Annotated in this window: 53 protein-coding genes, 1 tRNA gene and 1 pseudogene (1 of these 55 only partly in view); 16 read left to right on the top strand and 39 right to left on the bottom strand. The window is 64.9% G+C overall.

The genetic code is table 11. From position 1 onward, the window contains the following. The 13 genes from flgL to QKY98_RS17135 all read right to left on the bottom strand — a co-directional run. A protein-coding gene (gene flgL, locus QKY98_RS17195) for a flagellar hook-associated protein FlgL (RefSeq protein ID WP_284671312.1) crosses the window boundary here: on the bottom strand, nt 1–70 show its 5' portion. Its footprint begins 1,232 nt before the window's first position; the window shows 70 of its 1,302 coding nt (coding positions 1–70); its start codon is at nt 68–70; its stop codon lies beyond the left edge, outside the window. A gap of 11 nt (nt 71–81) precedes the next feature. Continuing rightward, nucleotides 82–2,121, bottom strand: a complete 2,040-nt coding sequence (gene flgK / locus QKY98_RS17190; protein WP_042132917.1) for a flagellar hook-associated protein FlgK — start codon at nt 2,119–2,121, stop codon at nt 82–84. Between the two features lie 8 nt (nt 2,122–2,129). Then, nucleotides 2,130–3,347: a flagellar assembly peptidoglycan hydrolase FlgJ gene (flgJ, locus tag QKY98_RS17185; RefSeq protein ID WP_027601646.1), complete on the bottom strand. Its 1,218-nt coding sequence runs from the start codon at nt 3,345–3,347 to the stop codon at nt 2,130–2,132. Nucleotides 3,348–3,359: 12 nt separating this feature from the next. Beyond that, nucleotides 3,360–4,460 (bottom strand): flagellar basal body P-ring protein FlgI, encoded by a 1,101-nt coding sequence (locus QKY98_RS17180; protein ID WP_007160438.1) that lies wholly within the window; start codon nt 4,458–4,460, stop codon nt 3,360–3,362. A gap of 11 nt (nt 4,461–4,471) precedes the next feature. After that, entirely contained in the window at nt 4,472–5,167 is a 696-nt protein-coding gene (gene flgH / locus QKY98_RS17175; RefSeq protein WP_027601645.1) for a flagellar basal body L-ring protein FlgH, read from the bottom strand. A 20-nt stretch (nt 5,168–5,187) separates the two neighbouring features. Beyond that, on the bottom strand, nt 5,188–5,973 hold the full coding sequence (gene flgG, locus QKY98_RS17170; RefSeq protein ID WP_027598031.1) for a flagellar basal-body rod protein FlgG: 786 nt from the start codon (nt 5,971–5,973) through the stop codon (nt 5,188–5,190). A gap of 46 nt (nt 5,974–6,019) precedes the next feature. Continuing rightward, nucleotides 6,020–6,763: a flagellar basal body rod protein FlgF gene (locus QKY98_RS17165; RefSeq protein ID WP_027598032.1), complete on the bottom strand. Its 744-nt coding sequence runs from the start codon at nt 6,761–6,763 to the stop codon at nt 6,020–6,022. Between the two features lie 169 nt (nt 6,764–6,932). Next, the gene (locus QKY98_RS17160) at nt 6,933–8,456 is read right to left on the bottom strand and encodes a flagellar hook protein FlgE (RefSeq protein WP_181083282.1); all 1,524 of its coding nucleotides are present in this window, start codon (nt 8,454–8,456) and stop codon (nt 6,933–6,935) included. A 26-nt stretch (nt 8,457–8,482) separates the two neighbouring features. After that, on the bottom strand, nt 8,483–9,193 hold the full coding sequence (flgD, locus tag QKY98_RS17155; protein WP_145248377.1) for a flagellar hook assembly protein FlgD: 711 nt from the start codon (nt 9,191–9,193) through the stop codon (nt 8,483–8,485). A 12-nt stretch (nt 9,194–9,205) separates the two neighbouring features. Beyond that, nucleotides 9,206–9,643, bottom strand: coding sequence for a flagellar basal body rod protein FlgC (flgC, locus tag QKY98_RS17150; protein WP_284671311.1), 438 nt, complete (start codon nt 9,641–9,643; stop codon nt 9,206–9,208). Between the two features lie 2 nt (nt 9,644–9,645). Then, a complete protein-coding gene (gene flgB, locus QKY98_RS17145) occupies nt 9,646–10,068 on the bottom strand; it encodes a flagellar basal body rod protein FlgB (protein ID WP_284671310.1) in 423 nt (140 codons plus the stop codon). A 222-nt stretch (nt 10,069–10,290) separates the two neighbouring features. Next, nucleotides 10,291–11,118: a protein-glutamate O-methyltransferase CheR gene (gene cheR / locus QKY98_RS17140; RefSeq protein ID WP_027601640.1), complete on the bottom strand. Its 828-nt coding sequence runs from the start codon at nt 11,116–11,118 to the stop codon at nt 10,291–10,293. A gap of 42 nt (nt 11,119–11,160) precedes the next feature. Then, nucleotides 11,161–12,093 carry a chemotaxis protein CheV gene (locus QKY98_RS17135; RefSeq protein WP_007160449.1) on the bottom strand — a complete coding sequence of 311 codons (933 nt, stop codon included), beginning with the start codon at nt 12,091–12,093 and terminating at the stop codon, nt 11,161–11,163. Nucleotides 12,094–12,191: 98 nt separating this feature from the next. Between QKY98_RS17135 and flgA the strand changes: the two genes are divergently transcribed. From flgA to QKY98_RS17115, 4 genes are all read left to right on the top strand, one after another. Next, the gene (flgA, locus tag QKY98_RS17130) at nt 12,192–12,920 is read left to right on the top strand and encodes a flagellar basal body P-ring formation chaperone FlgA (RefSeq protein ID WP_502945090.1); all 729 of its coding nucleotides are present in this window, start codon (nt 12,192–12,194) and stop codon (nt 12,918–12,920) included. A 160-nt stretch (nt 12,921–13,080) separates the two neighbouring features. Next, on the top strand, nt 13,081–13,389 hold the full coding sequence (flgM, locus tag QKY98_RS17125) for a flagellar biosynthesis anti-sigma factor FlgM (protein ID WP_027598038.1): 309 nt from the start codon (nt 13,081–13,083) through the stop codon (nt 13,387–13,389). A 60-nt stretch (nt 13,390–13,449) separates the two neighbouring features. Further along, nucleotides 13,450–13,917 (top strand): flagella synthesis protein FlgN, encoded by a 468-nt coding sequence (locus QKY98_RS17120; RefSeq protein WP_284671308.1) that lies wholly within the window; start codon nt 13,450–13,452, stop codon nt 13,915–13,917. 88 nt (nt 13,918–14,005) lie between these two features. Beyond that, nucleotides 14,006–14,740, top strand: a complete 735-nt coding sequence (locus QKY98_RS17115; protein ID WP_284671307.1) for a flagellar brake protein — start codon at nt 14,006–14,008, stop codon at nt 14,738–14,740. A 42-nt stretch (nt 14,741–14,782) separates the two neighbouring features. Here the strand turns inward: QKY98_RS17115 and QKY98_RS17110 are convergent, their stop codons facing one another. From QKY98_RS17110 to QKY98_RS17070, 9 genes are all read right to left on the bottom strand, one after another. Next, nucleotides 14,783–16,138 (bottom strand): MFS transporter, encoded by a 1,356-nt coding sequence (locus QKY98_RS17110; protein WP_284671306.1) that lies wholly within the window; start codon nt 16,136–16,138, stop codon nt 14,783–14,785. A 44-nt stretch (nt 16,139–16,182) separates the two neighbouring features. Then, entirely contained in the window at nt 16,183–17,031 is an 849-nt protein-coding gene (locus tag QKY98_RS17105; RefSeq protein WP_027598042.1) for a glycosyltransferase family 2 protein, read from the bottom strand. A gap of 13 nt (nt 17,032–17,044) precedes the next feature. Continuing rightward, nucleotides 17,045–17,401 carry an SMR family transporter gene (locus tag QKY98_RS17100; RefSeq protein WP_007160456.1) on the bottom strand — a complete coding sequence of 119 codons (357 nt, stop codon included), beginning with the start codon at nt 17,399–17,401 and terminating at the stop codon, nt 17,045–17,047. Next, complete coding sequence (locus QKY98_RS17095) at nt 17,398–18,231, bottom strand: sugar phosphate isomerase/epimerase family protein (RefSeq protein WP_108581194.1); 834 nt, start codon at nt 18,229–18,231, stop codon at nt 17,398–17,400. The genes QKY98_RS17100 and QKY98_RS17095 overlap by 4 nt, the downstream gene beginning before the upstream one ends. Then, complete coding sequence (locus tag QKY98_RS17090) at nt 18,231–19,019, bottom strand: NAD-dependent epimerase/dehydratase family protein (RefSeq protein ID WP_037007070.1); 789 nt, start codon at nt 19,017–19,019, stop codon at nt 18,231–18,233. The genes QKY98_RS17095 and QKY98_RS17090 overlap by 1 nt, the downstream gene beginning before the upstream one ends. Nucleotides 19,020–19,024: 5 nt before the next feature. Further along, complete coding sequence (locus QKY98_RS17085) at nt 19,025–20,656, bottom strand: hypothetical protein (protein WP_186354088.1); 1,632 nt, start codon at nt 20,654–20,656, stop codon at nt 19,025–19,027. Further along, entirely contained in the window at nt 20,637–21,701 is a 1,065-nt protein-coding gene (locus QKY98_RS17080) for an FAD-dependent oxidoreductase (protein WP_502945089.1), read from the bottom strand. Before QKY98_RS17080 ends, QKY98_RS17085 begins: the two co-directional genes overlap by 20 nt. Nucleotides 21,702–21,748: 47 nt before the next feature. Beyond that, entirely contained in the window at nt 21,749–22,771 is a 1,023-nt protein-coding gene (locus QKY98_RS17075) for a glycosyltransferase (RefSeq protein WP_027598048.1), read from the bottom strand. A gap of 245 nt (nt 22,772–23,016) precedes the next feature. Further along, nucleotides 23,017–23,093: transfer RNA gene (locus QKY98_RS17070), tRNA-Arg, on the bottom strand. A gap of 259 nt (nt 23,094–23,352) precedes the next feature. Between QKY98_RS17070 and QKY98_RS17065 the strand changes: the two genes are divergently transcribed. Beyond that, the gene (locus QKY98_RS17065) at nt 23,353–23,667 is read left to right on the top strand and encodes an Arc family DNA-binding protein (RefSeq protein ID WP_007160462.1); all 315 of its coding nucleotides are present in this window, start codon (nt 23,353–23,355) and stop codon (nt 23,665–23,667) included. A 51-nt stretch (nt 23,668–23,718) separates the two neighbouring features. On the opposite strand, the gene mgtE is transcribed toward QKY98_RS17065, so the two are convergent. After that, nucleotides 23,719–25,164: a magnesium transporter gene (gene mgtE / locus QKY98_RS17060; protein ID WP_186354089.1), complete on the bottom strand. Its 1,446-nt coding sequence runs from the start codon at nt 25,162–25,164 to the stop codon at nt 23,719–23,721. Between the two features lie 288 nt (nt 25,165–25,452). Between mgtE and QKY98_RS17055 the strand changes: the two genes are divergently transcribed. Continuing rightward, nucleotides 25,453–25,929, top strand: a complete 477-nt coding sequence (locus QKY98_RS17055; protein WP_027601632.1) for a DUF4124 domain-containing protein — start codon at nt 25,453–25,455, stop codon at nt 25,927–25,929. 24 nt (nt 25,930–25,953) lie between these two features. Here QKY98_RS17055 and pheA read toward each other — a convergent pair whose 3' ends face one another. From pheA to mtnA, 4 genes are all read right to left on the bottom strand, one after another. Then, nucleotides 25,954–27,048: a prephenate dehydratase gene (pheA, locus tag QKY98_RS17050; RefSeq protein WP_027598051.1), complete on the bottom strand. Its 1,095-nt coding sequence runs from the start codon at nt 27,046–27,048 to the stop codon at nt 25,954–25,956. Nucleotides 27,049–27,050: 2 nt separating this feature from the next. Then, nucleotides 27,051–28,136 carry a 3-phosphoserine/phosphohydroxythreonine transaminase gene (gene serC, locus QKY98_RS17045; protein WP_044340945.1) on the bottom strand — a complete coding sequence of 362 codons (1,086 nt, stop codon included), beginning with the start codon at nt 28,134–28,136 and terminating at the stop codon, nt 27,051–27,053. Then, nucleotides 28,136–30,967: a DNA gyrase subunit A gene (gene gyrA, locus QKY98_RS17040; protein ID WP_284671304.1), complete on the bottom strand. Its 2,832-nt coding sequence runs from the start codon at nt 30,965–30,967 to the stop codon at nt 28,136–28,138. The genes serC and gyrA overlap by 1 nt, the downstream gene beginning before the upstream one ends. 232 nt (nt 30,968–31,199) lie before the next feature. Then, nucleotides 31,200–32,273, bottom strand: coding sequence for an S-methyl-5-thioribose-1-phosphate isomerase (gene mtnA / locus QKY98_RS17035; RefSeq protein WP_007160468.1), 1,074 nt, complete (start codon nt 32,271–32,273; stop codon nt 31,200–31,202). Between the two features lie 118 nt (nt 32,274–32,391). On the opposite strand from mtnA, the gene QKY98_RS17030 reads away from it, so the two are divergent. The 4 genes from QKY98_RS17030 to QKY98_RS17015 are packed head-to-tail and all read left to right on the top strand — an operon-like array spanning nt 32,392 to nt 35,866. After that, nucleotides 32,392–33,717 (top strand): TRZ/ATZ family hydrolase, encoded by a 1,326-nt coding sequence (locus tag QKY98_RS17030; RefSeq protein WP_284671303.1) that lies wholly within the window; start codon nt 32,392–32,394, stop codon nt 33,715–33,717. 32 nt (nt 33,718–33,749) lie between these two features. Continuing rightward, a complete protein-coding gene (ubiG, locus tag QKY98_RS17025) occupies nt 33,750–34,448 on the top strand; it encodes a bifunctional 2-polyprenyl-6-hydroxyphenol methylase/3-demethylubiquinol 3-O-methyltransferase UbiG (RefSeq protein WP_007160470.1) in 699 nt (232 codons plus the stop codon). Nucleotides 34,449–34,451: 3 nt separating this feature from the next. Further along, a complete protein-coding gene (gene mupP, locus QKY98_RS17020) occupies nt 34,452–35,123 on the top strand; it encodes an N-acetylmuramic acid 6-phosphate phosphatase MupP (protein ID WP_027598053.1) in 672 nt (223 codons plus the stop codon). Nucleotides 35,124–35,131: 8 nt separating this feature from the next. After that, nucleotides 35,132–35,866 carry a YciK family oxidoreductase gene (locus QKY98_RS17015; protein ID WP_284671302.1) on the top strand — a complete coding sequence of 245 codons (735 nt, stop codon included), beginning with the start codon at nt 35,132–35,134 and terminating at the stop codon, nt 35,864–35,866. A 9-nt stretch (nt 35,867–35,875) separates the two neighbouring features. Here the strand turns inward: QKY98_RS17015 and QKY98_RS24040 are convergent, their stop codons facing one another. From QKY98_RS24040 to selD, 5 genes and pseudogenes are all read right to left on the bottom strand, one after another. Continuing rightward, complete coding sequence (locus QKY98_RS24040; protein ID WP_371099733.1) at nt 35,876–36,718, bottom strand: methyl-accepting chemotaxis protein; 843 nt, start codon at nt 36,716–36,718, stop codon at nt 35,876–35,878. 42 nt (nt 36,719–36,760) lie between these two features. Then, nucleotides 36,761–36,949: pseudogene (locus QKY98_RS24035) on the bottom strand (HAMP domain-containing protein); the annotation flags it as partial. A 1,027-nt stretch (nt 36,950–37,976) separates the two neighbouring features. Continuing rightward, nucleotides 37,977–38,267 (bottom strand): hypothetical protein, encoded by a 291-nt coding sequence (locus QKY98_RS17005; protein WP_007160474.1) that lies wholly within the window; start codon nt 38,265–38,267, stop codon nt 37,977–37,979. Between the two features lie 77 nt (nt 38,268–38,344). Then, nucleotides 38,345–39,445 carry a tRNA 2-selenouridine(34) synthase MnmH gene (gene mnmH, locus QKY98_RS17000; RefSeq protein ID WP_284671300.1) on the bottom strand — a complete coding sequence of 367 codons (1,101 nt, stop codon included), beginning with the start codon at nt 39,443–39,445 and terminating at the stop codon, nt 38,345–38,347. Further along, complete coding sequence (selD, locus tag QKY98_RS16995) at nt 39,445–40,479, bottom strand: selenide, water dikinase SelD (RefSeq protein WP_027601626.1); 1,035 nt, start codon at nt 40,477–40,479, stop codon at nt 39,445–39,447. The genes mnmH and selD overlap by 1 nt, the downstream gene beginning before the upstream one ends. A 343-nt stretch (nt 40,480–40,822) precedes the next feature. Between selD and QKY98_RS16990 the strand changes: the two genes are divergently transcribed. Then, entirely contained in the window at nt 40,823–42,013 is a 1,191-nt protein-coding gene (locus QKY98_RS16990; RefSeq protein WP_284671299.1) for a CynX/NimT family MFS transporter, read from the top strand. Here QKY98_RS16990 and QKY98_RS16985 read toward each other — a convergent pair. From QKY98_RS16985 to QKY98_RS16960, 6 genes are read right to left on the bottom strand one after another with little or no spacing between them, the layout of a single operon-like run. Beyond that, a complete protein-coding gene (locus QKY98_RS16985) occupies nt 42,010–42,819 on the bottom strand; it encodes a DUF4892 domain-containing protein (protein WP_284671298.1) in 810 nt (269 codons plus the stop codon). The two genes, QKY98_RS16990 and QKY98_RS16985, sit on opposite strands and share 4 nt — an antisense overlap. A gap of 6 nt (nt 42,820–42,825) precedes the next feature. Next, on the bottom strand, nt 42,826–43,707 hold the full coding sequence (locus QKY98_RS16980) for an alpha/beta fold hydrolase (RefSeq protein ID WP_284671297.1): 882 nt from the start codon (nt 43,705–43,707) through the stop codon (nt 42,826–42,828). Nucleotides 43,708–43,738: 31 nt separating this feature from the next. After that, entirely contained in the window at nt 43,739–44,182 is a 444-nt protein-coding gene (locus tag QKY98_RS16975; RefSeq protein ID WP_017641977.1) for a hotdog fold thioesterase, read from the bottom strand. Nucleotides 44,183–44,202: 20 nt separating this feature from the next. Continuing rightward, nucleotides 44,203–44,658: a phosphohistidine phosphatase SixA gene (sixA, locus tag QKY98_RS16970; RefSeq protein WP_284671296.1), complete on the bottom strand. Its 456-nt coding sequence runs from the start codon at nt 44,656–44,658 to the stop codon at nt 44,203–44,205. After that, nucleotides 44,655–44,954, bottom strand: coding sequence for a DUF4389 domain-containing protein (locus QKY98_RS16965; RefSeq protein WP_007160482.1), 300 nt, complete (start codon nt 44,952–44,954; stop codon nt 44,655–44,657). Before QKY98_RS16965 ends, sixA begins: the two co-directional genes overlap by 4 nt. A gap of 31 nt (nt 44,955–44,985) precedes the next feature. Then, entirely contained in the window at nt 44,986–46,008 is a 1,023-nt protein-coding gene (locus QKY98_RS16960; RefSeq protein WP_284671295.1) for an NAD(P)H-dependent glycerol-3-phosphate dehydrogenase, read from the bottom strand. Nucleotides 46,009–46,385: 377 nt separating this feature from the next. Here QKY98_RS16960 and fabA point away from each other — a divergent pair, with 377 nt between their 5' ends. From fabA to QKY98_RS16945, 3 genes are all read left to right on the top strand, one after another. Next, a complete protein-coding gene (gene fabA, locus QKY98_RS16955) occupies nt 46,386–46,901 on the top strand; it encodes a 3-hydroxyacyl-[acyl-carrier-protein] dehydratase FabA (protein WP_007160484.1) in 516 nt (171 codons plus the stop codon). A gap of 11 nt (nt 46,902–46,912) precedes the next feature. Continuing rightward, nucleotides 46,913–48,130, top strand: coding sequence for a beta-ketoacyl-ACP synthase I (gene fabB / locus QKY98_RS16950; protein ID WP_027598063.1), 1,218 nt, complete (start codon nt 46,913–46,915; stop codon nt 48,128–48,130). 253 nt (nt 48,131–48,383) lie between these two features. Then, complete coding sequence (locus QKY98_RS16945; RefSeq protein WP_027601621.1) at nt 48,384–49,598, top strand: sugar MFS transporter; 1,215 nt, start codon at nt 48,384–48,386, stop codon at nt 49,596–49,598. A gap of 414 nt (nt 49,599–50,012) precedes the next feature. Here the strand turns inward: QKY98_RS16945 and QKY98_RS16940 are convergent, their stop codons facing one another. Further along, entirely contained in the window at nt 50,013–51,362 is a 1,350-nt protein-coding gene (locus QKY98_RS16940; RefSeq protein ID WP_027598064.1) for a dicarboxylate/amino acid:cation symporter, read from the bottom strand. A gap of 377 nt (nt 51,363–51,739) precedes the next feature. On the opposite strand from QKY98_RS16940, the gene QKY98_RS16935 reads away from it, so the two are divergent. Both QKY98_RS16935 and QKY98_RS16930 read left to right on the top strand, forming a co-directional pair. Continuing rightward, a complete protein-coding gene (locus tag QKY98_RS16935) occupies nt 51,740–52,480 on the top strand; it encodes a 4'-phosphopantetheinyl transferase family protein (RefSeq protein ID WP_284671294.1) in 741 nt (246 codons plus the stop codon). A gap of 608 nt (nt 52,481–53,088) precedes the next feature. Next, on the top strand, nt 53,089–56,004 hold the full coding sequence (locus QKY98_RS16930; protein WP_284671293.1) for a ribonucleoside-diphosphate reductase subunit alpha: 2,916 nt from the start codon (nt 53,089–53,091) through the stop codon (nt 56,002–56,004). Nucleotides 56,005–56,160 lie beyond the last annotated feature (156 nt).

The following is a 56,160-nucleotide window of genomic DNA, read 5'->3' as shown; positions in this document are numbered from 1 at the left end:
TGACGCTGCCGTAGTTGTTCTGCAGGCCGCTGATGCCGTTGTTGAATGCCTGGACGGTAGAGATGCGCATGGGCGGGTTCCTTATCTGAAGGCACCGAGCAGGGTATCGAACAGCGACTGGGCGATCTTGATGACCTGCGCCGAGGCACCGTAGTACTGCTGGAACTGGACGAGTTTGGCGGCTTCCTCGTCGAGGTTGACGGCCGACAGGGAGTCACGATTGTCCTGGGACTGCTTGAGCACGGTTTCGCTGGCGGCCGAATCCACTCGTACCTGGGCGGTCAGGGTACCGACACGCTCCACCAGGCCGCCGTAGGCGTTGTTGTAGGTGGTGCCGGTGTTGCCATAGCCACCCATGGTGGGCTTGGTCTGCAAGGCCACCAGGTTCAGCGCATTGCGGTTGTCCGAAACCGCGCCCTTGTTGGTTCCCAGGGTGAAGCTGTCACCGGATTGGGGCACGCCGCTGATATTGAAATCGTAGGTGTAGCTGTTGTTGGTGGTCGGATCGGTGTAGGTGAGGCGAACGGCGTTGGTCTGACCATTGGTGAGACCCGTCGTCGAAGGCGACACGTAGCTGAGCGTCGCGCCGGTCGGCAGGGTGCCATCCAGCTGGTTGGTAGTACTGTTGAAGCTCAGCTTCAGGCCATCGGCTCCGAACAGCCGCCCGAAGTCGGCGGTATTGACCGGCGACACCGTGCTGGTCAGCGCCGGCTGGGTGATGGCTCCCGTACCGCGGTTGTTGGTCGTGGCCGCGGCCTTGGCGGTGCCAGCGAAACCCAGCTGATCGGCTTGCGCCAGATCCACCTTGAGTTGGGACGCGCCGCGACGTGTCGGCTGCAGGCTGAAGACGTCGCCGGCCTGGGCCTTGGCGAGCTCGGCGGCACTGAATTGCACCTTGAAGCCCTGGTCGTTGCCATTGGCATCCGTCAGCGTCAGGGTGACCGGATCGGTACCGCTCTTGTTGACCGTGAGCGCCGCGTTGTCACTCGCGCGACGCGCCGTGAAGCCGGTGCCGTTGTAATCGAGGCGGTAGTCGCTGGGTGAGAGCTTGCTGGTATCGGTGATGCTCAGGGTCGCGCTGGCCGAGCCGGTGTTGGAGGCCCGCCCCATCACCCGTAGACCGATGCTCTGGGTGTCGTTGATATCACCGAACAGTGCCGAGCCGGCATTGCCGGACAGGTCCAGGCCCTGCCCCAGCTGCTTGTTGACGGTATCCGCCAGGGTCAGGGACAACTGGCCCAGGCTGTTGTAGGCATGGTCCAGCGCCGTGTCGCGATAGGACAGCAGGCCGCCCATCTCGCCGCCGCTTAACTGACTGGTGACGTTCTGTTCGGTGGAGCCGGAGGTCAGGACGATCTGGAAACGCGAGGGATCGTCGGTGCCGGGCTTGGCCGTCATGCTGGACACGGTATTGCCCACCACCAGCGGCTGGCCGGTGCCGACGAACAGGTTCAGCGCGCCGTCGTCCTGCTCCACCACCTGCAGCCCGACCATGCCGGACAGCTGCTTGATCGCCTGCTCACGGGAGTCGATGAGATCGTTGGGCGCACCACCGGCGGCCTTGGAACGGGCGATGGCGTCGTTGAGACTGCCAACGCTCTTGGCCAGGGCATTGACCTGATTGGTCAGCGCCGACAGCTGATCGTTGATCTGGCCGTTCTGCTTGTCGATCTGGTCGTACAGGGTGTTGAACGACTTGGCCATGCCCTGGGCCTGGGCCAGCACGGCCTCCCGCGCCGGGATCGATGAAGGATCCTGGGCAGCGGTCTGCAGGGTGGCAAAGAACTTCTGCATGGCCGGGGTGATACCCGTCGTGCTGTCGGACAGCAGGCCGTCGAGCTGAGAGATCTGGCTCTTGAAGGTCTGCAGCTCGCTGTTCTGGCTGTTGGCCGAGCGCACCTGGCTGGTGAGGAAATCACTGGCGAGGCGACGCACATCCACCGTCTGGGAGCCGGAACCGACATAGCCCGAGCCATTGTACTGGGCGATGTTGGTCTGCTGGATGGTCTCCTGCCGCGAATAGCCGGGCGTGTTGACGTTGGCGATGTTGTGGCCGGTGGTGGTCAGGGCGTTTTGCGTGGACCTCAGGCCCGACAGACCAATGGAAAGTAGATCAGCCATGGCTCACCTCAACCGCGGGACGGACTGGTGCCCAGGGAGGCGACCGTCTGATAGGTGTTCATGTTGCGAGCGATCTGGATCACCTTGCGTGCGTAGTGCGGATCGGTGGCGTAGCCGGCCTGCTGCAGGCCCTGCATGAAGCGCTCGGAGTTGCCGTTGGTGGACAGCGCCTTGTCATAGCGGTCGTTGCTCTGCAGGAAGTTCACGTAGTCGTGGAAGCTGTCCGCGAAGGAATCGTAGGTGCGGAACTTGGCGGTCTCGGTCACGGCCTTGCCATTGACGAATTCCTGGGTCACCGCGGGGGCGCTGCCGCCGTCCCAGCCGTGGGATTTGATGCCGAACAGGTTGTTGCTGTTGCTGCCATCGGCCTGCTTGACCATGTGCTTGCCCCAGCCGGTTTCCAGCGCCGCCTGGGCGACCAGGTACTTGGGATCCACGCCCAGACGCTTCGCCGCGGCTTCGGCCATGGGCATCATGGTGTCGACGAATTCCTGACGGGTGCGGAAACGGGTCTTGCCGGTGGCAGCGGCGCCGTCCACGCTGGCGACGGCCTCGGTCGCGGCGGCCGGCTTGCTGCCGGGTTGCGTGGCCTGCTGGCGCCAGGCGCTCTGGGCGGCCGCGACGTCCTGGAAGCTCTGCTTGAGGGTGGCGCCCTGCTCGGCCGCCCCGGAAATATTGGCGGCGGTACGCTCGGCCAGACGCCCGGGCAGCGCCAGCCGTCGGGAATTCAGCGCGCTGGAATCGTCACGCCCGGACGCTACGGTAGTGGCCGGCTTGAGGCCGTGGCTCGCCACGTCGTTGAGCTTGGCGTTGCGACCGGCGGCCAGCTGGCCTTCGGTGGGCGCAGCCTGGCCAACCTGGGCGAAGGGATTGGGGCGGCTCGACGGCTGGGCGGTCTTGCTCAGCTGACGTTCCAGCACGTTGGCCAGGCCGATACCGCCGCCATCCCGGGACAGGGAGACGGCCAGCTGCTGGTCGTACATGTCCTGGTACTGCTTGGTGGTCTCGCTGGAAAAGGGGCTGTCCTTGTCCGCCAGCGCCTGGTTGGCGCTGCGCATGGACTTGAGCATCTGGCTCAGGAACAGCGACTCGAATTCGCCGGCGACCTTCTTGACGTTTTCCGAGCTGTCGCGATCCTTACCCTTCATCTGGGCCAACCGATTCAGGTCGGTGAAGGCCCCCGAATCCTTGACGTTGCCGTAGTTGCCACCCAGACGAGATTCCATCGCCCGTTCTCCTTAGATAACGATCAGATCGGCCTGCAAGGCGCCGGCCTGTTTCAACGCTTCGAGAATGGCGACCAGGTCGCTGGGCGCAGCGCCCACCTGATTCACCGCTCTCACGATCTCGTCCAGCGTGGTACCCGGACCGAACTTGAACATCGGCTTGGCCTCCTGCTTGGCCTTGACGGTCGACTGGGGGGTCACCACCGTCTGCCCACCCGACAAGGGATTGGGCTGGCTCACCTGGGGGTCCTCGCTGATGGTCACGGTCAGGCTGCCCTGGGTCACCGCCGCCGGCGAGACCTTGACGTTCTGGCCGATGACGATGGTCCCGGTACGGGAGTTGACGATGACCTTGGCCACCGCCTGCCCCGGATCCACTTCCATGTTCTCCAGGATCGAGATGTAGTCGACGCGCTGGCTGGGATCCACCGGCGCTGTGACACGAATCGACCCGGCATCAACGGCTGATGCAACACCCGCGCCAAGTGTTTCGTTGATCTTGTCGACGATGCGTTTGGCGGTGGTGAAGTCGCTGCGATTGAGGTCCAGCGTGATGCTGTTGCCTTGGTCGAAGCCGCTCGGCACCGGCCGCTCGACGGTGGCGCCATTGGGAATGCGCCCGGACGACGGAACGTTGACGGTGATCTTCGAGCCGTCGCGACCTTCGGCGTCAAAACCACCCACCACCAGATTGCCTTGGGCAATGGCGTAGATCTGGCCATCGATCCCCTTGAGCGGCGAGAGCAGCAGGCTGCCGCCTCTCAGGCTCTTGGAGTTGCCTATGGAGGACACGGTGATGTCGATGGTCTGGCCGGGCTTGGCGAAGGCCGGCAGATCGGCATGGATGGACACCGCGGCGACGTTCTTCAGCTGCGCGGTGGTACCCGGCGGTACCTTGATGCCGAACTGGGCCAGCATGTTGTTGAAGGTCTGCACGGTGAAGGGCGTCTGGGTGGTCTGGTCGCCGGTCCCGGGCAGACCCACCACCAGGCCGTAGCCGATCAGCTGGTTGGTCCGCACGCCCTGGATGCTGGCGATGTCCTTCAGCCGATCCGCCTGGGCCAGGGGCATGACCAGGGCCAGGGCGGCAGCGGCGATGAGGGTCTTGAACATGGCGCTCATCCTCAGAAGGGCATCAGCGGGCTGCCGAAGAACTGGCTCAGCCAGCCCGGCTGACTGGCATCGGCGAAGGCGCCGGTGCCCGAATAGGTGATCCGCGCATCGGCCACGCGGGTGGACGACACGGTGTTGTCGGTGGCGATGTCATCGGCGCGGACCATGCCCTGGATGCGCATGAGTTCGTTGCCGGTGTTGAGCGTCAGCCACTTCTCGCCGCGGACCACCAGGATGCCATTGGGCAGCACCTCGGCGATGGTCACGGTCAGCGAACCGGACAGGCTGTTGCCCTGGGCCGCGGTGGACTTGCCGGTGTTGGAGCGATTGCCGGAGAAGCCGGCATCCAGGCTCAGATCGCCGTCGGCCAGGGGATTGGGGATCTTCGGCTTGGCCCCGAACAGCGAAGTCAGCCCGAGGGTCGCCTTGCTGTTCTTGGCGACGTCGGAACTGGCGTTCTTGCTGGCCTGGGTCTTCTCCTGCAGGGTGACGGTGATGATGTCGCCCACGCGGAAGGCCTTGCGGTCGGTATAGAGATTCTGTTCAAACCCCGACTGGAAGATGGCGCCGTTGTTCTGCGCCGCCGGCACCGGCGTGCGCGGCAACACCGGAGCGTAATAGGGATCGTCCGGCTTGGCGGCCGGGGCTACGCATCCTGCGAGTACGAGCGCTCCCAGGAGCGGGGCGACGGCGAACAGAGGTTTCATGGAGCGCTTCCTCACAGGGATTAGAGCTGTTGACTGACGAAGCCGAGCATGTCGTCGGCCGCTTTGATGACCTTGGAATTCATCTCGTAGGCGCGCTGGGTGGTGATCATGTTCACCAGCTCCTCCACCGTGCTCACGTTGGAATTTTCCAGGGTGCTCTGCAGCACGGTGCCGAGGCCATTGAGGCCCGGGGTGCCGACCTGGGGCGCACCGCTGGAGGCGGTCTCGCTGAACAGGTTCTGGCCCACGGCCTGGAGACCGCCCGGGTTGACGAACTGGGCGATCTGCAGGTTGCCGATGACCTGGGGCGCGGCCTGGCCGGCGGTGGTGACCGACACAGTGCCGTCTTCGCCGACGGTAAAGGTCTTGGTATCGGCGGGCAGCACGATGGCGGGCTGCAGGGCGAAGCCGTTGGCGGTCACGAGCTGGCCATCGGCATTCAGGTGGAAGGTACCGTCACGGGTGTAGTTGATGGTCCCATCGGGCATGGTCACCTGGAAGAAGCCGTCGCCGTTGATGGCCATGTCCAGCGGCTGGTCGGTGGTCTGCAGCGAACCCTCGGTGAAGTTCTTCTGGGTGCCGACGATGCGCACACCGGTACCCAGCTGCAGGCCGGAGGGCAGCTGATTGTCCTGGGTGGACTGGGCACCCGGCTGGCGCCGGATCTGGTACAGCAGGTCCTGGAATTCGGCGCGGTCGCGCTTGAAGCCCGTGGTGGACACGTTGGCCAGGTTGTTGGAGATGGTGGTGAGGTTCATGTCCTGGGCGGACAGACCGGTCTTGGCGACCCACAGTGAAGACATCATGATGGTATTCCTCGAAGTGCCGGTTTTACGTCGGCGCTAGCCTTGATCAGGAGAATTGCAAAACCTTTGCCAGCGCCGCGTCGTTGTCTTCGGCGCTGCGCATCATCTTCACCTGCAGTTCGAACTGGCGGGACAGCGACAGGATCGAGGTCATCTCCTCCGCCGCATTGACGTTGCTCGACTCGACGAAGCCGGACACCAGGGACACGTTGGCGTCCATGGGCGGCGCTGCCTGACCCTGCTTCATGTGCAGCAGGCCGTCGAGCCCCTTTTCCATCTGCTTGGTGTCGGGATTGACCAGCTTGATGCGATCGACCTGGGCCAGGGCATTGGCTGCCTGGCCGGAGCCGCGAATGGTGATGCTGCCGTCCTGACCGATTTCCACCTTGGAAGCGGGCGGCACGGCGATGGGTCCGCCATTGCCGAGCACCGGCATACCACTGCCGGTCCGCAGCATGCCGAGGGGATCGATCTGCAGACTGGAGGTACGCACATAGGCCTCCTTGCCGGAGGGATCCTGGACCGCGACGAAGCCGGGGCCCTGGATGGCCACGTCCAGGTCACGCCCGGTTTCCTGCAACGCACCAGGGGTAAAGTCCGTCGCCGGCCGTTCGCTCATGGAATAGACGCGCGACGGCATGGTCTCGCCGAACACCTGCATCGAGCGCGCCTGCTCGAGATCCTTGCGGAATCCCGAGGTCGAGACGTTGGCCAGGTTGTTGGCATGGGCGCGCTGGGCCATCTCGTTCTGGCTGGCGCCGGTCATGGCGACGTACAGCAGCTTGTCCATCTGATCCTCCGACGGCGGCCGATTGCCGCCAAGCTTGCGTTCGGAGGTTCTTTAGCAAGGCCCGTTCCAGAAAACGAAAAACCTGCTGAATCAAGGGCTTGAAAATAGAAAAGCCTCCCGAAGGAGGCTTTTCCTGACGTCTGAGCGGCAAGCCGTCAGAGAAACGACATCAACGCAGGTTGATGATGGTCTGGGTGATGGCGTTCTCGGTCTCGATGGTCTTGGCGTTCGCCTGGTAGTTGCGCTGCGCCACGATCATGTCGACCAGCTCGGTGGAGATGTCGACGTTGGACGCCTCCAACGCACCGGATTGCAGGGCCCCCAGTGTACCGGCCCGCGGCGTGCCCACCACCGGCTGGCCGGACTCGGCGGATTCGGTCCAGGAGGTCTTGCCCATGGGCGTCAGGCCTTGGACGTTGGCGAAGTTGGCCAGGATCACCTGACCCTGCACCTTGGACTGACCGTTGGTGTAGCGCGCGAATATCTGACCGGTATCGTCGATTTCCAGACCGGACAGCTGACCGGTGGTGTAGCCGTCCTGGTTGACGCTGTTCACCGCGAAGGCAGTAGAGAATTGCGTCGAGCCGCGCGGATCGAAGGTGAAGCCGCCCGTGTTGCCCAGCGCGCCGTTCCAGCTGTAGTTCGCCGGGTTGCCACCATCGGATATCGCCGGGATCCAGCCACTGCCGCTCGAGCCGGTGGGGTCGGCGGCGAAGGTGATGATGTTGGTCTTGGGATCGATGCTGACGCCCGACGAAGAAGAGGTCACGGTGCTCAGCTTGCCGGCCGCATCGAAGGTCACGCCAAAGCTCTGCGGCTGGGTGCCATAGGCGGCCACGGCTGCGGCGACCGAGGCCGCAGTCGCACCGGTAGCGGCAGCTGCGTTGTTGGCGATGGTCTTCACCTGGGGCGTGGCCCCGGACATGTTGTTGACAGCCGTAGCGACATCATTCGCCGTGGCACCGGCAACCCCTGCCGCCGTATTGGCCGTTTTGGTGGCGATACCCGGATCCAGCGGATTGCGCCCGTCGATCAGCACCTGCATCGACCACTGATTGGTGGCCGGCGCCGGTGCCTTGACGAAGTACTGCGACATGACGTGGGAGTTACCCTGGCTGTCATAGATGTTCAGCGAGGTCGAGGAGTTGTAGGTTTTCGGATCCGAGGGATCGAAGGGCGTCAGCGTCGGCGGTGCGCTGGTCGAGTTCAGGTTGAACTGCTGAGCGATCTGGGTGGTGGACTTGGGCGCCTGACTGGCCGTCTCGATGCGCAGGTCGCTGCGTACGCCGGGCTGCAGCAGGCCCTGGGCGTTGGTGGTGTAGCCCTGCAGCTTGTAGCCGTTGTTGTCGACGATGAAGCCTTGCTTGTCGGTGCCGAAGTAACCCGCACGGGTGTACTGGACGGCACCGTTGTTGCTGGTCATGAAGAAGCCGTTGCCGTTGATGCCCATGTCCAGCGCATTCTGCGTGGAATCGATGGTGCCCTGGTTGAACAGCTGGCCGACATTGCCCAGCAGCACGCCGCTGCCCTGGGCATTCTTGCCAGTACCCAGTACCGAGGCGGCATAGAGATCCTGAAACTCTGCCCGGGACTGCTTGAAGCCGACGGTACTGGCGTTGGCGATGTTGTTGCCGGTGATGTTGAGGTCACTGGACGCGGCCTTGATGCCGCTCAAACCGATATTGAAAGACATGCTGGATTCCTCTCGTGTGCCGCGCCTTACTGGCCGACCGCCTGGACTTTGGAGATGCCGATGCTGCCGACGCCGGCAAGGTTGAGTGTCATTTCGCCGCCGTTCTGCCCCAGCGTCACGCTGTCGACGTTAGCCGGCAAACTGGTTTTCATGGCTTCGGTCTTGCCATCGATGCTGGCCTGGGCCTCGAAGCGATAGGTGCCTGCGTCCAGCTTCTTGCCACTAGCATCGGTGCCATCCCAGGTAAAGTTCACCAGACCGCTGGATTGCTGTCCCAGGTTCAGGCGGTTCACCTGACTGCCGCTGGTGTCATAGACGTTGACCCAGACATTGGAGCTGGAAGCGGTCAGGTTGAGCGCCCCCTTGAAGTCCGCGCTGGTATCCACCTTGACCTGGTCGCTGTCGACGATCACCTTGCGTCCCACCAGGGTGGACGCCTGCAACGCCTGGGAAGACTGGCTGCCGGAGAGGATCGAGCTGACGCTGGTGTTGAGGTTGGTGATGCCTTCGACGGTACTGAATTGCGCCAGCTGCGCGATGAATTCGCCATTGCCCTGGGGCTCCAGCGGATTCTGGTTGTTCATCTGGGCGACCATCAGCTTGAGGAACTCGTCCTTGCCGAGCTGGCTGGTCTTCTTGGTCTCGCTGCCGCTGCTGTCACCCGTGGCACTCGTCTTGTTGAGCGAGTACTTGTCGAGCACCGACTGAGCGGTGGAATTGGTCGTGCTTATGGCCATGGTGCCGGTTCCTTACTGACCGAGGGTCAGTACCTTCTGCATCATCTGTTTGGCGGTATTCATCATTTCCGCATTGGTCTGGAAGGCGCGACTGGCCGAAATCATGTCGGCCATCTCCTCCACCACGTTCACGTTGGGGTAGTAGACATAGCCGTCCTTGTCCGCCATCGGGTGGTTGGGCTCATAGCGCTTCTGTACCTCGCTCTGGTCCTCGACGATGCCCTTGACCTCCACCCCAACCCCGGCCTGGCCCCGGTCGTCGAACAGCGACGCGCCGCCCTGGGCCTCGTTGAGCTGGGCGGCGAACACCGGGTGCCGCGCCTTGTAGGTCTGGTCGACGCTGGAAGACACGGAATCGGCGTTGGCCATGTTGCTGGCCACGGTATTGAGGCGAACGTTCTGGGCGCTCATCCCGCTGCCGGCGATGTTGAACAGCGAACTCAGGGACATGGCTATTCTCCGCGCAGGGCCGACATCAGCCCCTTGAACTTGCTATTGAGCAGGGTGAAACTGGCCTGGAAATTCATCGCGTTCTCCGCGTAGTTGGCCTGCTCGACCTGCGCATCCACGGTGTTCTGGTCCACCGAGGGCTGAGTGGGGATGCGATATTTCAACGCCGAGTCGCCCATGCTCATGTCGAAGCCTTCGGCAGCGATATGGCGGCTGTTGGTGGTTTCCAGCTGATAGTGGCCGGAGGCCCCTGGTGCGCTCTTGGCCGCCTGCTCCGCCATCACGGCGCTGAAATCCAGATCCTTTGCCTTGTAGCCCGGGGTGTCGGCATTGGCGATGTTGTTGCCCAACACCTCGGCACGCTGCGAACGGAAGTTCAGCGCCTGCTCGTGCAACCCGAGTGCTTTGTCGAAACTGATGCTCATGTCGAGAGACCTTTGACGTGGCTTGCAAGCGATTTAGCAAGGCCCGTGCCAGTCTCCAGCATTCATCTAAATCAAGGGCTTAGCGCAAGGTGGCAGTCAGAACGACGGCAAGCGGCAAGGTTTTTCCGCCGTCCTTGCCGGGCCCCGAGGCCGGGGCGGCAAAACTTTGGCGCAAAAGAAAGGGCAGACCTGGGTCTGCCCTTGGGGTGTCCATCGACCGGCCTATTTGGCCTTGTAGATGATGCCCGGATTGCACTGCACCATCTGATAGAGATCCGGCAGGCCATTGAGGGCCTCGGAGGCGCCCAGGAACAGATAGCCGCCCGGCTTGAGGGTGCCGTGGATGCGCGTGAGGATGTCCTTCTTCACCTCGGCGGAGAAGTAGATCAGCACGTTGCGGCAGAACACCATGTCGAACTTGCCGAGGCTGGCATAGCTGTCCAGCAGATTCAGCGCACGGAACTCGATGCGGCTGCGAATCGCCGGCTTGACCGCCCAGCGCCCCGGCTGCTGCACGTCGAAGTAGCGCTGCAGGCGCTCCGGGGACAGCCCCCGACCGATCGCCAGCGAATCGTATTCGCCGGACTTGGCCGCGGTGAGAATGGCGCCGGACAGGTCGGTCGCCACGATCTGCATGCCGCCACGCCCCTGCCCTGCCGCACTGCGCTCGAATTCGTCCATGGTCATGGACAGCGAATAGGGTTCCTGACCCGAGGAGCAGGCCGCCGACCAGACCCGCAGGCGCTGGCCGAAGGTGTTCTTGGTCAACTCCGGCAAGAGGCGGTTCTTAAGCACCTCGAAGGGATAGGTGTCGCGAAACCACAGGGTTTCGTTGGTCGTCATCGCATCGATGACCTTTTCCCGCAACCCGCCACGGGGCTGCATCTGGATGCGCTGCACTAACTCCGACAACGTCTTGATCCCTTCGGTCTCCATCAGCTTGTTAAGCCGACTGGAGACGAGGTACTGCTTGTTGTCACCGAGCAGGATCCCGCTGGATTTCTCGAGGAAATCACGAAAAAGCACAAAATCCGCGTTGACTGCTGACACTGCCGCTCCGCCTTCTGGATACCGGGATAGAGACGCCTTCACCTAGTGACTGTCGACCGCATTGATGCGCTCGGCTACCCGGGAGGCAAGATCATCGGGGCGGAACTTGGCCAGGAAGTCGTCCGCACCGACCTTCTTGACCATCGCCTGGTTGAAGACGCCGGACAAGGAGGTATGCAGCAGTATATGCACTTTCTGCATCCGCGAATCATGACGGATTTCCGCCGTCAGGGTGTAGCCATCCATTTCCGGCATCTCGATGTCGGAAATAATCATCAGCAATTCCTCTTCCGGGCGCTTGCCTTCGGCCACCATGGCCTGGAGGTAATTCAGGGCCTGGCGGCCGTCGTTGAGGGAGATGACCTCTACCCCGACGGTTTCCAGGCAGCGACTCACCTGCTTGCGGGCCACCGAGGAGTCGTCGACGATCAGGACGCGCTTGGTGACGGCCTTGGCCTGTACCACTTCGCTAATGACGCCGGCCGACACGGTTTCGACGGACGGTGCGACTTCGGACAGGATCTTTTCCACGTCGATGATCTCGACGAGCTGGTTGTCGACCCGGGTGACGGCGGTCAGGTAGTGATCACGACCGGTGCCCTTGGGCGGCGGGTTGATGCCTTCCCAGTTCATGTTGACGATCCGCTCCACCGAGCGCACCAGGAAGCCCTGCACCTTGGTGTTGTACTCGGTGATGATCACGAAGCAGTTGTTGATGTCTTCCAGCCCACGACGACCGGTGGCCATGGCCAGGTCGATGATGGGAAAGGTGCCGCCGCGAATGCTGGCCACGCCCCGTACCACCGGACTCGATTTCGGCATCACGGTGAGTTTGGGGCACTGCAGCACCTCCTTCACCTTGAAGACGTTGATGCCATAGAGCTGCGAGCCGTCCAGGCGGAACAGCAGCAGTTCCAGACGGTTCTGGCCCACCAGTTGGGTACGTTGGTTGACTGCGTCCAATACACCAGCCATTTGGCGACTCCTCTCGTTGCCACGGACCGGTTGGAAAACTCGGCACAGGGCTTGCTTAGATGTGACTCATGAAGATCGAAGCGACGTGTTTCCGACCTATGAAGACTTCTTGCCGCTGGGCTGCGAATCTTGTGCTGATCCTGACATGCCTGGGCGGAAAGGCCTATGCAGAAGGCGACTACACCTCATCTGACGAACTTATCGGCGCCGTCGAAAGTTTTCTTGAGGAGCGCGTGCAGGAATATTTGCTGGAGACCCATTCCAACGCGCGCCATGAAACCCAGATCAACTCGCTGGATTCCCGCCTGCGCCTGGCCGCCTGCGACAAACCCCTGACGCTGTCGCAACAGGGCAATCCAATGCCGGTGGGTCGGATCAACGTCAAGGTACGCTGCGAGGGCGCTAGTCCCTGGACGGTATTCGTGCCCGCGCAGGTCAAGCTGTATCGCCCGGTGGTGGTCACGCTGCAGCCCCTGTTGCGTGGCGCGGTGCTGGACAGCCAGAACGTGGCGCTGGTGGAGCGTGATGTCGGCACCCTGACCCAGGGCTACCTGACCAGCCTGGAGCAGGTGATAGGCACCCAGCTGAAGCGTCAGGTGGTCAGCGAGCAGGTCCTGGCGCCGTCCTTTATCGAGCAGGCCGAACTCATTCGTAAGGGCGAGCAGGTGGTCATCAATGCCCGCAGCGCCTCCTTCAGCATCCGCATGCAGGGCGAGGCCCTCAGCGCCGGCGCCAAGGACGAGGAGATCCGCGTACGCAACCTCAGCTCCAACCGGGTAATCCACGGTCGGGTCGTCGATCAGGGCCAGGTGGAGGTAGCCCTTTAGCGCAGGAGCCAAAAGAGGTACCTTGAACGTCCGCTTCCTGAACCTCTGCGCGTCATCCTGTCGAAGGATGTGACGGGGCGCACAGGTCTACGGCTAAAGTTTCGGCATTGCTCGCCGATAAGCCGGACATGCGAACGAGACGACACGAGGATCTCCACTCATGGCTCTAGATATCAATCGCCTGAATTCGTCCTCTACTGCGGGCATAGGCAATACCAAGGCGGCGTCCACCAAGGACGTGTCCGCGGCTCAGACCAGCGACGTCAAGGCTACCCAGAGCACCGCCTCCGGCGAGTCGGTCAGCTTGAGCGCTGAAGCCAAGCAACTGAGCTCCCTGACGGCAGGGCTCAAGGATCTGCCGGTGGTCGACAGCGACAAGGTCAGCCGCCTGAAACAGGCCATCGCCGATGGCTCCTACAAGGTCGACAGCCAGAAAGTGGCCGACAAACTGATGGCGTTCGAGTCCTGACGCCCGGTTCGGCACGGCCTTTCTGACGATCGTCACTAACGTTCGAAGGGAAACCGTGCCATGCCCAATGCCACCTTGCTCGAAATCACCCGCCACGACATCGACCTGAGCGAGCAACTGCTGGCCCTGATCGAGCAGGAATTCCAGGCCTTGAGCGAGCGTCAGCTCGATCGGCTGGAAGCCCTGCTGGGCACCAAGCAGATCCTGCTCAAGCAGCTCGACCAGCATGCCCAGCAGCGCACTGCCCTGCTCCAGGCCCACGGTCTGCGCGCGGATCTGCAGGGCTTGCAAGCCCTGGCTGCGCGGCTACCCGATGGGGAAGAACTGCTGGCGCTTTCCAGTCGGCTCGCGCAGCTCATGGAGCAGTGCAAGGCGCACAACGTCCGCAATGGCCACATCATCCAGGCCAACCGCTTCGTGGTCGGCAAGCTGCTGAACGTGCTGCAGGGCACCTCGGCACCCACGCTGTACAACCGCCGCGGCAGCCAGACCGGTGGCGGTTATCAGCGTCCGCTGAGTTCGGCTTGAGCTCGAAGCTTTTCCCCCAACGCGTTTTTGCTGTACAGATGGCAGCTAGCCAGTATTCTTGCTGACCGCTGTTTACAGGAGTTTCCAGGTGCAAGGTTCTTCCGCTAGCGACAACGCCGCTCAGCCACCCCAGATCTATCGCTCCAAGGGCGAGATCCTGGCCTGCCTGCGGCCGGCGCAACAGCAGCACATTCCGCTGCGGATCACCTTCAATCGTCAGGGGCAGCAATTCCAGAGCTTCGTCGTCGAAATCGACGAAGCCAAGGGACTGATCGCGCTGGACGAGTTCATCCCACGCGAAGCCGAACGCCTGCTCGAACAGGGCCAGGCGTTTCGGGTGGACAGCTTCCACGAAGGCATCAAGGTCACCTGGCAGATCGATCGCCCGGTCGAGTTCAGCGAACTGGACGGCAATCGCTGCTATTGGATCGGCCTGCCCACTGAGCTCACCTATCACCAGCGGCGCAATGCCTATCGGGTCAAGCTGCTGCTGACCCAGCCGGCGACGGCCGAGTTGAGCCAGGGCAACAGCCAGATCCAGCTGCGTGGTCAACTGATCGACCTGTCGGCCACGGGCTGCAAGCTACGCTTTCCCGGCAACGTGACCCACTTGCTGCAACCCGGGCAGGGGGTCCAGAGCTTTACCGCCGAGTTGCCCATAGGCGCCATCAACACGCCTGTGACCATCCGCCACGTCGCCTGTCCGGACCGCCTGGAATACAGCGATGTGGGCGTCTGCTTCGACAACCTCAGTGGCGCAGCCCAGCGCCAGGTCGAGCGCTTCATCTACCAGCTGCAGCGAGAAAACCGCCGGTTCGAGTGACCGATCGGGCGCCCACGGCTGCTGGGCGCCCTCCTCCAACTCTCAGGTCGCCTTGGATTCAGGCGAATTCCGGGGAAACTCGATCTCTTCCTGCAGAGGCGCCCCCTCCTCGGCGGGTTCCTCCTCCACGACCGGATCAGTATGCATCTGGTCGTGTACCACCTGGCTATCGACCCGTGGATCCAGCGCGGCCGCCAGCGGCGAACTGGTCGACCCTTCGGGCATCTGCACATGGCTCAGCGGCGCCTCGTCGACCAAGTGCTTGCCTGTGACTGCATCCGGCCGGATGCGCCAGATCAGGATCGCCCCGCAGAGGACGACGAAGGCATAGAGCATATTGGGTCCGACCAGATTCATCAGAGCCCCCACCACCAGCGGACCGATACAGGCACCGATGCCAAAGGTCACCAGCAGCATGGCACTCAGGGAGACCCGGCGCTCCCCTTCGATATGGTCATTGGACAGCGCCACCGCCAGCGGATAGAGCACGAACTGCAGCAGGCTGGCGATGAGACCGAGGGGTAGCAGCACCACTGGCGGCACATGGGGCAGCACGGCCAACGGCAGGGCGGCGAGAGTCAGGGCGATGGCGACCACGCGGATCAGCCAGCTGCGATCGTGCCGATCCGAAAGCCAGCCGATCGGCCACTGGGCGATCAGACCGGCGAAGATGCAGCAGGCCATGAACAGGCCGATGCGCTCGGTGGGCAGGCCCTGGGCGCTGGCATAGAGCGGCGCCAGGCCATAGAAGGAGCCGATCACCAGTCCGGCGACCAGGGTCGTCGTCAACGACTGCGGAATCCGCTGGATGAAGAACGTGGGCTCCAGCGGCGCCGGCTTGAGCGGCGCCGGGTGGATCTTGCCGGTGACCGCTACTGGCACCAGACACAGGGCATAGCAGATGGCGACCAGCATCAGCTTGTCGACGCCGAGATCGGGCGAGAGCACCAGCACCACCTGCCCCAGCGCCAGGCCAAGGTAGGAGGCGGTCATGTAGCCGGAAAAGACCGTGCCCCGCTCGCCAGGGCCAGCCTGCTCGTTGAGCCAGCTTTCCAGCACCATGTACTGGCACATCATGCCCATGCCGATCAGTACCCTGAGCGCCAGCCACACCGGCAACCAGGGCAGCAGGCCGATGCCCAGCACCGCGGCGCCGACCACCCCAGCACAGGTCACATAGGCGCGGATATGGCCAACCTTGGCGATCAGCCGATGCCCCAGCTTGCCGCCTATCACCAGTCCTGCGTAATAGGCGGCGGTCAGAGCGCCGACCCAGAGTCCCTGCACCTGATCGGCGGCCAGTCGCAGGCCTAGATAGGTACTCAGCAGACCGGTCCCGATCAACATCAACAGCGTCGCGAAATAGAGCCCGCGAAACGCCGACAGCACACGCACCATTGCCTACTCCATCGTCTCTTGCGCATCAGGCGAGCGCGACGGGATCAGCTTCGTCGTTGCGCTGCCAACTGGGCATCCTCGCCCAGGCGTGGGTTGTAGTGGCCTGCACAGGCCTTCATCAGTACCTGCAACACCGACAGATTACCTCTGACGCTGCTGATCTTGGTGGGTACCTCGCCCTTCGGATAGCGCCGCACGGTGGGGAGTTCCACGCAGCGATAGCCCAATTTCGGTACCCGGTAGGACAGATAGGCCAGCAACTCGTAGGTGGTGAACTCGTCGCGGAACGGTGCCACGCGCGGATCCAGCAGCATGGCCCGGCTGTAGGCGCGGAAACCCTGGGTGGTGTCGGTCCAGTGGAAACCCGAGGCCAGGCTCAGCATGGGGGCATGGATGAAGCGAATGGCGAAGTCACGGGACTTGGGGGTGTTCTCCGCTACGCCGCCGGCCAAAAAGCGCGAGGCCTGGACAAAATCGTAACCCTGCTCGATGGCTTCGATGAAACGCGGGATGGCGTCCGGATCGTCCTTGTCGTTGCCGTCGATGGTCACGATGCCGGTGTAACCCTCGTCGAGGACGAAGGCATAGGCGCAGCGCAGCTGGGCGCTCAGCTTGCCCGGCGCGGTCTTGACCAGCAGCCCGCGGACGCCCAGTTCCTGCAGCCGTTGCGGCTCCAGCGAGCCATCGGTGCTGCCGCCGTCGACGATGATGACATCGGCGATGTCGGCGATCCTGACCGCCGCCATGCGCCGCAGGAGGTTGAGAATGCGCTCGCCTTCGTTGATGACCGGAATCACCACGCAGTGCGGGCGGCTACGGCCGTTCCAGAAGGTCGTCGAATAGCTGGGCACCTGCCAGAGGGCGCGCTCGGTGGCGGGAATTGCAGTAGTCATAGGTCCTCCAGGTTCAACCGACACGGGCCGTGATGAGGGCGACGCCGGCAATGATCAGGACGATGCCTGCCGCCGTGGTCCAGGGAAAGGCTTCGCGAAAGATCACCACCGACAGCAACGCGACGCTGGCGATGGCGCCGGCCGTCAGCACCGGATGCGCCACGTTCAGCGGCAGCTTGGCGAGGGCGGCGGCATACAGCAGAAAGGCCAGGCCATACATGAACAGCCCGAGCCAGAACGGCCAGTTGGCCAGGGCGCCCATGGGATCGCTCAGGCTGGGAAAACGCCGCGGCGGCAGCATGGCCAGTTTCACCAGCACGCTCGCCGAGGCGTTGGACGCGATGCCCAAGATCAGGATCAGCCACTTCATGCGGCAGCCTCCGGCAGGTCTCGATAGGCCTTGACCGCGACCTGGACGCCACGCTCCAGCGCGGCCAGGTTGGAGCCCTGCTTGGCTGGCAGCATCTCGATGCTGACGACCTGTTCCGGCAGGCGGCGGGTCAGGGCGAAGGCGATGCCCTCGTGGTTGGTACCGCCCTCCCCCAAGGTCACCAGGTCCGGCTCGCTGGCATGGACGTGACCGATCAGCTCCGCATGCTCTTCGAGCACGCGAGCGGCATCTTCCTCGTTGATGGTCAGGGCGCCGGTATCGAGTTGCATGCGGATCGCCGGATGCTCGACCGCCCGCACCACGGCGGCGGTGGAATCGCTGTCGATCATGAAGTTAGCGCCATAGCGGGGCGGATTCGGCTCCAGACAGATCTGTACGCCATGGGTCGCGGCCACATCGCCCAGACGGCGAAAGAAATCCCGTGCCTGTGCCAGGGCCTGGTCGTCACTCAATCCCGAGCGATCGCGATTGCGCGGCGAGCCGAACACCAGGCGCGTCGCACCCAGTCCCTCGGCGACCCGGCAGACGCCCTCCAGCTGCGCCAGCAGCGCACGCTGGATGTCATCGGCGCCAAAGACATTGAGTCCGGTGGTGCCGAACAGCAGGGCCTGCATGCCGGTGATCTCGATGCCACGGGCCTGCCACTGCTGACGCACTGCCTGGATGTCCTGGGCGGTGGCCGTCTTGGGATCGGCGAAGTACTTGCCAGGCGCGATGTCGATGGCATCGACCCGGTATTGCTGCAGGATCTCGGCGACCATGGCGTCATCGGTCGGATCCCAAGCGATATTGGAGATGGCGATGCGCATCACTGACCCTCCGCCTTGATGACCGGAGGTTCCGACTGGGCATAGGCGCGCACGGCCAGCAGGGTATCGCGTGCGCTGTACTGGTAGCCGTCACGCCCGCCGAAGACCTCGGCATGCACGCTGCGAAAATCGTAGCGCGCCGGCGTACCCTCCAGGGTGTTGCCGAAGTCGCGTCCGAAGCCCTGGCGGGCGATGTCCGCCACGCTGATGGGCTCGGCGGTCAGGTGCACCAGGTCCAGCCCGGCGGCCTGGGCGGTCTGGATGTCATAGCCGAGATTGACCATCGGATAGAACTGGAAGACGCCGCGACTTTCCACGGCGTGCAGGTTGTTGTCGTTGAGCAGATCATAGATCACGTTCTTGCGCAGGCCGGGACCGACCAGGCCAGGCAGGCGGACGATCAGGGCATTGGCGAAATGCTCCCGGACGAACTGCTCCAGTCGATAGCGATTGGCGCCGTACGCATGCAGGCCCTCCTCGTCGACCGCGGTGGTCTCATCCACCCCGAGCGGCTGCTTGAACACGTCCACGGTGCTGATCAGCACGAAGGAATCGCACTGGATCCGCGACAGATGACCGATCAGGCCATCGATCTTCTGGCGATCGGCCTCGGGATCGCGATTGGCGATCCACTTCTGGGCGGGGGCGCCGGCGCAGATGACCTGGCCATAGGGCTGGTCGCCGATCTGGTCGATATTGGTGGAGCGAAACAGCGCGCCGAAGGCCTTCTGCTTGAGCAGCGTCGACCCCACGAAGCCGCTGTACCCTATCAATGCGTCGGTCTTCATGTTGCTCACCCCTTGGTCTTGAATCTCAGGCAATAGTCCGGTTGGCACTCCTCGACGGGATAACGCTCGTCCAGGTAGGCCTTGAGTCGTGGAAACTTGTCGTGCATGGAAATGTTGTTCAGGTTGAATGACCAGAAGGTCGTCGAATACACCACCGCCGGCGGATCGGCATGCTGCAGATCGCTGAGCAGATCGGCCTCATAGGGCGGCGTGGCATAGACCGGATAGATGTACTTGGTACAGGCCGGCAGATCGGTCACCCCGTTGATGACCCCGTTGTTGGCCAGGTCGAACACACAGTGGGCGCCGCTCTCCAGCAGGCGCTGCGAGGCCCATTGCACTCCGGGCGTTGCCAGGGCGGCGTCATCCGGCAAGGCGGCCAGCTCTGGTACCCAGGCGAGTCCCTGGGCCCACACCCGCTCCACCGGCGACTTGTAGAGGTTGAAGGCGGCGAGCAGCACCAGCAGCGCCGCCAGGGCCGGCACCAGCAGCCGCCGACTGAAGGCCAGCAGTGCTCCCGCCAGCAGCACCGCGAAGAACGGCGAAGGATTAAGTCCGACCAGCCCCAGCAGCACGGCAGCGGCAATGGCCGCGGCGGCCGCGCGCGGGTGGGCCGAGATATCCCAGCCGCCGTTGCGCGCCAGGCGCTGCCGCCGGGCGGCATAGAGCAGACTCAGCAGGGGGACCCAGAAACCCATCTGGATGTGCTGAAAGTCCGCGCGATTGACTCCGATCTTGAAGAAGATCGCGAGCAGCACGGCCAGGGCACCGATCAGTGGCAGGTCCTCGCTCCAGCGCCATGGCCAGGGCAGACAACGGATCAGGGCGAAACCTGCCAGGGCCGTGGGCACCGCCAGCAGCAGGCTCAGCGCCAGCGGCCGGGCACTCAAGCCGTAGCCCCACTGGGACGAGGTCTCCAGGAGGAAGGTCAGGTTCTTGACGTAATCGGTCAGGGCGAAGAAATCGGTACCAAAGCCAAGCCAGCCGACGGTCGCCACGAAGCTCAGCAGCGACAGGACATGCCGCCGCTGCAGGAGCAGCGTGAGCAGTACCGCCGAGCCGATGGCCAGCACCCCGGCGATGCCGCGGTCATAGGACCAGAACAGGTTGAAGCCGGCCGCCAGGCCCAGCAACACCTCGCACAGCAGTCGCCGCGGCGTGGTCTCCACCTTGCGATGCAGGCAGAAGAGGAACAGCGACAGCAGCAGGAAAAGATCGCGATAGCCCACCACCTGGGTCGCCACGGCGCCCACGGCGACCAGCAGGATCAGGCGCGCGCGGCCCTTGGGCACCGGGCACAGCAACACGGCCGTTCCCCAGAGCAGCAGTGCCGCACCGGTGTTGCACAGTCCATAGAGGATCTGGGTCACCAGGAAGGTGTGCTGGGCGCCGAACCAGGTCTCCGCCAGCCATACCGGGATGAAATCCAGGCCACCATGGATGGTGAAGGCATGGGCGCCCGGCTGACTGTGCAGCAGCGTCGGCAATGTGGCGAAATACTCCCCCTGGTGGAAGGGATCGAGGATGACGCCCTTGCCGAACAGAAAGAAATTGATGATGGAAAAGACCAGAACGCTGATGAAGCCGGCGACGCCGGACACCCCCCTGGGTGTCGCTTCAGTGGAAGGGTTCGGCATCGAGGCGCTCCAGGGCATCGAAAATGTTGTCGATCTTGCCACCCAGCATCGAATAGCAGCCGGGCAGTTGGGGATGTTGTTCGAAGAGGATGGGACGGCCGTCGTCGCCTTCGTTCTTCATCAGAATGGTCTTCACTTCGAACAGCGAATCCCGGTACTCCATCCGCGCCGCTGCCGACATGTAGCGGGCCACGTCGCGCACCATCCAGTCCGCCCGCGAGGCGCGGTCATAGCCGTCCAGCAGCGCATAGGGATCGGTGCCATTGGCGTCTTCCCAGTTCAGGTGCGGGGTGTAGCGCACATGGGACAGGGTGTGCAGACCCCGGGCCGGGAACGGCATCATGGAAAAGAACGGCCCGTCCATGACCGTCACCCCGAGGTTGCGCAGTTCCGGAGGCATCTCCACCAGCGCCATCTCGGTGATTTCGTGGCGCAGCCGGGTGGCGGTCCCGGGGAAATCGCCACCGTACTGGTTGAGGCCGCTGTAGGTGCAGTTGAAGAGATAACGGCACTGCATCTCCTCCTGGCCGCCGGCTTCGTCCACCACGTCGACCCCCAGGCCGCCGCTTTCGCCGCGGATCGCCGTCACGCGACTCTTGAAGCGCAACTCGACGCCGACGGCATCCAGTTCGCGACTCACTTCAGCGGCGAGTACGGCGGAGTTGAAGGCATATTCCTCGGTGAGATAAACCGCCTCGATCAGTCGATCGTCGAACAATCGACTTAATTCCTCGGACGCCGGTTGCAGCGACGCCTCGATCCCCTGACAGAAGCGTTCGAACTGTTTGGCCGTGACCTTGGAGTTATTGCGGGCAATGGCATACAACTTGGTGAAGTCGCGCACCACCACATCCGGATAATCGCGCAAGAAGCGCGGCAAGTTGACTCGACTGCGAAAGGCCGTGACGAAACTGCGGGGATAGTGATAACCGTTATGGACGCGTGCCTGATTGTGATAAGAGGCGCGCTTCAACAGCCCGTCTTCCCGCTCGACCAGAGTGACTTTCGCAAAGCCTCTCACGCGCATGAGATACAGGGCCGTCATGGCCCCGTAAAATCCGCCACCTATGACGATCGCATCTCTCATGATCGTCAGGCCATGCCGGATTGAGTGGCCGGCCTTGCGGCATTGCCGCCCTGCACTACTTCGACATTGAGCTTGTCACGGCGCGTCATGACCGCACTCGTGAACTCCTGGGCGACATGATAGAGCGGCCCTTCGTTGACTCTGTGGGTCAACTGCAGGACATATTCGCCGAGCACCAGCAGGACCAGCGAAATGAGAAAGAACATGCCGGACTGCTGTAATGAAATCGTCACCCAACCTGGCGCGACGTCATCCTTGAACAGGCCGATGGCGATGACGTAGATCGAATAGAGCAGATTGGACAGGGCCCCGACGATGGACAGGAAACTGACCATGCGCATGGGCTTGCGGGTGGAGGACACCAGCAGCCGGGCACCGCGATCGAAGCTGCCTGACAACCGCTTGGGCTTGGTGCTGCGCGGCGGCATGCTGTATTCGAGATTGATCCGCGAGAAGCCCGCCGTCGCCGGCAGATGGCGATAGGTCAGCGCCGGCGCGGGGTGGCGCAGGATGTAATTGATGACCTTCTTGCTGAGCATCCGGTACTGAGGCGCATCCTTGGCCAGATCGACGCCGTTGAACTGCTTGTAGAGACTGTTGAAGCCCTTGGAGCAAAGACTGTAGGACAGGGTCTGCCGAACTTTCTGCTGATTGTTGGCGAACACCACGTCGATGCCACCGGCAGCCTGTTGCAACATGTCGGGCAAGAAGGCGATGTCATCGGTTTCCGGATCTATGACGACCGCGAAGTCTCCCAGCGCATTCTCCAGTCCCACCCAGGCGGCGGTATCGGAGTCCACTTCCTTGGTCAGGGCATATACCTGCAGATTGGGCAGGCCATTGATGCTGGTGAGTTGCTTCAATCGAGCTACGCTGTCATCAGAAGAGGCGTTGTCGACAATGATAAGTTCGTAGTCACTTACCAAGGGACCGATAACAGTTGCCGCGCGCTCCAGGACGCTCTGCAACTCGGTAGCCTGATTACGCACAACGAACACGACTGAAAGTAGGACGGGATAAAAGGCCATGACGCGAACCTCCAGAGGCGCTCCAGATACAAGCAATGCAGACGGTTAGCCAACGGAGAGTACAGATAAATTCGGCAGGTTTTTGTCTGCTGCTCTATGCTGTGATCACAGCCACAAATCGCCACTGGAAGAGCTTGGAAGTCGGACAAGGTCGCCGTTTTTGCCCTATCCTCCAAACTGCTGTAACGGTTCGGCAAGGGCAGTTGAAGGCGTCGGATCGCGAGGAGAGGTTCTGGAAAGGAATCTGGTGTCCCAGAGTGGGGTCGAACCACCAACCTTCCCCTTAGGAGGGGGATGCTCTATCCAATTGAGCTACTGGGACAGGAAAGGGCGCTCATGGTAACGAGCAGCGGAAGGTTTGTCATGTTCCGGTTCAGGCAGCGCGACACTGCGCGCGGGGCGGCACAGGCAGGAAGTTCTTCGGCAGCTTTGCAATTTGTTCTGTACGTCGGTAAATTGACGTCAATAAAAACAGATACCTAGGGACAGGTGGTTACAGAGTCCAAGGTGCCGTGAGTGCTAGCGGAACGAGACGAGGGCTTATGCCTTCACTGATTTTTGACTCCAGATGAAGTACCTCAATGACCCAGGCCATTAGATCCTACTCAAGCCGTACCGCTGACAAATTCGTCGTGCGTCTGCCCGAGGGCATGCGAGAGCGCATCGCGGATGTGGCCCGCAACCATCATCGCAGCATGAACTCCGAAATCATCGCGCGTCTCGAGCAGAGCTTGCAGCAAGAGGGCGCCCTTGGGGACGAACCCGGGCTTCGCCTGGACAGTCCGGAGATCACCGCCAGCGAGCGGGAGTTGCTGCAGCGCTTTCGGCAACTGTCGGGTCGCCAGCAGAACGCCCTGATCTCGCTGATCGCCCACGACATCGACGCCGCATCCTGACGGCGCCAGGGCTGCCCGGCGCCTGGGCAGCCCGTTGCACCCTGCCCTGCCCTACATCAGGAACAGGGTGGCGAGTCCCAAGAAGATGAAGAAGCCGCCGCTGTCGGTTACCGCGGTGATCAGGACGCTCGACCCCATGGCCGGGTCGCGACCGAAGCGCTGCAGGGTCATGGGAATCAGCACGCCCATGAACGCCGCCAGCAGCAGATTTAGGGTCATGGCCCCCATCATCACCAGGCCCAGGGACCAGCTGCTGTAGAGATAGAAGGCCACCAGCCCGATCACCCCACCCCAGATGACGCCATTGCACAGGGCGACGCCCATCTCCTTGCGCAGCAGGCGCGCGGTGCTGGTCACACTGATCTGCCCCAGCGCCATGGCGCGCACGATCATGGTGATGGCCTGGTTGCCCGAGTTGCCGCCAATGCCGGCGACGATGGGCATGAGCGCGGCCAGGGCCACCAGTTTCTCGATCGAGCCCTCGAACAGGCCGATGACCCGCGAGGCGATAAAAGCCGTGATGAGGTTGGTGGCCAGCCAGGTCCAGCGGTTGCCCACCGATTTCCACACCGAGGCGAAGACGTCTTCGTCTTCGCGCAGACCGGCCATGTTGAGGACTTCGCTTTCGCTTTCCTCGCGGATCAGGTCGACCATCTCGTCGATGGTGAGACGGCCGATCAGCTTGCCGTTCTTGTCCACCACCGGCGCCGAAACCAGGTCGTAGCGTTCGAACGCCTGGGCCGCGTCATAGGCGTCGCCGTCCGGATGGAAGGCCACCGCCTCCTTCGCCATGACTTCGACCACCAGCTTTTCCGGATCGTTGACCAGCAGTCGCTTGATCGGCAGCACCCCCTTGAGGATGCTGTCGTTGTCGACCACGAACAGCTTGTCGGTGTGGTCGGGCAGCTCTTTCAGCCGGCGAAGATAACGCAGCACCACTTCCAGGGCGACGTCATCGCGGATGGTCACCATCTCGAAGTCCATCAGCGCGCCCACCTGGTCCTCTTCGTAGGACAGGGCGGAGCGCACCCGCTCGCGCTGCTGGGCGTCGAGGGCCTCCATCAGTTCATGGACGACGTCGCGCGGCAGGTCCGGCGCCAGGTCGGCGAGTTCGTCGGCGTCGAGCTGACCGGCCACCGCAAGGATTTCCTGATCGTCCATGTCGGCGATCAGCGTCTCGCGGACGGCGTCCGAGACCTCCAGCAGGATCTCGCCGTCACGCTCGGTCTTGACCAGCCCCCAGACGGTCAGGCGGTCTTCCTGCGGCAGGGCTTCGAGGATGAAGGCGACGTCGGCCGGGTGCAGCTCGTCCAGCCGGGCACGCAGCTCTTCGAGGCCCTCTTCGGGGATATCGGCGGGGGATACGGGGGCGCGATCGTGGTCTTCACGCGCCTCGACGGCGAGGTCGTAGCGCTCCAGCAACTCGACGACCTGGGCGAGACGCTCCTGCAGCGTCTCGTGGGGCTTTCTGATTTCTGCTTCGTTCACTACGGTCATAGCGCACTCCGGCCCGCCGGCGGAGCGCACCGACGAACCCTATCTCAACAACGGGACGAAAAAGGCGATTGAGTGTTGACTGGGTAAGTCCATAAGGGGGGATGACCACTGCCCCGGCGGGGCTGACGGCGGGGATGATACACCGGACCGGTTACGGGTGCGAACGCAAAAGGTTTTCAAAACAGCTATTTGCAAGGGCTCTGGGCCGGTATCGAAGCCGCGCTTGCAACGCTCGTCCCGCGGTCGTTAACCCGCTAAGCTTGAGCGCTACGTCAAGGAGGACGTCCCATGAAGAAGCTCGTCGTGCTCGGCCTGTTGCTGGGCTGCGCCTCTGCCCAGGCGGCCACGGTCTATCGTTGCGAAGATGCCGCCGGCCACCTCACCTTTTCCACCAGCGGCTGTGCTTCGGACAGCGACAGCCGCCTGCAACGCGCGGACAATCCCCGCCCGGGCGGCGCCAGGCCCACGCTGATGGCGAAACCCAAGGCCCCTCCGCGCAAGGAGGCGCAACGCCCACCAACAGTGGTGGCAGCCAGAACGGATGGGTGCGGTGATCTGCTCAGCCCCAGCGAAAGGCGGCAGGCGATCATCCGGGGACAGGTCAGGGTCGGCATGAGCCGGGCGGACGTGGAGAACGCCCTGGGACCACCGCAGCGGATCTCCCAGCTGGACGCCCTGACTCGCTATCACTACGAGGCGCGCCAGCGCAAGGAACGCTCGCGCCTGGTGACCTTCGACGACCAGGGTTGCGTGCGTCGACGCTGACGCCCGCAACCGGCCGGCGCCGCGTCAGAGCACGGCGCGGGGGTAGGAGCCGAGGACCTTGAGCGCCACGGCGCTGGTGGACAGGCGCTCCAGCACATCGCGGATCAGCGGATCGGCCTGGTGGCCGAGGAAATCGATGAAGAAGACATAGGTCCACTTGCCGCTGCGCGAGGGCCGCGTCTCGATCCGGCTGAGATCGATGTTGTTGGTATGGAACGGCAGCAGCAGCTCGTGCAGGGCACCCGGCTTGTTCTGCATGGAGACGATGATGGAGGTCTTGTCGTCGCCACTGGGCGGCACCTCCTGGTTGCCGATGATGAGGAAGCGCGTGGAGTTGTCCGGGCGATCCTCGATCTTCTGCTGCACCGGGGTCAGGCCATAGAGCGAGGCCGCCATGTCACCGGCGATGGCCGCGCTGTTCCACTCCCCCTTCACCCGCCGCGCCGCTTCGGCATTGCTGGCCACCGCCACCCGCTCGACGCTGGGGTAGTAGGAGTCCAGCCACTTGCGGCACTGGGCCAGCGACTGGGCGTGGGAATAGATGCGGGTGATGCTGTCGGCCTTGGTGTTCTCGCCGATCAGCAGGTGGTGGTGGATGCGCAGCTCCACCTCGCCGCAGATCGAGAGGTTGTGCTCGAGGAAGCTGTCCAGGGTGTGGTTGACCGCCCCTTCGGTGGAGTTCTCCACCGGCACCACGCCGAAGTTGGAGGCGCCGGCGGCGACCTCGCGGAAGACCTCGTCGATGGCCGCCATGGGCCGGGTCACCACGGCCTTGCCGAAGTGCTTGAGCGCCGCGGCCTGGGAGAAGGTACCTTCCGGGCCGAGGTAGGCCACGTGCAACGGCTCTTCCAGGGCCAGGCAGCAGGACATGATCTCGCGGAACAGTCGCGCCATGTCTTCGTCACGGACCGGACCGCCGTTACGCTCCATCACCCGCTTGAGCACCTGGGCCTCGCGCTCGGGCCGGTAGAACACGGGCTTTTCGCCCTCCGCCAGCGTTCCCATCTTGACCCTGGCCACGTCCTGGGCGCAGCGGGCACGTTCGCTGATCAGCTCCTGGATGCGTTCGTCCAGACTGTCGATACGCAGGCGCAGGGCCTTGAGCTCGTGTTCGGACATGATCAGCCGTGCTCCTTCTCGAATTCGGCCAGATAGGTCACCAGCGCCTGGACGGCTTCCAGGGTCACGGCGTTATAGATGGAGGCGCGCATGCCCCCCACCGAACGATGGCCCTGCAGATACAGCAGGCCGCGCGCTTCGGCGCCCTCGAGGAAGGCCTTGTCGAGGCGCTCGTCCGCCAGGCGGAAGGGCACGTTCATCCAGGAGCGGTCGTTCTTGGCGATGGGGTTGCTGTAGAAGTCGCTGGCGTCGATGAAGCCGTACAGCAGCTCCTTCTTCTGGCGATTCAGGCGCTCCATGGCGGGCAGACCGCCCTGCTCCTTCAGCCACTTGAACACCAGGCCCGACAGGTACCAGGAGAAGGTGGCCGGAGTGTTGTACATGGAGCCGTTGTCGGCCTCGACCTTGTAGTCGAGCAGCGTCGGGCAGGCGGCGCGGGCGCGACCCAGCAGATCTTCGCGGACGATCACCACCACCAGGCCGCTGGGCCCGATGTTCTTCTGCGCGCCGGCGTAGATCAGCCCGAAACGTGAGACGTCCAGCGGGCGCGAGAGGATGTCGGAAGAGGCATCCGCCACCAGGGGTACGTCACCCACGTCCGGAATCCAGTCGAACTCCAGACCGCCGATGGTTTCGTTGGGGGTGTAGTGGACGTAGGCGGCGTCCTTGGACAGCTGCCATTCGTGCTGCCCCGGAATGGCGAAGTAATCGTAGCCCTTGGAACTGGCGGCGACGTTGACGGTGCCATAGTGCCGCGCCTGCTCGATGGCCTTGCGCGACCAGATGCCGGTGTCGATGTAGTCGGCCTTGCCGCCCTCGGGCATCAAATTCATCGCCAGCTGGGCGAATTGCAGACTAGCGCCGCCCTGGAGGAACAGCACCCTGTAGTTGCTGGGGATGGCCAGCAACTCGCGCAGGTCGGCCTCGGCCTGGTTCGAGATGGCGGTGAAGTCTTCACCGCGGTGGCTCATTTCCATCACCGACAGGCCACGGCCCTGCCAATCCAGCAGATCGGCCTGGGCCTGGCGCAGCACAGCTTCAGGCAGGGCCGCCGGGCCGGCGCAGAAGTTGTAGGCACGCTTGCTCATCACTCGTCATCCTCGTTGGGCAGATCATCGCTCGGCACGTCGCTGGCACCGGGCAGCACATCGTCCTGGTCGGGTTCGTGGCTGTCGACCGGCAATTCCTTGTCGAGCACCTCGTCGTCGAGCTCGGCTTCGTGATCCAGCAGCTCTTCGTCCACCGAAGGCTCCTGCACCCGCTCCAGGCCCACCAGCTTCTCGCCCTTGCCGAGCTTGATGAGGGTGACGCCCTGAGTGTTGCGGCCGGTACGGGAGATGCCCTCGACCGGCGTCCGCACCAGGGTGCCCTGGTCGGAGATCAGCATGATCTCCTCGCCGTCCAGCACCTGGATGGCGCCGATCAGGGGGCCGTTGCGCTCGTTGATGACCATGGCGATCACGCCCTGGCCGCCACGACCACGCTGCGGGTATTCGGCCATGGCGGTGCGCTTGCCGAAGCCGTTGAGGCTGGCGGTGAGGATCTCGGCGCCCGGCTCGGGGATCAGCATGGAGATCAGCCGCTGGTTCTCGGCCAGACGCATGCCCCGCACGCCGCGGGCGGTACGGCCCATGGTGCGCACATGGCGTTCCTTGAAGCGGATGACCTTGCCACCGTCGGAGAACAGCATGACCTCGCGGGCCCCATCGGTGATGGCGGCGGCGATCAGGCTGTCGCCCTCTTCCAGCTTTAGCGCGATCAGGCCGTTGCTGCGCGGACGGCTGAACTGCACCAGCGGGGTCTTCTTCACGGTGCCGTTGCGGGTGGCCATGAAGATGTAGGCGCCGGTGGGCTCGTCCTGGTCGGCATCGAGGACTTCGCCCTCTTCGCCTTCGCTTTCGACATCGTCTTCCACCAGCACGGCGTCTTCGATGTCCAGGTTGTCGTCCTGCTCGCCCAGGTCCTCGTCACCGGCCGGCGCCTGCTGACGTATGGCTTCCAGATCGACCGGCAGCATGGCGGTGATGCGCTCGCCTTCGGCCAGCGGCAGCAGGTTGACCAGCGGACGGCCACGGGCAGCGCGGGAGGCCTCGGGGATCTCGTAGGTGCGCTTCCAGTAGACCTTGCCCAGGCTGGAGAACAGCAGCAGGGTGGTATGGCTGTTGGCGACCAGCAGGTGTTCGATGTAGTCCTCTTCCTTGACCGCCGAGGCCGAGCGGCCGCGACCGCCCCGGCGCTGGGCCTGGTAGGCGTGCAGCGGCTGGGACTTGGCGTAGCCGCCATGGGAGATGGTGACGACGCGGTCTTCCTCGGTGATGAGGTCGGCGATGGTCAGGTCCACCTGGGAGGCGATGATCTCGGTGCGACGCTTGTCGCCGAACTCGGCCTTGACCTTTTCCAGCTCCTCGCGGATGACTTCCATCAGCCGCTCAGGGTTGGTCAGGATGCGGATCAGCTCGCCGATCTGCAGCAGGATCTCCTGGTACTCGGCGATGAGCTTTTCGTGCTCCAGGCCGGTCAGGCGGTGCAGACGCAGATCCAGGATGGCCTGGGCCTGCTCGGGCGAGAGGTAATACTTGCCCTCGTGCAGGCCGTACTGCTCGGGCAGGTCGTCCGGACGGCAGGAATCGGCGCCGGCGCGCTCGACCATCTCGCGTACCGCGCTGGATTCCCAGGGCGTGGCGATCAGGCGTTCCTTGGCTTCGGCCGGGGTCGGCGAGCTCTTGATCAGCTCGATGACCGGATCGATGTTGGACAGGGCGACCGCCTGGCCTTCGAGGATGTGGCCACGCTCACGCGCCTTGCGCAGTTCGTAGACGGTGCGCCGGGTCACCACTTCGCGACGGTGGCGAATGAAGGCTTCCAGCAGTTCCTTGAGGTTCAGGGTCCGCGGCTGGCCGTCGAGCAGGGCCACCACGTTGATGCCGAACACCGTCTGCAGCTGGGTCTGGGCGTAGAGGTTGTTGAGCACCACCTCGGGGGTTTCGCCGCGACGCAGCTCGATGACCACGCGCATGCCGTCCTTGTCGGACTCGTCGCGCAGCTCGGTGATGCCTTCGATCTTCTTCTCTTTCACCAGCTCGGCGATCTTCTCGATCAGCCGTGCCTTGTTGAGCTGGTAGGGCAGCTCGGTGATGACGATCTGCTGGCGATTGGCGCTCTTGTCGATGTCCTCGACTTCGGCGCGGGCCCGCACATAGATGCGGCCACGACCGGTGCGATAGGCCTCGATGATACCGGCGCGACCGTTGATGATGCCCGCGGTCGGGAAGTCCGGACCGGGGATGTACTGCATCAGGTCGTCGACGGTCAGCTCGCTGTTCTCGATCAGCGCCAGGCAGCCATCGATGACCTCGCCGAGGTTGTGCGGCGGGATGTTGGTGGCCATGCCGACCGCGATGCCGCTGGAGCCGTTGACCAGCAGGTTGGGGATGCGCGTGGGCATCACCGCCGGGATCTGCTCGGTGCCGTCGTAGTTGGGCACCCAGTCGACGGTTTCCTTGTCCAGGTCGGCCAGCAGTTCGTGGGCGAGCTTGGACATCCGCACTTCGGTGTATCGCATGGCCGCGGCGTTGTCGCCGTCGACCGACCCGAAGTTGCCCTGGCCATCCACCAGCATGTAGCGCAGCGAGAAGGGCTGGGCCATCCGCACGATGGTGTCGTAGACGGCGGTGTCGCCGTGGGGGTGGTACTTACCGATGACGTCACCCACCACACGGGCGGATTTCTTGTACGGCTTGTTCCAGTCGTTGCCCAGCTCGCTCATGGCGTAGAGCACGCGCCGGTGCACCGGCTTGAGGCCGTCGCGCACATCCGGCAGGGCCCGGCCGACGATGACGCTCATCGCGTAGTCGAGATACGACTGCCGCAATTCGTCTTCGATATTGACCGGGAGGATTTCTTTGGCCAGTTCACCCATGAGAAGCCTGGTTCCTTCTGATCTGAAAAGCGCTAGGGCTCGTCCGCATGTCGGCCGAGCCTGATATAGGAGAGGCGAAAGCCCGTCTGGCGGCGCCTGCCACCGGCGGCGCGAAGGCGCTCCAGCCGGTTTTCAGCACTGCATCGCCGCCTGCCGAGGGCTTTCGAACAAAGCCTGTGCAAAGAGCGAAATTCTAACACATTCAGGGATGTATCCGCCCCTGGCGATCACCTCAATGCAGGCGGCGCCGATTCATCAGCTCGGCCATCTTCTTGGCGTCCGGACGCTCCACCACCCCGCGCTCGGTGACGATGGCGTCGATGAGATCGGCCGGGGTCACGTCGAACACCGGATTGAAGGCCTCGACCTCGGCGGCGATGCGCTGGCCACCGGCTTCCAGCAACTCGTGACCGGCGCGCTCCTCGATGGGGATGTCGTCACCGGACGCCAGATTCATGTCGATGGTGGAGCTGGGCGCCACCACCATGAAGCGCACGCCGTGGTGCATGGCGATGACCGCCAGGTTGTAGGTGCCGATCTTGTTGGCCACGTCGCCGTTGGCGGTGATCCGATCGGCGCCGACGATCACCCAGGCGACGTTGCGCGTCTTCATCAGGTGCGCCGCGGCGGCATCGGCGTTGAGGCTGACCGGGATGCCCTCGCCGGCCAGCTCCCAGGCGGTTAGCCGCGAGCCCTGCAGCCAGGGGCGGGTCTCGTCGGCGTGGACGCATTCCACCAGGCCGTCCAGGTGCGCGGCGCGCAGGACGCCCAGGGCGGTGCCGAAACCACCGGTGGCCAGGGCGCCGGTGTTGCAGTGGGTAAGGAAGGTCTGCTTGCTGGCGTCGTGCTTGCGGATCAGCTCGACGCCCAGCTGGGCCATGGTCAGGTTGGCCTCGCGATCGCTCAGGTGGATGGCCACCGCCTCGGCTTCCAGCGCCGCCAGGGCGCCCTCCCCGGCCATGCGCGTCAGGCGCTCGCGCATCCGGTTGAGCGCCCAGAACAGATTGACGGCGGTGGGACGCGACGCGGCCAGCAGTTCGAAGTCGGCACTGACGGTGGCTTGCCAGTCCTCACCCGCCGCGGCACGTTGCCGGGCACCCAGCACCACGCCATAGGCGGCGCTGATGCCGATGGCCGGCGCGCCGCGTACCAGCATGTCGCGGATGGCCTGAGCCACCTCGGCGGCGCTGTGACAGGCGACCCAGTGTTCGCGCAGCGGCAACAGGCGCTGGTCGAGCAGGTGCAGGGCACCGTCCCGCCATTCGATCGCCTTGATCTTTTCCGCCGCCAGCAGACGCTCTCGCATGATCTCTCCTCGACCTGAATCTGTAGCCCGCCAGTATACCGGCATCGGCGTGCGGATTTAGCGGTAGCGCCGCAAGGACCGCTATACTGCCGGCTCGCCCCTCTTGGAACCGCCACCGATGCCCACCCCCGCGCCCCTGGACCTCTTGTTGCTCCCCAGCTGGATCGTGCCGGTGGAGCCTGCCGGAGTAGTCCTGCGCGATTACGCCCTGGGCGTGCGCGACGGCTGCATCGCCCTGCTCGCGCCGCGTAGCGAGGCCCTGCGTCAGCCGGCCAAGGAGACCCTGGAGCTGCCGGGCAAGGTGCTGATCCCCGGGCTGATCAACGCCCATGGTCACGCCGCCATGACCCTGTTTCGCGGCATGGCCGACGACCTGCCGCTGCAGACCTGGCTGCAGGATCATATCTGGCCCGCCGAAGGGCGCTGGGTCGACGAGGACTTCGTCCGCGACGGCACCACCCTGGCCATCGCCGAGCAGATCCGTGGCGGCATCACCTGCTTCTCGGACATGTACTTCTATCCCCAGGTGGCCTGCGAGGCGATCCATCGCACCGGGGTGCGCGCCCAGGTCTGCCTGCCGATCCTCGACTTCCCCATTCCCGGCGCCCGCACCGCGGACGACATGATCCGCCGTGGCCTGGAACTGTTCGACGACATGAAGCTGCACGAGCGAATCAGCGTGGCCTTCGGCCCCCATGCGCCCTATACCGTGGCCGACGCCAAGCTCGAACAGATCCTGGTCCTGGCCGAGCAACTGCAGGCACCGATCCAGATGCACGTGCACGAGACCGCCTTCGAGGTGGAGCAGGCGCTGCAGCAGACCGGTGAGCGGCCGCTCAGCCGGCTGCGGCGACTGGGCCTGCTCGGGCCGCGCTTCCAGGCGGTGCACATGACCCAGGTGGATGACGAGGATCTGGAAAACCTGGTCGAGACCAACAGCCATGTCATCCACAGTCCCGAATCCAATCTCAAGCTGGCCAACGGCTTCTGCCCGGTGGAACGGCTCTGGCAGGCCGGCGTGAACGTCGCCATCGGCACCGACGGCGCGGCCAGCAACAACGATCTCGATCTGCTCGGCGAGACCCGTACCGCCGCCCTGCTGGCCAAGGCCGTGGCCGGCTCGGCCACCGCCCTGGATGCCCATCGCGCGCTGCGCCTGGCCACCCTGAACGGTGCTCGCGCCTTGGGGCTGGAGCGCTGCCTGGGCTCGCTGGAAGTCGGCAAGGCCGCCGACCTGACCGCCGTCGACCTCAGCGGCCTCGCCCAGCAGCCGCTCTACGACCCCGTTTCGCAACTCATCTATGCCACCGGCCGCGACCGCGTCAGCGAGGTCTGGGTCGGCGGCGTGCCGCTGCTGCGCCAGAGCGAACTCGTGCGCCTGGACGAGGCCGAACTCATAGCCAATGCGCAGCAGTGGGCCACCCGTATCCAGCAGGGCGCCTGACGCGCCCCGCTCCCTTGCCTCTGGAGAACCCCATGTCCAACGTCGATAACGCCGAGATCGCCAAGTTCGAGGCCCTCGCCTACCGCTGGTGGGACCGCGAGAGCGAATTCAAGCCGCTGCACGACATCAATCCGCTGCGCGTCAACTGGATCGACCAGCACGCGGGCCTGGCCGGCAAGAAGGTGCTGGACGTCGGCTGCGGTGGCGGCATCCTCAGCGAGGCCATGGCCCAGCGCGGTGCCCAGGTGACCGGCATCGACATGGCCGAGGCGCCCCTGGCCGTCGCCCGCCTGCACCAGCTGGAATCCGGCGTGCCGGTGGAGTACATCCAGGAGACCACCGAGGACCACGCGCGCAAGCACGCCGGCACCTATGACGTGGTGACCTGCCTGGAGATGCTCGAGCACGTGCCGGATCCCTCCTCGGTGATCAAGGCCTGCCACGACCTGGTCAAGCCGGGCGGCCAGGTGTTCTTTTCCACCATCAACCGCAATCCCAAGGCCTATCTGTTCGCCATCGTCGGTGCCGAATACGTGCTGCGCTTGCTGCCGCGGGGCACCCACGATTTCCGCAAGTTCATCCGCCCCTCGGAACTGGGTGCCTGGGCCCGCGCCGCCGGCCTCAACCTGCGCGACGTCATCGGCCTCACCTACAACCCGCTGACCAAGAGATACAAGCTCGAAGGCGACGTGACGGTGAACTACATGGTGCGCACCCAGCGCGAGGACTAGGCCATGCGTCTGCAAGCGGTCCTCTTCGACATGGATGGCACCCTGCTCGACACGGCGCCGGACTTCATCGCCATCATCCAGGGCATGCGCCAGGACAGGGGCCTCGCGCCCGCCGATGAGGCCCGCCTGCGCGGGGTCATCTCCGGTGGTGCCAAGGCGATGATCCTGGCCGGCTTCGAGATCGACCCCCTGGGCGCCGAACTCGAACCCCTGCGCCTGGAGTTTCTCGAGCGCTACCAGACGCAATGCGCGGTCCACACCCGGCTGTTCGACGGCATGGACGAGATCCTGCGCGATCTCGACGCCGCCCGGTTGCGCTGGGGCGTGGTGACCAACAAGCCGGTGCGCTTCGCCGAGCCGATCATGCAGCGCCTGGGCCTGGCCGAGCGCTCGGCCTGCCTGGTCTGCCCGGACCACGTCACGCACAGCAAGCCGGATCCGGAGATGGTGCTGCTGGCCTGCCGGCAACTGGACGTGGATCCGCAGACCGCCCTATTCATCGGTGACGACCTGCGCGACATCGAATCCGGTCGCGCCGCTGGCAGCAAGACGGTGGCAGCGCGCTACGGCTACATCCATCCGGACGACCGCCCCGAGCACTGGGGCGCCGACGCCATCATCGACCATCCGCTGGAATTGCGCGCCCTGCTCGATCGCGCGCTGTGCGGCTGCTAGAGGTTCAGATGTTCGACTACCAGGCTCCGGCCGAGCTGCTCAAGGACCGCGTCATCCTCGTCACCGGTGCCAATCGCGGCATCGGCGCCGCCCTCGCCAAGGGCTGCGCCGCCCTGGGCGCCAGCGTCATCCTCCAGGGTCGCGATGCCGCGGCGCAGGATCAGGTGTGTCAGGAGATCCTGGCCAGCGGTGGCCAGGCCGAGACCCTGGTGCTGGATCTCGAACAGGCCGATGCGGCCGCCTATGCCGCCGTGGCGGAGCGGCTGAGACAACGTCACGGGCGCCTGGATGGCCTGGTGCACAACGCCGGCCTGCTCGGGCCGCGGGTGCTGCTGGAAGAGACGCCCGCCGCCGCGCTGGCGCAGGTGCTGCAGGTCAATGTCCAGGCCGGCTTCGCCCTGACCCAGGCCCTGCTGCCGCTGCTCAGGGCGGCCGGTGAGGCCTCGCTGATCTTCACGTCCAGCAGTGTCGGTCGCAAGGGTCGGGCCGGCTGGGGCGCCTATTCGGTGTCCAAGTTCGCCACCGAGGGCCTGATGCAGGTCTGGGCCGAGGAGCTGGCCGAGGACGGCATCCGGGTCAACAGCGTCAACCCGGGCGGTACCCGCACCGCCATGCGGGCGGCGGCCTATCCCGAAGAGGACCCGGCCCGGGTGCCCGCGGCGGAGGCCATCCTGCCGGTCTATCTCTATCTGCTCGGTCCGGCCAGCCGGGGCACCACTGGCCAGGCGCTCAACGCCCAGTAGCGAAGTCGATCAGACGTGGAAGCGCTGCACCAGGCGCGCGAGCTCGTCACCCAGTTCGGCCAGCTCGCGGCTGGCTGAGGCCGTGGCCGCCATCGCCTGGCTGGACTGATCGGCGCCGTCGCGAATCCGGGTGACATTGACCGCCACCTCTTCGGCCACCCCGCGCTGCTGCACGGCCGCCGCGGCGATCTGCTGATTCCTCTGCTGGATGCTGGCCACCGCCGTGGCGATACCGGCAAAGGCGCGCCGGGTATCGCCGGCACTGTCCAGGGTGTCGACGAGCAGGGTCTCGCTCTGCTGCATCCGTGCGACCGCTTCGCCGCTGCCCTTCTGCAGCACCACGATGAGCCGTTCGATCTCGACGCTCGACTGCTGGGTACGGCGCGCCAGGGCCCGGACTTCGTCAGCGACCACGGCGAATCCCCGCCCCTGCTCACCGGCGCGCGCCGCCTCGATGGCCGCGTTGAGCGCCAGCAGGTTGGTCTGCTCGGCCACCGCCTTGATCACGTCCAGCACGCTGCTGATCGCCTGGCTGTCGTGGGACACGCCTTCGAGGCGCTCGGCGGCGGACCGGACATCCACCCCCAGGGTCTCGATACCGGCCAGACTGCGGCCGATCACCGCCTGGCCATCGCTGACCTGGCGCTCGGCCTGATCGCCGGCACCGGCGGCGGCCTCGGCATCTGCGGCGACCCCCTGGGCCGTGGCGGCCAGTTCGGCCATGGCCGCGGCCACCTGATCGGTTTCCTCGCGCTGCCGGGTCACGCCCCGCTGCGCCTCGCGGGCCTGTTCGGCCAGGGCGGCGGCGGACTGGCCAAGCCGGCCGATACCGCTCTGCAGCTGCAGGACCATGCCGCGCAGCGCCGCCACCATGCTGGCGCTGGAACGCTGCAACTGGCCGATCTCGTCGCCCCGATCCACCGTCAACTCGACATCCAGCTGGCCCTGGGCGATGCGCTCGGCGGCGGCGATCACCTTGCGCAGCGGCCGGACGATGGCCAGGGTGATGATCAGCGCAGCCAGGGCGCCGACGATCAGCGCCAGCAGGGCCACGCCGCCGATGGTCAGCAGGCGCTTGGTCATCATCGCCTGCAGTTCGGTTTCCTGTTGCCCATAGAGGGCATCGACCCGCTGCACCGCGGTCTCGGCCAGGCTGGTCATCCGCGCACCGGCGGTCTGCTCCTGGGCCAGGGCGGCGGCATATTCGCCGAGGCGGCGGATGAATTCCTTGATGTTGGTGGAGACATCCTGGATGACCGAGGAATAGGCCGGATCGCTCAGTTGCGGCTCGACCTTGGCCAGCAATTCCAGGGCGGCACTGGCCGAGGGCAGCGGCTGGTCGTCCACGGTACTCTTGCCGGCCCGTGCCTGGGCCTCGTCGAGACTCTTGAGCATCAGGCGATAGAGTTCGCCGACCTGCTGCGACAGGGTCAAGAGTTCGGCGCCCTGCTTGCCGCCGGAATCCTTGAGGGCATAGGCGCCGTCATCCAGCAGACCGGACTGGAGGATGTCCAGGCTGTTGGCCGCGCCCTCTACCAGAAAGGCGGCCCCCTCCATGGCCAGACGGCGCGAGGTGTGGAGTCGTTCGAAGTCGGCGAAGGCAGCGCCATAGGCCTGGATGGCCTCACGGGCGGCGCCGAGGTCGACAGCGTTGGCACTGCCCACCTCGGCCTCCAGCTGTCCCAACCGCTCGAGCACTGCCGGCAGGGCCTGCCGCAGGTGCTCGGCCTGGGCGGCCTCGCCACTCAGGCGAAAGCCCTGCTCCAGGGCGCGGACCTGCATCACCTGCCGGTTGATCGCCGCCATGTCGCGCAGGGAGCCGAATCTATGCTCGACATCCTTGAGTGCGAGCCCGCCCTGCAGGGCCAACACCAGGGTCAGCAGCAGCACCAGCCCGAAGCCCACCGCCAGCTTGGTCGCGGTTCGCCAATTGGCCAGGCGATAGCGCGCAATCCCTTTCATACCGCACCCCGACAAAATGAGTTCTACCGACGCTGTCGTCTGCAGAAGCCGATTCTTGAGAGGGTGCGGAGCAAACCGCCACTATCCGTCGCGCGCGGTTATGTCGGCGTCGCTTTGGACGGCGGCCGTTGGCCAGGGGGCCGAGCGATCAGCGACCGGCGCGGGACTCGCGAATGTAGAAGCGCGCCTTTTCGGCGTTCTTCACGCAACCGGTGTAGGCCTCGACCTGCTGCTGCGTCTTGGCGGTGGACAGCAAGGCCAGCGCCTTGGAATAGCTCACCGTGCCGGAAAAGCCTTCGGCCTTGGCCAGGTCGAGTTCCTGCCAGGCGGAACGGGTCTGGGCGGCGCAGCTGTCGCGATTGACCACCTTGCCCGAACAGCCGGCGAGCACCACGGCAGCCAGCGTAGCGGCCAGGACGGGAACCAGTTTCGCTTTCATCTCTCTTTCTCCTTGCACCTGCAACCGGCCGGAACGGCCGGATAACCGCAGCGTAGACCGCCAACCCCAAGCGCTGTTCAGCGCCGGTTGCGCAGAAACTCGACCACTGCGGCCTGGTCACCGCTGAAGATCACCCGGGACGCCTTGCTCTCGCGCTGATAGGCGTACATGGGATCGTAGTATTCCGCCAGCAGGCCCTCGATCCAGCCGCGATGCGCCGCGACGTCACCCGAGCGCTCCTGCTCGGCGAGGGCGTCCTCGAGAATGGCCGACAGGCGCTGGAAGCGTTCGCCCCCCAGGCGCTTGGCGATGCCGGAGAGACTCTTGCGCAGCTGCTCGGCGAACAGGCCGAAGCCCTGTTCGGGGCCGTACAGGGCCACGAATTCCGCCGCCAGGTCGATGACGTAGTCGCGCAGGATGCGCTCGATACGGTTTTCCCGGCTGTCTTCCAGCCAGACCAGCGGGTACTGCTGCATGCCCTGGTGCAATTCCAGCGGCAGGGAGCAGCGACCGACCAGGCGCGATTCGTCTTCCAGCACGAATTGCGCCTGCCCGTCATGGCGGCGGCGCAGCAGGTCGATGGCCAGGCTGTTCTCGAAATCGATCTGGCCCGGCTGGGGCGTGGCCCGCTTGCCGAAGCTGGAGCCGCGGTGATTGGCATGGCCTTCGAGGTCGACGGCGTTGTCGAGCTGTGCCACCACCTCGGTCTTGCCGGTGCCGGTCATGCCCCCCACCACCACGAAGCCGCACTCGGCCAGGGCCTGCTGCAGCGTGTCGATGAGAAAGGTACGCATGGCCTTGTAGCCGCCCACCACCCGTGGATAGGCGATGCCGGCTTCGCTGCGCAGCCATTCCTGACTGATCTGGGAGCGCAAGCCACCGCGGAAGCAATAGAGGTAGCCCTCCGGATGGGCCTGGGCGAAGTCGGCCCAGGCCTGGATGCGCGCCTCCTTCACCGCCCCGGACACCAGCTGGTGACCCAGTTGCAGCGCCGCCTGCTGACCCTGCTGCTTGTAGCGGGTGCCGACGCGTTGGCGCTCCAGGTCATTCATCAGCGGCAGGTTGGTGGCCTGGGGAAAGGCGCCCTTGGCGAATTCCACGGGGGCGCGGACATCGACCAGGGGGACATCGCTCAGGAACAGCGCCCGCAGGTCGCGGGCATCCTCACGCTGGCTCATCAGGCCACCTCGACCGCATGGGCGCGCCGGCTCACCAGCTGCCCTATGGGTTGCAGGGCCAGGCCCAGCTCCGCCGCCACGGCGAGAAACTCCGCCTCGCCCTCGGGTGCCACGGCCACCAGCAGGCCGCCACTGGTCTGGGGGTCGCACAGCAGCTGGCGGCGGCCTTCATCCAGCGGGGCGATACGGCTGCCGTAGCTGTCGAAGTTGCGCTCGGTCCCGCCAGGCACGCAGCCCTGCTGCAGATAGAAATCCACGCCTTCCAGGCGGGGAATGGCGGCGAAGTCGAGTTCGGCGGTGAGGCCACTGCCGTCGGCCATCTCAACCAGGTGACCCAGCAATCCGAAGCCGGTGACGTCGGTCATCGCCGTGACGCCGGCCAGGCGGCCGAAACGGCTACCGGGACGATTGAGCTGGCACATGGTGTCGCGCGCCAGATGGCGATCCTCGGGGCGCAGCAAGGCCCGCTTCTCGGCGGTGGTGAGGATGCCGATGCCCAGCGGTTTGGTCAGATAGAGGCGGCTGCCCAGGGTCGCGGTGTCGTTGCGCTTGAGATGGCGCTTTTCGACGATTCCGGTCACGGCCAGGCCGAAGATCGGCTCGGGAGCGTCGATGGAATGACCGCCCGCCAGGGGAATGCCGGCTTCGTCGCACACGCGACGACCGCCGGCGATGACCTCGCGCGCCACTTCCGGCGGCAGCACGTTGACCGGCCAGCCGAGGATGGCGATGGCCAGCAGGGGGTCGCCGCCCATGGCGTAGATATCGCTGATGGCATTGGTGGCGGCGATGCGCCCGAAATCGAAGGGATCATCGACGATGGGCATGAAGAAATCGGTGGTGGAGACCACGCCGCGCTCTTCGTCCAGGCCATAGACCGCCGCATCGTCGCGCGAGGCATTGCCCACCCACAGCCGCGGATCCAGGTGCTGGGCGCCGCTGCCGGCCAGGATGGTCTCCAGGGTCTTGGGGGCGATCTTGCAACCACAACCGGCGCCGTGGCTGTATTGGGTGAGGCGAATGGGATCGGTCATCGTTACTCCGGTTCAGCGGTGGCGCTGGTTCGACAGCCAGCGCGAAGGGGCGTAATAGTAGCAAATGCCCGTCAGCCGGCGGGCACCGACCGCGCCTAACAGATCGCCAGCCAAAGCAAAAGGGCTGTTTTCTGGCGGTAATCCACAGTTGCTGTGGATAACCTCGTGGAAAACCTCCAACCGACCCCGGACAAGCGAGCGGCGGTGCGGCGATGGACGAACTGGCGATTTTTTAGCCGGTCCGCCAACTATTTTTTCCCGTTGAAGGGTAGCGAACGGAAGCGCCGTGCGTTATGGCCAGGGTGCGCTAGCATTGCCAGTTCCCCCGGTCATAGCCGTACTCATGTCTTCTCCAGCCTCCTCCCCCCTTACCCCCTGGCAACGCGGCCTGCTGCTCGCCAGCCTCATGCTCATCGCCCTCAACCTGCGCCCGGCGCTCTCCAGTCTGGCGCCCCTGTTACGGCAGATCGAGGCCAGCACGGGTCTTTCCAGCAGCGCCATCGGCCTGCTCACCACCCTGCCGGTGCTCTGCCTGGGGTTGTTCGCGCCCCTGGCTCCGCGCCTGGCCCGCCGCTGGGGTAGCGAACGCACGCTTGGCGCCATCCTGGCATTGCTGGCCGCTGGCATCGTCCTGCGCAGCCTGCTGCCGCCCCTGGGCCTGTTTCTCGGCAGCCTGATCGCCGGCGCCTGCATCGGTATCCTCGGCGTCCTGTTGCCGGCCCTGGTCAAGCGCGATTTCCCCGCCCAGGCCGGCCAGCTGATGGGGCTCTACACCATGATGCTGTGCATAGGCGCCGCCGTGGCCGCCGGGGCCACCGCGCCGCTCGCAGAGGCATTCGACGGCCGCTGGCAACCGGCCCTCGCCACTTGGGCCCTGGTCGCCGTGGTGGCCCTGCTGGTCTGGCTGCCGCAACTGCGCCAGCCACCCACCATCGCACCGCGCCGCGGGACTGGCGGTTCGCTGTGGCGCAATCGGCTGGCCTGGCAGATCACCCTGTACATGGGCCTGCAGTCGTCGCTGGCCTATATCGTCTTCGGCTGGCTGCCCACCCTGCTGATGGATCGCGGCCTGGGCATGGTGCAGGCCGGCCTGATGCTGTCGGGTTCGGTGATGACCCAGCTGGTCAGCGCCCTCACCGCCCCCTGGCTGGCGACGCGGGGCCAGGACCAGCGCCTGGCCATCGTGGTGGTGATGAGTCTGACCCTCGCCGGCCTGCTGGGCTGCCTTTACGCCCCGGTCGGCAGTCTCTGGCTGTGGGCGGTGATACTCGGCCTGGGCCAGGGCGGGACCTTCAGCCTGGCGCTCGCCCTGCTGGTGCTGCGCTCGCGGGATGCGGAAACCGCCGGACGGCTATCGGGCATGGCCCAGGGCGCGGGCTACAGCCTGGCCTCGCTCGGTCCGCTGCTGGTGGGCATCATCCACGACGCCACCCACGGCTGGGCCCCCATGGGCGTGCTCTTCACCCTGATCGCCGTGCTGGCCACGCTGTTCGGCCTGGGTGCGGGGCGGACCCGCTACGTCAACGACGTCTAGCGGCGATAGAGTCCGGCGGCTCGACTGGCCTCGGTCTGCAGCCGCGGCGCGCGGATACCCGCTTCGCGCAGGGCACGCTGCCAGGCGTCTGCCTGGTCGCCGCCCAGGGTCACCGCCACATCGCCATTGAGCGCCAGGGCCGCCGCCAGCCGGGCGATCCAGGGTTGCTCCGGGGCTCGCTCCAGGGCGGGCAGGAGCAGCTGACCGTCGCGCTGCAACTCCTTGAGCAGAGTGGCGGCGCTCGGCAACAGTTCAGGGAGGGGCTGGCCAGCCTGCAGCCGCTCGGCATGCAGGTAGCCGCGACGGTTGCCGCGGGTGATGCCATAGAGCGTCAGCACCGTCTGCGGCTCCGCCAGTTGCAGCACCAGCAGCCCCTGCTGATCGTCCGGTCCATAGAGCATGGCCTCGCCCAGCAGGCTGTTGGCGATGACGTTGCTGGCGCCGCAATCACGCCCTTCGCACCAGTAGAGCAGCGTCGCGCCCTGCTGCTGCAGGCGCTGCCGCTCGCTGTCCAGCCGTGCCAGCGGCGGATGGCCGCTGGCCAGCTCGAAGGTCTGGGTCTGGAGCTGGCCCTCCACCTGCAGCGAGTCCTCCAGGCGCAGGCGACCGCCGATGCGACTGACTGGCCCCAGCGGATAGAGGCGTTCGGCGGTTGCCGGTCCGCTTTCGCGCACCAATTGGGCATGGTCCATGGGTGCGATCTCCGGCAGCACCTCCGCCTGCGTCGTCCCAAGGGACAGCAGCAGGCCGATCAGCAGGAGGCGTCGCAGGAAGCGGGAGCGCGGGCAGAACAGACGGCTAGGCATGCCGCATTATTCGTCGTGCCCGGTGCCGGCGGCAAAGAAGGCATTGAAACAATCTGCGACGGCCTGGGCGCCCGCCGCATCGTCCAGATGCAGATGGTGCCCGCCCGGCAATTCGTGAAGGCTGAAGTTCGGCTGTTCTCGCGCCAGGCGCATGGCCTCGGCATGGGGCGCCACCAGGCCAGCCGTGGCCACCACCAGGGCTGTGGGGCAGCGCACCGCGCGCAGACAGGCTTCGGCCTGCTCCGGGGTGAACCTCATTCGACTGGGCAGCCTCAGGTGGGGATCAGAACGCCAGGTGTAGCCACCGGGTACCGCCATCAAGCCACGCTCGGCGAGCAGCTCGGCGGCTTCCCGACTGACCGTCAGCGACCCCTTCAGCCGCGCCGCCACGGCGTCTTCCACCGTGGCGTAGACCGGCTTGCGCCGGTTGGGCAGCTCCAGCTCCGCCAGCAGCGCCTTGCCGAGTTTCTCGGCGATCTCCTCTGCCGGCGTTGTATAGGGCAGCAGGCCATCGATCAGCGCCAGGCGCTCGATCTGCTCCGGCAGGGCCGCGGCGGCGATGACGCCGACGATGGCGCCCATCGAATGGCCAAGCAGACCGAAGCGATCCCAGCCCAGTTGCCGCGCGGCCGCGAGCACATCCAGCCCATAGTCCTGAATCGCATACCCAACGCCTGCGGGACGATGGGCCGACAGACCATGACCCGGCAGGTCCAGAGCGACGATGCGCAGGCCGTGCAGCCGTGGCGCGAGCTGGGCGAAGGTCATGGCATTGTCCAGCCAGCCATGCAGCGCCAGCACCGGATAGCCATCTTCCGGACCGAAGACCCGTGCGCTCAACTCGATATGGGGCAATTCCAGCCGCAATTCCTGCACCTGGGCGGTCATGATTTCCACTCCGCGGGTGCCAGTGCGCGCTTCATGCCGGGGAGGCATCCCGCTGCAAGGGCACCACGGCTACCGTCAGCCGCGAGACACAGGTCAGGCGCCCCTCTTCATCGCTCAGGCGGATGTCCCAGACATGGCTGCTGCGCCCCAGGTGCAGGGGACGCGCCACCGCCGTCACCCGCCCGGAGCGCACGCCCCGCAGGTGGTTGGCATTGATTTCCTGACCCACGCAATAGAAGCGCGAGCGATCCACGCAGAGCATGCTGGCGATCGAGCCCACGGTTTCCGCCAGGGCCACCGACGCGCCGCCATGCAACAGCCCCATGGGCTGGTGGGTGCGGCGGTCGACCACCATGCTGGCGGTCAGGCTGCTGTCGTCCCAGGCTTCGATCCGCATGTCCAGGTGTTCGGCCAGGGTGTTCTCGAGCGCACGCCCGAGGTCCTCAGGATCCGGAAGGGTCTGCCAGATGCTCATGTACTTTCCTTGCAAGGGCGTCAGCCGTGGAAGCGACTGACCAGATCGAAACCGCCGGCCAGGGGCAGCGGCGCCTCCAGGCACAGCAGGGACGCGGTACCCATGGCCACCGGTGCCTGCCGATGACCGTGCAGCAACCAGCCGGCCAGTTCACCGACGAAGGGATTGTGGGTCACCAGCAGCAGCTCCTCCACCTCCAGTCGCGCCAGCTCCGCCAGGGCGCGTTCCGGCTCGCCGTCGGGCGTGGTCCAGGAAACGCTGCGCAACTCGCCCGGCCAGCCCAGCTGCTGTTGCACCAGGGCCGCCGTCTGCTGCGCGCGCACATAGGGACTGGCGAGGATGAGCTGCAACTCGGCACCCTTGAGCTGCAGGGCGCTACGCAGCACCTCGGCGCGACCGGTCGCGGTCAGCTCGCGCAGCTCGTCACTGGGCGCCCGCGCCTCGGCTTCGCCATGCCGCAGGAGCCAGAGCTTCATGGCGCGGTGGCGGAACGGTCGTCGGGTTGCTCGGTGGCCGGCCAGTCGGCGAAGGGCCAGGGCTTCACTTCGCTGGCGAAGGTTCCGAAGCGGACGATCTGCGCCAGATAGCTGCCCAGGGCCGCGCCAAAGGCGGTCAGACCGGGATTGGCTTCGCCCTTGATCAGGCGCACCACCAGCTGCACCAGCACCACCACCGCCAGCACGTACTGCGCACCCAGCCAGACGAACAGGAACAGCAGCATCCAGATCAGGCGCAGGCCTAGCAGCTCGCGGGAATGTTCGGGTTGGGACATGGGAATTCCTCTTTTCAGACAGTGTAGCGGCTCAATTGAGGGGGGCATCCGCCACATCGACATCGGTCTTGGGCTCGCCGCCCATCAGGGCCTCGATCACCTGCCCCAGGCTGCGGCCCTCGAACAGGATCGCATAGAGGCCGTTGACCAGGGGCATGTAGACGCCCAACTCGTCCGCTTTTTCCTTGAGCACGCGCAGGGTATTGACGCCTTCCGCGGTCTCGCCGATCTGGGCCACCGCCTCGTCCAGGGTCAATCCTCGCCCCAGGGCATGGCCGACTCGGTAGTTGCGGCTCTTCTCCGACGAGCAGGTCACGATCAGGTCCCCTACCCCGGCCAGGCCCAGGTAGGTGATGGGATTGGCGCCGCGCTGCACGGCGAAGCGGGTCATCTCGGCCAGGGCCCGGGTGATCAGCATGCTGCGGGTGTTCTCGCCCATCGCCAGGGCCGCGGCCATGCCGGCGATGATGGCGTAGACGTTCTTCAGGGCGCCGGCCAACTCCACGCCGAGACGGTCGGCACTGGCATAGACGCGGAAGGTGCGGCCGTGCAGCGCCGCCTGGACCCGCCGGCACACGGCTTCGTCCTCGCTCGCCACCACGGTGGCGGTGAGTTGGTGCTCGGCGATCTCGCGGGCGAGGTTGGGCCCGGAGATGATGCCGATGCGCGCCCGCGGCACGATTTCCGCGAGGATCTCGCTCATCAGCATGAAGGAGTGCGCCTCGATGCCCTTGGTGGTGCTGACGAGGAAACGCCCTTCCAGCTGCTGGGCGATGGGTGCCAGGGCCTGGCGCAGCGCGCTCGACGGCAGGGCCACCAGGATCAGCTCGCAGCCCTGGATGGCGCCCTGCAGGTCACTGGTGGCCTCGACCGCGGCGTGCACCTTGATACCCTTCAGATAGCGCGGATTCTCGCGCTCGCGGCGGATGGTCTCGGCCTGTTGCGGATCGCGCATCCACAGGCGCACCGGCAGCCCGTTCTCGGCGACCAGATTGGCCAGGGCGGTACCGAAGCTGCCGCCGCCCAGGACGGCGATGGGGGATTGGACTGTCATCGAAACTCTCGGCTTCACCGCAATCACGCGGCCTCGTCGCTCAGTATACGGTAGCCGCGCGCCGGCCTCAGGGCCCGTTCACGGTCTGCCGCGCATCGGCCGAACGGTATTGAAAACGCCCGAGGAATACTTATCTAGGGTGGGCAAACACCCCTTTCCCGGTACTGCCCGCCGCGTCGCCCCAAGGCGCGCGCGACCCCGAGCGGGCGCCCAGGATGGAGAATTGACTGCGAAAAGTGCACAATGGTCCGTTAACGAGCGGGGCGCTGGCCTGTGACTTTCCCGATGCCCCGGCAGTCTACTGCTACACGAAGCCATACCCAGAGCGACCTTCGGAGTCGCCAGAGCCTGGACCTAGGCCAGCTACAGGAGCTTGCATGACCAAACAACACGCCTTTACCTACGAAGACTTGCTGCGCTGCAGCCGTGGCGAGCTCTTCGGTCCGGGCAATGCCCAATTGCCCGCACCGAACATGCTGATGATCGATCGGATCACGCATATCAGTGAGGTAGGCGGGAAATACGGCAAGGGCGAACTGGTGGCGGAACTCGATATCCGTCCCGACCTCTGGTTCTTCGGTTGCCATTTCGAGGGTGACCCGGTGATGCCGGGCTGCCTGGGCCTGGATGCCATGTGGCAGCTGGTCGGTTTCTACCTTGGCTGGCAGGGCAATCCGGGTCGCGGTCGCGCCCTGGGCTCTGGCGAAGTGAAGTTCTTCGGCCAGGTACTGCCGACCGCCAAGAAGGTCACCTACAATATCCATATCAAACGCACCATCAACAGGTCGCTGATTCTGGCCATCGCCGATGGCACCGTTAGCGTGGACGGCCGCGAGATCTACTCCGCCGAAGGTCTGCGCGTCGGCCTGTTCACTTCCACCGATAGCTTCTAAGGGCTTTTCGCATGCGTCGCGTCGTCATTACCGGTCTGGGTATCGTTTCGTGCCTGGGCAATGATAAAGACACCGTTTCCGCCAACCTGCGCGCGGGTCGTGCCGGCATCCGTCACAATCCGGAATATGCCGAGATGGGTCTGCGCAGCCAGGTTTCCGGTTCCATCGACCTGAACCTCGAAGAATTGATCGACCGCAAGGTCAAGCGCTTCGTCGGCGATGCCGCCGCCTACGCCTACCTGGCGATGGAGCAGGCGATCAAGGACTCCGGTCTGTCCGAAGAGCAGGTCTCCAACCCCCGCACCGGTCTGATCGCCGGTTCCGGTGGCGCTTCCACCTTCAACCAGATGGAAGCCCTGGACATCCTGCGCGAGAAGGGCGTCAAGCGCGTCGGTCCCTACCGCGTGACCCGGACCATGAGCAGCACGGTCTCCGCCTGCCTGGCCACCCCCTTCAAGATCAAGGGCCTGAACTACTCCGTAGCCTCGGCCTGCGCCACCAGCGCCCACTGCATCGGCCTGGCCATGGAGCAGATCCAGCTCGGCAAGCAGGACGTGGTCTTCGCCGGTGGCGGCGAGGAAGAGCACTGGACCCAGAGCATGCTGTTCGATGCCATGGGCGCGCTCTCCAGCGACTACAACGAGACGCCGGAAAAGGCTTCCCGTGCCTACGACAGCAAGCGTGACGGCTTTGTCATCGCTGGCGGCGGCGGCATGGTGGTGGTCGAGGAGCTCGAACACGCCCTGGCCCGCGGCGCCAAGATCTATGCCGAGATCGTCGGCTACGGCGCGACCTCCGACGGCTACGACATGGTCGCCCCGAGCGGCGAAGGCGCCATCCGCTGCATGCAGCAGGCGCTGTCCACCGTCGACGGCGAGATCGACTACCTGAACACCCACGGCACCTCCACCCCGGTGGGCGACGTGGCCGAGATCAAGGGCGTGCGCGCCGTGTTCGGCGACAAGGCTCCGGCCATCAGCTCCACCAAGAGCCTGTCGGGTCACTCCCTGGGCGCTGCCGGTGTGCACGAGGCCATCTACTGCATGCTGATGATGGAAGGCAACTTCATCGCCGGTTCGGCCAACATCGACGAACTGGATCCGGAAGTCGCCGACCTGCCGATCCTGCGCGAGACCAAGGAAAACGCCAAGCTGGATCTCATCATGAGCAACAGCTTCGGTTTCGGCGGCACCAACGCCACCCTGGTACTCAAGCGCTGGCAGGGCTGATAGCCCTCGCTTGTGTGACCCAAACGGCGCCTCTGGCGCCGTTTTTCATTTCTGCTCCCTGCCCCGCTGAACCGGTCACGGGCCCCGCGGTCGAAGGCGCCGGCACTTCGCCTGCGAACCTCCAGGAAGAATGGATTCAGCAGCACGAATAGCTTAATCTCGCGCCGCTTCGCTGTACCTGCGCAGCCGCCATAGACAGCGCTGTCCGAACTAGCGGGCAGAAACAAGAAACTGTTGTACCCATGGAGCCCCAATGCACAATCAAAACCAGAGCTACCGCGGACCCTTGATCGTCCTCACCATGCTGTTCTTCATGTGGGGTCTGATCACCTCGCTGAACGACATCCTGATCCCCCACCTCAAGGCGGTCTTCACCCTCAGCTATCTGCAGGCCTCGCTGATCCAGTTCTGCTTCTTCACCGCCTACTTCATCGTCTCCTTCCCGGCCGGTCGCCTGGTGGAAAGCCTGGGCTACAAGAAGGGCATCATCGTCGGCCTGCTCACCGCCGGCGTCGGTTGCGTACTGTTCTACCCGGCCGCCGGAGCCCACTCCTACGGTTTCTTCCTGACTGCCCTGTTCGTGCTGGCGGCCGGTATCACCGTGCTGCAGGTGGCGGCGAACCCCTACGTCACCATCCTCGGCAAGCCGGAAACCGCGGCCTCGCGCCTCAACCTGACCCAGGCCTTCAACTCCCTGGGTACCACCGTCGGCCCGCTGGTGGGCGCAGTGACCATTCTGGCGCTGGTCGGTGAAGACTCCGCCGCCCATTCGGTGCAGCTGCCCTACCTGATCCTGGCCGGCATGCTGGTCGCCCTGGCGGTGATCATCGGCCTCTTCCGCCTGCCGCAGATCAAGGACACCGAGCAGGACAACGCCACCGACGAGAACGCCCTGACCGCCAACAGCGTCTGGGCCTATCGCCATCTGCTGCTCGGCGTGGTCGGCATCTTCATGTACGTGGGTGCGGAAGTGTCCATCGGCAGCTACCTGGTGAGCCTGATGGAAAGCCCGGACGTGGCTGGCCTGAACGCCGCCACCGCCGCCAAGTACCTGTCCCTGTACTGGGGTGGCGCCATGGTCGGTCGCTTCATCGGCGGCGTGATCATGACCAAGGTGCGGCCGAACCTGGTGCTGACCTTCAATGCCATCGCCATTGGCGTGCTGCTGGCCGTGGCCGTGCTGCAGGGTGGCAAGGTCGCCATGTGGGCGCTGCTGGCCATCGGCTTCTTCAACTCCATCATGTTCCCGACCATCTTCTCCCTGGCACTCAAGGGCCTGGGCAAGTTCACCTCCAAGGGTTCGGGCCTGCTGTGCATGGGTATCGTCGGTGGCGCACTGGTGCCGGCCATCCAGGGCTACTTCGCCGACACCATCGGCCTGCTGCCCTCCTTCCTGATCCCGCTGGTCTGCTACCTCTACATCCTGTTCTACGGCGTGATGGGCTATCGCCCCACCCTGCGTCGCTGATCAACCCCGAAGCGCTGGCGGCCCGCCAGCGCTTCGTCCCTTCTGCTACCCCTCCGCTCTCCTCCTTCCTTATCTCTCACCTGATCGACCGACCTGCACACCTGCCAGATAGCGGGCTGTACGACCCTGCACGCGCGACCTGACCCACCCTGCGCCATCCCCGCACCTTCCGCCATGCAGCATCGGCAGAGGCCGTCTGGAGGGCCCTGCCTTGCCCTTCGCTCTCGGCGTAGCCAAGACGGCTGGGAGGGCTCTCCCATACCTGCCAATCGAAGGGCCTGACCTTACGGTCTGACGCGGCGCGGCCACCCTGCTCTGGCCAGATCCCAGGCAAAAGAAAACGCCCGTATCTTTCGATACGGGCGTCTTGTCGTTACCGCAGGGACCGCTCCAGGCGCGGCCCTCGCGTCAGGCTCAGGCAGGCTGGCGAGCTTCCTCGACTTCGACGGCGTTCGGGCCGCGAGCGAGTTCGGTCTTCAGGGTCTGCTCGTCCAGCTGGCCGCACCACTTGGCGACCACGATGGAGGCCACGCCGTTGCCGACCAGGTTGGTCAGGGCGCGGGCTTCGGACATGAAGCGGTCGATACCCAGGATCAGCGCCAGGCCGGCGACCGGTACGTGACCGACGGCGGACAGGGTGGCGGCCAGCACGATGAAGCCGCTACCGGTGACGCCTGCAGCGCCCTTGGAGGAGATCAGCAGCACCAGCAGCAGGGTGATCTGGTGGGTGATGTCCATCTGGGTGTTGGTGGCTTGGGCGATGAACACCGCAGCCATGGTCAGGTAGATGGAGGTGCCGTCGAGGTTGAAGGAGTAGCCGGTGGGGATCACCAGGCCGACCACCGACTTCTCGGCGCCCAGCTTCTGCATCTTGGTCAGCATGCGCGGCAGGGCGGACTCGGAGGACGAGGTACCCAGCACGATCAGCAGTTCTTCACGGATGTACTTGATGAACTTGAGGATGCTGAAGCCGTGCATGCGCGCCACGGCACCCAGCACCACCAGCACGAACAGCAGGCAGGTGATGTAGAAGCAGGCCATCAGGTAGCCCAGCTGCACCAGGGTGCCGACGCCGTATTTGCCGATGGTGAACGCCATGGCACCGAAGGCGCCGATGGGGGCGAGCTTCATGATGACGTTGATGATGTTGAAGAAGACGTGGGAGATGCGGTCGATGAAGTTGAACACCAGTTGACCGGTCTCGCCCAGGCGATGCAGGGCATAGCCGAACAGCACGGCGAAGAACAGGACCTGCAGGATCTCACCGGTGGCGAAGGCGTTGACGACCGTCGACGGGATGATGTTCATCAGGAAGTCGATGGTGCTCTGCTTCTCGCCAGCCGCGGCGTAGGCAGCGATGCCCTTGGTGTCCAGGGTGCTGACGTCGACGTTCATGCCGGCGCCCGGCTGGACGACGTTGACCACGATCAGGCCGATCAGCAGCGCGATGGTGGAGAAGATCTCGAAGTACAGCAGCGCCATGCCGCCGGTCTTGCCCACGGCCTTCATGTTCTGCATGCCGGCGATACCGGTCACCACGGTGCAGAAGATGATGGGCGCGATGACCATTTTGATCAGCTTGATGAAACCGTCACCCAGCGGCTTCATGGCAGCGCCGGTCTGGGGATAGAAGTGGCCGAGCAGCACACCCAGGACGATCGCCACGATCACCTGGAAATAGAGACTCTTGTAGAGCGGCTGCTTGACGGGACGCTTGGGCGCGGGAGCTGTGGTAGTTGTTGTTGTGTCGACGGTTGCTGTCATGGCTCTTTCCCTTGTGGCCACTACCTGACGTCCTGTCTGAGTGGGCACCTGACTGAAGTTGGCTCTCTCATCCTGAGAGCTTTTTGTTGTGGACCTGGCGGCCGCGCGACGGTGACACCAGTATCTGGCTGGATATAAGCAATCGCCGTTCCACTTCTTGGTGCGCAATCAAAGGGCCAGCTTTCATGCACCTTTCAGTCGAAAGTCTAGTTGTCAGCGGTGGGCGGAACCCCGCCACCCGACGAAAAGGGGCGGAAATCCCCCACCGCGCGAGGCGGTTTTCCGCCAGTCGCCGTCGGTAGTCGGCTATCCTTTGCGCGCCTTTCCAGCGGCGCCTGCCCTGATCCGTTGCCGCCTTCGAGGAGTATCCGGCCGAGATGCCCGCCCTGCCCCCTACCGACCTGCCCGGCTGCTGCACAGCGCCCGCGCCGCTGCCGCCGCTGGCGGAGGAGTTCGACGCCCTGGCCCTGCTGCACTGCCGCTTCGATCCCGCCCAGGTGAGCTTCGAGCGCGACGCCCTGCGCCTGGGCGCCCTGCCGCCGGACAACATCCGTCGCGCCGTGGCCAAGCGCCAGGCCGAATACCTGGCCGGGCGTCTCTGCGCCCGCGAGGCCCTGCGGCAGCTCAGTGGCGCGCCGGCGGTACCCGGTCATCGCCGCGAGGATCGTGGCCCCGCCTGGCCCGCCGGCTGGGTCGGCGCCATCACCCACAGTCACGGCTGGGCCGCCGCGGCGGTGGGCAGCGCCCAGGACTACCTGGGTCTCGGCCTGGATGTGGAAACCCTGCTCGAACCGGCCAAGGCCCTGCGTCTGGCCGACCAGATCCTCACCCCGGCCGAACGGGAAAGCGTGCAGGCGCTGGACGAAGAGCAGCAGGCCTTTGCCATCACCTTGGCGTTTTCCGCCAAGGAGAGTCTGTTCAAGGCGCTGCATCCCCAGGTCGGGCAGATGTTCTTCTTCCAGGATGCCGAGATCCTTGGCACCGATCCCGGCGGGACCTTCGATATTCGGCTGCTGATCAAGTTGTCGCCGCGCTGGTCCGCGGGGACCTCGCTGCGCGGTCACTACCGCCTGGACGAAGAACGGCGGTTGCTCACGCTGATTGCGCCCCGTCGCTGAGGCTCTCCTATATAGAGAAAGGGTCGTCCGGTCGATCGGGTGCACAAACGCTGGCCGGGGCAGAACGTCGCAGCGGCTATCGAACGTTTTCTTATGGTGGAGAAAATGCTCATAGCGAACCGGTATATCCCGTGACGCTTTTGTCTCACCCGCCCAGTCACGTTGTACGTTATTTGACCACTTCGCTCTGATCCTAGCCTCCACGCGCACTGGCTGGGCACCACCCCCAGGATACCCCCCAGTCCCGAACAGCTTATCCACGTCTTATCCACAGCCGGAAACGTGACAAACGCGACATCTAGTGGCCCTTGCACCCCCGCACCACCATATATAGCAGTTCGTCGGCATGGCCTGGGACGGCGAAACACCCCTCTGTCAAGACTGTCTTCCCTAACGAGGAGGGCTTATCCTGTCGCCCGAATTATGAATTTCCAGGGTCCCTGACCCCGAACGCCGGCTCCTGCGGGAATCGGCGCTGGTACGGCTTTTCGTTGGAATCTTCATTGGTAATGGCGCGACAGGCAGTCGTCGCGCAGGCCCACGGGCCGACACTCTTCCGGATCGCCGGCTCGCCGACGATCCCCTCTTTCCGATCAAGGGAGTTCCGCATGCACACCGACCTGACCCGCGAGCAAGCCCAGCAGGGCCGCCCGGCGCAAGATGCCAGCCAGGACCTGGGCGCCACCGCCCCCGGTCAACTGCGCGTCATCAAGCGCAACGGTACCGTCGTCCCCTACACCGACGACAAGATCACCGTGGCCATCAGCAAGGCTTTCCTCGCCGTGGAAGGCGGTACCGCCGCGGCCTCCTCGCGCATCCACACCACCGTCAAGCAGCTCACCGACCAGGTCAGCAGCACCTTCAAGCGCCGTATGCCCTCCGGTGGCACCATCCATATCGAAGAGATCCAGGACCAGGTCGAACTGGCCCTGATGCGCGCCGGCGAGCAGAAGGTCGCCCGCAGCTACGTGATCTACCGTGAAGCCCGCAGCCAGGAGCGCAAGCAGGGCGCCGCGAGCGACATCGCCGAGCCGCACCCGAGCATCCGCGTGACCAAGGCCGACGGCACCACCCAGCCGCTGGACATGGGCCGCCTGAACACCATCATCAGCGAAGCCTGCGAAGGCCTCGAAGAGGTGAACGGCGAGCTGATCCAGAAGGAAACCCTGAAGAACCTGTACGACGGCGTGGCCGAGAAGGACGTCAACACCGCCCTGGTGATGACCGCCCGCACCCTGGTCGAGCGCGAGCCCAACTACTCCTACGTCACCGCCCGCCTGCTGCTGGACAGCCTGCGCGCCGAAGGCCTGAGCTTCCTCGGCGTGGCCGAATCCGCCACCCACCACGAGATGGCCGACCTCTACGCCAAGGCCCTGCCCGCCTACGTCGCCAAGGGCGTGGATCTGGAGCTGCTGGACCCGAAACTGGCCACCTTCGACCTGGCCAAGCTGGGCGCCGCCATCGATCACGAGCGCGACCAGCAATTCACTTACCTGGGTCTGCAGACCCTGTACGACCGCTACTTCCTGCACAGCCACGGCACCCGCTTCGAGCTGCCGCAGCTGTTCTTCATGCGCGTGGCCATGGGTCTTGCGCACATGGAGAAGGACAAGGAAGCCCGCGCCATCGAGTTCTACAACCTGCTGGCCAGCTTCGACTACATGGCGTCCACCCCGACGCTCTTCAACGCCGGCACCCTGCGTCCGCAGCTCTCCAGCTGCTACCTGACCACCGTGCCCGACGACCTGTCCGGCATCTATGGCGCCATCCACGATAACGCCATGCTGTCGAAGTTCGCCGGCGGCCTGGGCAACGACTGGACCCCGGTGCGGGCCCTGGGCTCCTACATCAAGGGCACCAACGGCAAGAGCCAGGGCGTCGTGCCCTTCCTCAAGGTGGTCAACGACACCGCCGTGGCGGTCAACCAGGGCGGCAAGCGCAAGGGCGCGGTCTGCGCCTACCTGGAAACCTGGCACCTGGACATCGAGGAATTCCTCGAGCTGCGCAAGAACACCGGTGACGACCGTCGTCGTACTCACGACATGAACACCGCCAACTGGATCCCCGACCTGTTCATGAAGCGCGTCTTCGAGGACGGCAACTGGACCCTGTTCTCCCCCGCCGACGTGCCCGATCTGCACGACCTCTACGGCAAGGCCTTCGAAGAGCGCTACGAGTACTACGAAGCCCTGACCGAGTACGGCAAGCTCAAGCTGCACAAGACCATCAAGGCCAAGGACCTCTGGCGCAAGATGCTGTCCATGCTGTTCGAGACCGGCCACCCGTGGCTGACCTTCAAGGACCCGTGCAACCTGCGCAGCCCGCAGCAGCACGTAGGCGTGGTGCACAGCTCCAACCTCTGCACCGAGATCACCCTGAACACCAACAAGGACGAGATCGCCGTGTGCAACCTGGGTTCGGTGAACCTGGTGAACCACATCGTCGACGGCAAGCTGGACACCGCCAAGGTCGCCCGCACCGTCAAGACCGCCGTGCGCATGCTCGACAACGTCATCGACATCAACTACTACTCGGTGCCCCAGGCGGAGAACTCCAACCTCAAGCACCGTCCGGTCGGCATGGGCATCATGGGCTTCCAGGATGCGCTGTACCTGCAGCACATCGCCTACGGTTCGGATGCCGCCGTGCAGTTCGCCGACACCTCCATGGAAGTGATCAGCTACTACGCCATCCAGGCCTCCTGTGACCTGGCCGAAGAGCGTGGCAGCTACTCCAGCTTCCAGGGTTCGCTGTGGTCCCAGGGCATCCTGCCGATCGATTCCGAGAAGCGCCTGATCGAAGAGCGCGGTGCCAAGTACATCGAGGTCGACCTGTCCGAGACCCTGGACTGGGCCCCGCTGCGCGAGCGTGCCAAGAAAGGCATCCGCAACTCCAACATCATGGCCATCGCGCCGACCGCGACCATCGCCAACATCACCGGCGTGTCCCAGTCGATCGAGCCGACCTACCAGAACCTCTATGTGAAGTCGAACCTCTCGGGCGAATTCACCGTCATCAACCCCTACCTGGTACGCGACCTCAAGGCCCGCGGCCTGTGGGACTCGGTGATGGTCAACGACCTCAAGTACTACGACGGCTCCGTGCAGCAGATCGAGCGCATCCCGCAGGATCTGAAGGACCTGTACGCCACCGCCTTCGAAGTGGAGACCAAGTGGATCGTCGAGGCCGCCAGCCGTCGCCAGAAGTGGATCGACCAGGCCCAGTCGCTGAACCTGTACATCGCCGGCGCCTCGGGCAAGAAGCTCGACGTGACCTACCGCATGGCCTGGTTCCGCGGTCTGAAGACCACCTACTACCTCCGTGCCCTGGCCGCCACCAGCACCGAGAAGTCGACCATCAACACCGGCAAGCTGAACGCCGTGAGCGCCGACCCCATCACCGGCGTCCAGGCCAGCGCGGCCCCCGCCCCGGCGCAGAAGGTCGAAGCGGCGCCCGCCGCGGCACCGGCTCCGGTGCCCAAGGCCTGCAGCCTCGACGATCCCGAGTGCGAAGCCTGCCAGTAAGTACCCAAGCCCTCTCTTAGCAGAGGGCTGCTCTTTATCCCCTCTCCCACCGGGAGAGGGCTAGGGTGAGGGCCTAACCCCCACCCGCGCACCGCTCTAGATCCCCTCTCCCCTTGGGAGAGGGCTAGGGTGAGGGGGGGCCCCCCCCCCCCCCCC

The organism is Pseudomonas sp. HR1, from assembly GCF_030175875.1.
GTDB lineage: Bacteria > Pseudomonadota > Gammaproteobacteria > Pseudomonadales > Pseudomonadaceae > Chryseomonas > Chryseomonas oryzihabitans.
The sequence above is the reverse complement of the archived record's forward strand: the minus strand, read 5'-3'. Positions and strand labels throughout refer to the sequence as shown.

Coding starts and splice junctions, on each gene's coding strand:
- flgK (WP_042132917.1), bottom strand. CDS start 2,121: ATGGCTGATCTACTTTCCATTGGTCTGTCGGGCCTGAGGTCCACGCAA.
- flgJ (WP_027601646.1), bottom strand. CDS start 3,347: ATGGAATCTCGTCTGGGTGGCAACTACGGCAACGTCAAGGATTCGGGG.
- QKY98_RS17180 (WP_007160438.1), bottom strand. CDS start 4,460: ATGTTCAAGACCCTCATCGCCGCTGCCGCCCTGGCCCTGGTCATGCCC.
- flgH (WP_027601645.1), bottom strand. CDS start 5,167: ATGAAACCTCTGTTCGCCGTCGCCCCGCTCCTGGGAGCGCTCGTACTC.
- flgG (WP_027598031.1), bottom strand. CDS start 5,973: ATGATGTCTTCACTGTGGGTCGCCAAGACCGGTCTGTCCGCCCAGGAC.
- QKY98_RS17165 (WP_027598032.1), bottom strand. CDS start 6,763: ATGGACAAGCTGCTGTACGTCGCCATGACCGGCGCCAGCCAGAACGAG.
- QKY98_RS17160 (WP_181083282.1), bottom strand. CDS start 8,456: ATGTCTTTCAATATCGGTTTGAGCGGCATCAAGGCCGCGTCCAGTGAC.
- flgD (WP_145248377.1), bottom strand. CDS start 9,193: ATGGCCATAAGCACGACCAATTCCACCGCTCAGTCGGTGCTCGACAAG.
- flgC (WP_284671311.1), bottom strand. CDS start 9,643: ATGTCCCTGAGTTCGCTGTTCAACATCGCCGGCAGCGGGATGAGCGCC.
- flgB (WP_284671310.1), bottom strand. CDS start 10,068: ATGAGCATCAGTTTCGACAAAGCACTCGGGTTGCACGAGCAGGCGCTG.
- QKY98_RS17135 (WP_007160449.1), bottom strand. CDS start 12,093: ATGGCTGGTGTATTGGACGCAGTCAACCAACGTACCCAACTGGTGGGC.
- flgA (WP_502945090.1), top strand. CDS start 12,192: ATGAAGACTTCTTGCCGCTGGGCTGCGAATCTTGTGCTGATCCTGACA.
- flgM (WP_027598038.1), top strand. CDS start 13,081: ATGGCTCTAGATATCAATCGCCTGAATTCGTCCTCTACTGCGGGCATA.
- QKY98_RS17120 (WP_284671308.1), top strand. CDS start 13,450: ATGCCCAATGCCACCTTGCTCGAAATCACCCGCCACGACATCGACCTG.
- QKY98_RS17110 (WP_284671306.1), bottom strand. CDS start 16,138: ATGGTGCGTGTGCTGTCGGCGTTTCGCGGGCTCTATTTCGCGACGCTG.
- QKY98_RS17105 (WP_027598042.1), bottom strand. CDS start 17,031: ATGACTACTGCAATTCCCGCCACCGAGCGCGCCCTCTGGCAGGTGCCC.
- QKY98_RS17100 (WP_007160456.1), bottom strand. CDS start 17,401: ATGAAGTGGCTGATCCTGATCTTGGGCATCGCGTCCAACGCCTCGGCG.
- QKY98_RS17095 (WP_108581194.1), bottom strand. CDS start 18,231: ATGCGCATCGCCATCTCCAATATCGCTTGGGATCCGACCGATGACGCC.
- QKY98_RS17090 (WP_037007070.1), bottom strand. CDS start 19,019: ATGAAGACCGACGCATTGATAGGGTACAGCGGCTTCGTGGGGTCGACG.
- QKY98_RS17085 (WP_186354088.1), bottom strand. CDS start 20,656: ATGCCGAACCCTTCCACTGAAGCGACACCCAGGGGGGTGTCCGGCGTC.
- QKY98_RS17080 (WP_502945089.1), bottom strand. CDS start 21,701: ATGACGGCCCTGTATCTCATGCGCGTGAGAGGCTTTGCGAAAGTCACT.
- QKY98_RS17075 (WP_027598048.1), bottom strand. CDS start 22,771: ATGGCCTTTTATCCCGTCCTACTTTCAGTCGTGTTCGTTGTGCGTAAT.
- QKY98_RS17065 (WP_007160462.1), top strand. CDS start 23,353: ATGACCCAGGCCATTAGATCCTACTCAAGCCGTACCGCTGACAAATTC.
- mgtE (WP_186354089.1), bottom strand. CDS start 25,164: ATGACCGTAGTGAACGAAGCAGAAATCAGAAAGCCCCACGAGACGCTG.
- QKY98_RS17055 (WP_027601632.1), top strand. CDS start 25,453: ATGAAGAAGCTCGTCGTGCTCGGCCTGTTGCTGGGCTGCGCCTCTGCC.
- pheA (WP_027598051.1), bottom strand. CDS start 27,048: ATGTCCGAACACGAGCTCAAGGCCCTGCGCCTGCGTATCGACAGTCTG.
- serC (WP_044340945.1), bottom strand. CDS start 28,136: ATGAGCAAGCGTGCCTACAACTTCTGCGCCGGCCCGGCGGCCCTGCCT.
- gyrA (WP_284671304.1), bottom strand. CDS start 30,967: ATGGGTGAACTGGCCAAAGAAATCCTCCCGGTCAATATCGAAGACGAA.
- mtnA (WP_007160468.1), bottom strand. CDS start 32,273: ATGCGAGAGCGTCTGCTGGCGGCGGAAAAGATCAAGGCGATCGAATGG.
- QKY98_RS17030 (WP_284671303.1), top strand. CDS start 32,392: ATGCCCACCCCCGCGCCCCTGGACCTCTTGTTGCTCCCCAGCTGGATC.
- ubiG (WP_007160470.1), top strand. CDS start 33,750: ATGTCCAACGTCGATAACGCCGAGATCGCCAAGTTCGAGGCCCTCGCC.
- mupP (WP_027598053.1), top strand. CDS start 34,452: ATGCGTCTGCAAGCGGTCCTCTTCGACATGGATGGCACCCTGCTCGAC.
- QKY98_RS17015 (WP_284671302.1), top strand. CDS start 35,132: ATGTTCGACTACCAGGCTCCGGCCGAGCTGCTCAAGGACCGCGTCATC.
- QKY98_RS24040 (WP_371099733.1), bottom strand. CDS start 36,718: ATGGTCCTGCAGCTGCAGAGCGGTATCGGCCGGCTTGGCCAGTCCGCC.
- QKY98_RS17005 (WP_007160474.1), bottom strand. CDS start 38,267: ATGAAAGCGAAACTGGTTCCCGTCCTGGCCGCTACGCTGGCTGCCGTG.
- mnmH (WP_284671300.1), bottom strand. CDS start 39,445: ATGAGCCAGCGTGAGGATGCCCGCGACCTGCGGGCGCTGTTCCTGAGC.
- selD (WP_027601626.1), bottom strand. CDS start 40,479: ATGACCGATCCCATTCGCCTCACCCAATACAGCCACGGCGCCGGTTGT.
- QKY98_RS16990 (WP_284671299.1), top strand. CDS start 40,823: ATGTCTTCTCCAGCCTCCTCCCCCCTTACCCCCTGGCAACGCGGCCTG.
- QKY98_RS16985 (WP_284671298.1), bottom strand. CDS start 42,819: ATGCCTAGCCGTCTGTTCTGCCCGCGCTCCCGCTTCCTGCGACGCCTC.
- QKY98_RS16980 (WP_284671297.1), bottom strand. CDS start 43,707: ATGACCGCCCAGGTGCAGGAATTGCGGCTGGAATTGCCCCATATCGAG.
- QKY98_RS16975 (WP_017641977.1), bottom strand. CDS start 44,182: ATGAGCATCTGGCAGACCCTTCCGGATCCTGAGGACCTCGGGCGTGCG.
- sixA (WP_284671296.1), bottom strand. CDS start 44,658: ATGAAGCTCTGGCTCCTGCGGCATGGCGAAGCCGAGGCGCGGGCGCCC.
- QKY98_RS16965 (WP_007160482.1), bottom strand. CDS start 44,954: ATGTCCCAACCCGAACATTCCCGCGAGCTGCTAGGCCTGCGCCTGATC.
- QKY98_RS16960 (WP_284671295.1), bottom strand. CDS start 46,008: ATGACAGTCCAATCCCCCATCGCCGTCCTGGGCGGCGGCAGCTTCGGT.
- fabA (WP_007160484.1), top strand. CDS start 46,386: ATGACCAAACAACACGCCTTTACCTACGAAGACTTGCTGCGCTGCAGC.
- fabB (WP_027598063.1), top strand. CDS start 46,913: ATGCGTCGCGTCGTCATTACCGGTCTGGGTATCGTTTCGTGCCTGGGC.
- QKY98_RS16945 (WP_027601621.1), top strand. CDS start 48,384: ATGCACAATCAAAACCAGAGCTACCGCGGACCCTTGATCGTCCTCACC.
- QKY98_RS16940 (WP_027598064.1), bottom strand. CDS start 51,362: ATGACAGCAACCGTCGACACAACAACAACTACCACAGCTCCCGCGCCC.
- QKY98_RS16935 (WP_284671294.1), top strand. CDS start 51,740: ATGCCCGCCCTGCCCCCTACCGACCTGCCCGGCTGCTGCACAGCGCCC.
- QKY98_RS16930 (WP_284671293.1), top strand. CDS start 53,089: ATGCACACCGACCTGACCCGCGAGCAAGCCCAGCAGGGCCGCCCGGCG.